Source organism: Acinetobacter sp. YH12136 (assembly GCF_013418545.1).
Lineage (GTDB): Bacteria > Pseudomonadota > Gammaproteobacteria > Pseudomonadales > Moraxellaceae > Acinetobacter > Acinetobacter towneri.
On sequence record NZ_VPBV01000006.1, the window covers coordinates 1 to 57,671 of the forward strand.

A 57,671-nucleotide genomic window follows, 5' to 3' on the forward strand; every position below is an offset into this window, starting at 1 on the left:
CATCGTTCGGTAAATAACTTCATGGTGAATATCATGGCTGCTGTAGTGGCTTATTGTTTGAATCCCAATAAGCCAACTTTCCAAAATATGCTAAAAGGCTAAATGGATTTCATCGAACTCAGGTTAAAATAAATAACAAATAAATTGTGACAAGTTCTAAATCTTAAAACTGGCAAAGCTTATCTTTTTCATGAATAATTAAAAACATAACAAAAACAGTAGGAGCGCATAATGGAAGTGGTTGCTTACCTGCATAATGCAGATTTGCTCTTAGAAGATGAACAAGGTGTCGCGGTAATTGGCGGCAGTCATTATGTTTTAAGTTTAGGTGATCGGGTGTATTTACGTCAGCAAATTGATGCACCTGCAAAGATATATCAAGTTCAAATTTCATTTACCAGTGCAGAACACTGTATGCTGCATGAAGATGAAATTCAACTCAAGTTTGAAGGTAGTCGCGAACAATTACAGCACTATCTTCAAGCCACAACAGTACACTAAGGTGGAATATCATTCATTCATTAGAACAGGCAACATGAGTGTTGCCTTTTTTACGAGTTAAACTTTAGGCCAAAAGTTAGTGTACATACAGACAAAGTTAAAATTAAGTCGTGTTTTGTCTGTAAATTGAACAATATGCGCATCATTTAGTTATAAAATAATGGGCATCACAAAGAAACACTCTAGTTGCATTAACTTTTAACTGGAAGTTTAGTAAAATTTTGCAGTCCATATTGTTTGTGATGCTTTAAAAGCAGGAATTCACAAATAATTTTTTAAAAAAGAGGAATAACACCGTGCTAGAAGCTTACCGCCAACACGTTGAAGAACGTGCCGCACTCGGAGTCCCACCGAAGCCACTTGATGATGTGCAAACAGCTGCATTAGTTGAATTATTAAAAAATCCACCAGCAGGCGAAGAAGCTTATTTGGTTGATTTGATTGAAAACCGTGTACCTGCAGGTGTTGACCAAGCGGCATACGTTAAAGCTGCTTTCTTAGCTGCTGTAGCAAAAGGTGAAGCAACCTCTCCACTCGTTTCTAAAGAGCGCGCAGTTTACTTACTAGGTACAATGCTTGGTGGTTATAACGTAGCACCTTTAGTAGAGCTTTTAGACAATGCTGAATTGGCTGGCTTAGCAGCTGAAGCATTGAAAAACACTTTGCTTGTATTTGATGCGTTCCATGACGTAGCAGACAAAGCAAAAGCAGGTAACGAAAACGCGAAAGCAGTTTTACAATCTTGGGCTGATGCTGAATGGTTCACATCGCGTCCAGATGTTCCTGAAGAAATCAAACTTACAGTGTTTAAAGTTACTGGCGAAACCAACACTGACGACTTGTCACCTGCACAAGACGCATGGAGTCGTCCAGACATTCCATTGCACGCAAATGCAATGTTGAAAAACGTACGTGATGGCATCAACCCAGAAGTTCCTGGTGAAGTTGGTCCATTAAACCAAATCAAAGACCTTATCGCGAAAGGCAACCAAGTTGCTTACGTGGGTGACGTTGTTGGTACAGGTTCTTCTCGTAAGTCTGCAACTAACTCTGTACTTTGGTTCTTCGGTGATGAAATCGCGCACATTCCAAACAAAAAAGATGGCGGCTACTGCTTAGGTGGTAAAATTGCGCCAATCTTCTTTAACACAATGGAAGATGCGGGTGCTTTACCAGTAGAAATCGACGTTTCTAATATGAACATGGGTGATGAAATCACGCTTAAAATCGACCATGCTGCTGCTAAAGTAACAGCGTTCAAAGACGGCGCACAAATCGCTGAATCTGAACTTAAAACTCCAGTGCTTCTAGACGAAGTACGTGCAGGCGGTCGTATTAACTTGATCGTTGGTCGTGGTTTGACAGCTAAAGCGCGTGAAGCTTTAGGTCTTGCACCATCTACTTTGTTCCGTACTCCAGTACAACCTGAAAACACAGGCAAAGGCTTCACTCAAGCTCAAAAAATGGTAGGTCGCGCTTGTGGTCTTCCAGAAGGTCAAGGTGTTCGTCCAGGTACTTACTGCGAACCTAAGATGACTACTGTTGGTTCTCAAGATACAACAGGTCCAATGACACGTGACGAATTAAAAGATTTAGCTTGTTTAGGTTTCTCTGCAGACTTAGTAATGCAATCTTTCTGTCACACAGCTGCGTATCCAAAACCAGTTGACGTTCAAATGCAACACACGCTTCCTGACTTCATCATGAACCGTGGTGGTGTTTCTTTACGTCCAGGTGACGGTATTATCCACTCTTGGTTAAACCGTATGCTTCTTCCAGATACAGTAGGTACTGGTGGTGACTCGCATACTCGTTTCCCAATTGGTATTTCTTTCCCAGCGGGTTCTGGTCTTGTAGCGTTCGCTGCAGCAACTGGTGTTATGCCACTTGACATGCCTGAGTCTGTACTTGTGAAGTTCAAAGGTAAAATGCAGCCTGGTATCACTTTACGTGACCTTGTACATGCGATTCCTTACTACGCAATTAAAGAAGGTGACTTAACTGTAGAGAAGAAAGGTAAGAAAAACATCTTCTCTGGTCGTATCTTAGAAATCGACTTAACAGAAATGGAAACTGACTTAACAGTTGAACAAGCATTTGAATTGTCTGATGCTTCTGCTGAGCGTTCAGCTGCAGGTTGTTCTATCACACTTTCTGAAGAGAAAGTTGCTGAATACCTTCGTTCAAACATCACCATGCTTAAGTGGATGATTTCTGAAGGTTATGGCGATGCGCGTACTATGGCTCGTCGTGTTGAGAACATGGAAAAATGGTTAGCGAACCCATCACTTCTTAAAGCTGATGCTGACGCTGAATACACTAAAGTGTATGAAATTGACCTTGCAGACATCAAAGAACCAATCCTTTGCTGCCCGAACGACCCAGATGATGCAAAACTTCTTTCTGACGTTCAAGGCGACAAAATTGATGAAGTATTCATCGGTTCTTGTATGACAAACATCGGTCACTTCCGTGCTGCTGGTAAGTTATTAGACAAAGTTCCTGGTGGTTCTTTATCTACTCGTCTATGGTTAGCGCCTCCAACTCGTATGGACGAGCGTCAACTTATGGAAGAAGGCTTCTATAACACTTACGGTAAAGCGGGTGCGCGTACAGAAATGCCAGGTTGTTCATTATGTATGGGTAACCAAGCACGTGTAGCACCGAACACAACTGTAGTATCTACTTCTACACGTAACTTCCCGAACCGTTTAGGTCAAGGTGCAAACGTTTACTTAGCTTCTGCTGAGCTTGCATCTGTTGCAGCGGTACTTGGTAAGTTACCAACACCAGAAGAATACCAACAGTACGCTTCTCAAATCGACAGCATGTCTGCTGACATCTACAAGTACTTGAACTTTGACCAGATGGAAAGCTACACAGACGCTGCTGCGAATGTAGACACCAAGAAAATTGCTGCTGCTCAGTTGACCTAAGTTAGGAAAAGCAAACGCAAGAGCAAATCTATGATTTGTTCGAGTGTTGAGCGATAAGCAAGATCAAATAAGGGCTGATTATTCAGCCCTTATTTTTTATTAAAATATTATCTAATGTTGAGTAATATTCAAAACAGCATAGATAGTGATATTTCAGCTTGCCTAACTGATTTAAAAATAGGGGCGCAAGCTATGAAATAAATTAGAATTTAACTTATTAAAACAATATAAATTTGCCTATCAATACCGTTTGTCATAAAATAATGTAAACTGCGTCACAAAATATGGTGGATTAATGCTGGTATTCAATTTTAATTATAATTTTTGGTAAAAACTTTATTGAAATGAACTACTTAGCTTTAATTTTAATGAAATTGGATATTTTTTAATAACTTACTATAATGATTGTAAAATTATGTAATTAAAATGTGTCATATTATTAATGCATTGACCAATTAAAAAAATTTTGCGTCTCTCTTTAAATATGAAACTGGGTTGTTTTTATGAATTTAATAGAAACAGTTTTTGACTTTAAAGCGCTTTCAATGCAGCAGCAATCGTATTTTTTTGAAAAAATTTATCAATTCGATCAAAAAATCTTTCCAAATTCGAGTTTAGAAGAATTTAAAGCCTTTGTTTATGACCCCGATGCAATCGCAGTCACGGTTATTCAATATCATGATCGAGATCAAGTGGTTGGGCAAAATGTTATTCCTTTTATTTTGATTCATTATAATGAACAGCCTATGCATGTGGTCAATTCACGAGCGGGTTTTTTGTCTGAATATCAAAAACAAAATTTGACGATTCCAAGTGCAGTCAAAGCCATGTTGAATCGACGCTTAAAAAATCCATTTATTCCATTGTGGTTTGTGATTAGCATTAATCAACCGAAGATTTATTCTTTGTTTGCTTCGCGTTCTAAAAGTTTTTTCCCAAGAGTCGGGAAAACTATGCCTAAGGAATATCATGAAGTTTTGCAGCTTATGGCGGCACGATATCCTGAAATTCAAAAGCGCGGTGAAGGCGTATATGTGCATGAAACTCATTCTCCAGCACGAAGTTTTGAGCAACTGATGCATTTGAGAATTCCGCAAGATGTACATTCCAATTTCTTTTTGCAGCACGCGCCTGATTATTTTGATGGTTGGGGCATTATGTGTATTTGTAAATTAGACGGTAAAACTTTATCTGAAACGGCACTCAATTTAGCACTAAACAGAAAAGTGGATTAGGTGCTTATCACATCGAAAAACTGTAATCCTCTGTACGTATCCTGTTGACTCTATACTGCAGTAGATGATGAATTTGGGCAGTGATGGGGTGTAACCATCATCTTCACCAAAGTTTTATTGAGTGAAATAATGATCTTGATGTTTGCAGTTGCGACAAAATAAGGACACATAATTTTCTGCGTCATAATCGACAGTCAGTTCATCCGATCCGCAGTGCATACAGCGTTTAAGTGAATAAAATTTAAGTCGTGCTTCAATTTTTCGCCAAGAACGCCACACAGGTTGAAAGAAAATCCTTTCGTCATAACCCAAAAAGCGGAAGAATAAAATTTCGCTCATATAGCTGAAAGGCAAATTAGGCGGGCGTGGCAGGGTAGAGGTCTCCCATTTTTCAGCCACTGACCGTTCTCGGTATTGCTGCACAGTCTTTTTCAGTAAATTGGTATTAATAAAGTTTTCATTGCGTGGTTTGAGTGCTTTTTGTTGGTATAAATATTCCAAAGCTGTTTGTACTAAGTAATAAATTTGCCCAACCGCCAAGACGTCTAAAAGTCGGTAGCAAAAGTTCTGAAAACTATGGTTGCCCGCAATTTGTATGCCCCAAGTCCGACAATAAAATTGCATAAACTGCACAATTTCTTGATATAGCAATAAATACAGCGCATCTTTGACTTCATCTGCCGTTTTGAACGGTGTACCCATGCTTAGATTTTCATAAAACCAATAGCGTAATTGTTGTGCTATGCTGAATAAACTCGGTTCAGAATAACCATCTAAACGGACATTGATATAATATTGCTGCGCATTTTCCGCAAAATCTTTGGCAATTAATATTTGCTCTTTTAGCAAATGTTTGATCATGCCGTGCTGGAAAAAATAGTTGGGGGTAATATTTAAATACTTGATTTTTTCCCAATCTATAAATTCTTCATGTGGAATATGTTCCTGTGCATGCTGATCTAAAATACTCAATAAAAATAATTTATCTATAAAACGCAGCTGATTTAATTCGCGTTCAGGTGCATCCTGTTTTTTGAATTTTTGTTGTTCTTGCAAGCGGGTTTCCGCCATGATTTTTTTGCGTTGTTGGGTACAGCTTGCGCAATGACAGTTTTGTTGTTGGCTATTTTGAAAGATGCGATGTTCACAATGACTACATTGGTGAAAATTTAATTCCTGCTCATATTGTTCTGCTTCTACCCAATACATAGATGCCTGACACAAAGGGCATAATGTGCTTTCATCTAATTGTTTTTGCAGAATTTGTAGCATTGTGAAATAGAAGCTCAAGTAAATCGTGATATGTCATTATACATGGCTTGTGTACTGAAAGGTGGAAGCTTCTGTGCTTTTGATCATCATCAAAATTAGCCTGTGTTGGTCGTATTTGAAGTGAAGTTGCATATCAAAATATTAAATTTACGCGTAATAGCAATACAGGTATTGATTTAAACAGTCTGCTTTTATGTTACTTGTACAGGATTAATCCAGATAGGATTGAAAAGCTTGGGTTGAGCGCCCATATAAATCAGCATTGTTGAACAAGACTGAAATAGATTGTGCGCAGACAGATGTTGAAAGTTGTCGTATGATCATTGCAACTTTACAAAAACAAGCGCATCGCCACAAAGAATGAGGACAAGATGAATATTGCAGCAAATCCTATGGTTGAAGCCAGCCAAACTATCTATTTAAAAGACTATCAAAAACCTTCATTCTTGGTAGATGCTGTAGAGCTAGATATTCAAGTCTATGCAGATTACACCCAAGTGGGTGCAACATTGAAAATGCAGCGTCAGACTGCAGGCGATTTGGTGTTATTGGGCCGTGATTTAGAATTGAAATCTATTATTTTGAATGGCACGGAATTATCGGAAAGTGACTATCAATTAGATAGTGAGCAGCTTCGCATTGCAAATGCACCTGATCAAGTCACGTTAGAAACCATCGTGATCATTCATCCTGAAAGCAATACGCAACTTGAAGGCTTATATCAGGCAAGTTCTGATTTATTTGTTACCCAAAACGAGCCTGAAGGTTTCCGTAAAATTACCTTCTATCCTGACCGCCCAGACGTATTGTCGGTATTTACCACACGTGTTGAAGCCGATAAAAAATATCCTGTGTTATTGGCAAACGGCAACTTGTTAGAAACAGGTGAAGCAGGCGAAGGTCGTCATTATGCGATTTGGCAAGACCCGACCAAAAAGCCAAGCTATTTATTTGCTTGTGTGATTGGCGATTTAGCAGTCATGAAAGACCATTATGTGACATCTGAAGGGCGTAATGTTGCGCTGGAAATTTATGCAGAAGAAAAAGACATTCCAAAATGCAAAATTGCTATGCAAGCGTTAAAACATTCGATGCGCTGGGATGAAGAACACTATGGTCTGCCGTATGATTTAGACAATTATATGATTGTGGCAACCAGCGCTTTTAATATGGGCGCAATGGAAAATAAAGGTCTGAATATTTTCAATACGTCATGTGTATTGGCCGATGAAGAATACACCACAGATGCCGCAATTATGCGCGTACAGTCCGTGATTGCGCATGAATATTTTCATAACTGGACAGGTAACCGTATTACTTGCCGCGATTGGTTCCAGTTGTGTTTAAAAGAAGGTTTAACGGTGTTCCGTGACCAATCTTTCTCTGAAGATTTACAGTCTGCCGCAGTACAGCGTATTGATGATGTGGCGGTGCTCAAAGCACATCAATTCCCCGAAGATTCTGGCCCGTTATCGCACCCGCCACGTCCAGATCATTTTGTAGAAATTAATAACTTCTATACCGCAACAGTCTATGAAAAAGGTGCGGAAATTAACCGCATGATGTCGACTTTACTCGGTAAAGAAAAATTCCGTAAAGGTAGTGATGAATATTTCCGTCGTCATGATGGACAAGCAGTCACGGTTGAAGATTGGGTCAATGCTTTAAGCGCAGGTTCAGGTGTTGATTTATCTAATTTCCTGACTTGGTACAATCAACCAGGCACACCAAAGCTTGAAGTGCAGGGCGAATACGATGCGGCTGCGCAGGTTTATCGTTTAAATTTAAAACAAAGTCTGAAAAGCAATGCCAAATATCCAAACTTAAAAGCATTGCCTATTCCTGTTGCATTGGCATTGTTCAATGCAGAAACAGGCGAGCAATATATTTTGCAGTCTGAAGCTTTGGTTGAAAACTCAGTAAAAGATGGTGTGTATTTGTTTGATCAGGCACAAGCAAGTATTGAATTTAGCGGTATAACTGCGCATCCCGTTGTTTCTTTATTGCGTAATTTTTCTGCACCTGTGAATTTAGAATTTAACTATTCTAATGATGAATTGGCATTTTTAATGCAGCACGAAACCAATGGCTTTAACCAGTGGCAGGCGACTCAGACTCTATTGGAACGTATTTTATTGGAAGAACATGCAGCAGATACTTATTTGCAAGCCATGAAAAATACAGTACCTGCTTTAATTGAAAAAGATCCTTTGTTGGCATCACGTATTTTTGATGTACCTTCTGAAGGCTATTTGGGCAGCCGTATTGATCAAAATTATCAACCTGAAAAAATTCAGCAACAACGCAATGCGCTGTTAGATACATTGGCGCGCGAACTTGGTGCATTCTGCAAAGAAACCTATTTAAGCCTTGATCCAGACATGCAGCAAGATTTCTCTCAGGCAATGGGTGTACGTGCTTTAAAGAATATCATGTTGGCGTTAATGGCACGTCAGGGCGATGCCAAAGCGTTTGAGCTGGCACAGCAGCAATACCATACCACTCGAAATATGTCTGAGCGTTTAGGGGCATTGCGTGTCTTGGTGTGGAATGATGCACCGCAAGCCAAAGCTGCTTTGGAAGATTTTTATACACGTTTTAAAGATGAAGCTTTAGCACTTGATCAATGGTTTATGGTTCAAGCTTCACATCCAAAAGCGACAGCTGAAACCATTCAGGCTTTAACTGCACATCCTGATTATGATTTGGGTACACCTAACCGTATTCGTTCAGTCAGTGGTGGTTTAAATAGCAACCCTGTGAATACATGGAGTTTTGGTGTTCAGCATTTTATTGACTTAGCCAAGTATTTAGATGAGAAAAACCCAATTGTAGGTTCGCGTTTATTGCAGGTGTTGTCGCGTTGGTACACTTTGGCAGAGCCACAACGTAACCAAGTGCAAGCAGCGTTACTAAATTTGCAGTCTGTGGTGAAATCTAAAAACGTGGTTGAAACCCTAAATAGTATGTTAGAGGTTTAAGTTAAAAAACTAAAAGCCATTTCATCAATTCGTTGAAATGGCTTTTTTGTGGCTGGAATACATTAAAAATAATCTAGCTTAGTCACAGCGAATTTGATATTCATTTTTATAGTTGGTGTAAGTTTCATTTAATTCAGCAAGTAATTTTTTCTCGTTATATTGCCGATCTTCAGGTTTAGAATTTTAAGTACAATTGGCATATATTCATGTTTGTAAATCTGCGTATATTCTTCACAAATAATATGTTTGCGCTCATCTGCAGAATAGTTATCTAAATCGCGAAGCAAGATTTCATTCATTTTGGTATTGATGAGATCGAGTTCATCAAACATGCTTGGGGCTTGATCTGACGGTTGGGATGGGGAACAGCCGAAAGTGATAAAGCTACATATCAGAACGTAAACCCACTGCTTCACATTGACCCCAATGATAAAAAATCAAATTTATATTATAGCCTTAAAAGCGTAAAATTTAAGTGAATAGTCAGTTTTATTGGCAGTGAAATCAATTGAATGACAGTGTGTCGATTTTGTGTATTTAGACAATATGGCTGACTTGGGAAATGCAGTTTTATGTGTTAGTTTTGATGAAAATGAATGTTTTTCTGCGCTGAATTTCTGCAGATGAGTATCTAAAAAATCACGAAAAATTGAGGCATGAAATGGCTAAACATTATGACTATTTGGTAATTGGGGCAGGAAGTGGTGGTATTGCTTCGGCCAATCGCGCGGCGCAATATGGTAAAAAATGTGCATTAATTGAAGTTGCAGATTTGGGCGGGACTTGTGTCAATGTGGGGTGTGTGCCTAAAAAAGTGATGTGGTATTCTGCGCAAATCGCCGATGCTATTCAAAAATACGGCCCAGATTATGGTTTTAATACTGAATTAAAATCGCATGATTGGAATACGTTAATTCAAAATCGTCAAGCTTATATTCAGCGTATCCATGCATCGTATCAATCAGGTTTAGCTAAAAACAATGTTGATGTGATTCAGGGCTTTGCTCGTTTTGTAAATGAAAAAACAGTTGAAGTAAATCAGCAGCAATACACTGCAGATCACATTTTAATAGCCACAGGAACTGAGCCAACACGTCCAGATATTGAAGGGGCAGAGCTAGGAATTGATTCAAACGGTTTCTTTGAATTGCAACAATTACCAAAACGCACGGCAATTGTCGGTTCGGGTTATATTGCCGTAGAGTTAGCAGGTGTTTTAAATGGGTTGGGTTCAGAAGTTGGATTGTTTATTCGTAAACAATTGCCGCTGCGTAGTTTAGATCAATTTTTAGGTGAAACATTACTTGAATGTATGCGTGATGAACATATCCAAGTGCATACGCAAGCCATTCCAAAGAAAGTCACTCGCCAAGCGGATCAGTCTTTGTTATTACATCTTGAAGATGGTTCACAGCATGAGGTCGATTGTCTGATTTGGGCAGTTGGACGTAAACCAAATACACAAGCATTGAACTTGGCTGCTGCAAATGTGCAGATTGATGAAAAAGGATATATCGCAGTAGATCAATTCCAAAATACCAGCCAAGCAGGTATTTATGCGGTGGGCGATATTATTGGAAAAATTGAGCTGACACCCGTTGCTGTTGCCGCAGGACGTAAATTGTCTGAACGTTTATTCAATCACAAACCAAATGAATATTTAGATTATCAAAATGTTGCCACGGTGGTCTTTAGTCATCCGCCTATTGGTACGGTGGGTTTAAGTGAAGCGCAAGCCATTGAACAGTTTGGGCAAGATCAGGTCAAAGTCTATCAATCTTCTTTTACCTCAATGTACACGGCTGTAACTCAGCATCGTCAAGTGTCTAAAATGAAATTGGTCTGCGTTGGTGATGAACAGAAAGTCGTGGGCGTGCATGGTATTGGCTATGGCATGGATGAAATTTTGCAAGGTTTTGCAGTCGCGGTCAAAATGGGCGCGACCAAGCAAGATTTTGACAATACTGTCGCAATTCATCCAACTGCTGCAGAAGAATTTGTGACTATGCGCTAATGGAGTAGCGTAGTCGCACACAAAGAGTATGGGTTAAAAAAATCCATACTCTTTTTTATTTTTGAAATTTGTAGATAAAAAATCAGAAGATAAACGTCAGAAAGATAAAGTTTGTTATCGTTATTTAGTTAGCCTAATAAGAAACCCACCGAAGTGGGCTTGTGCGATCAAACACCATCCATTGTGTCTGGGGTAGATTATCTCACGAAAATGATTAAGGTTTGATTAAGAAATTTTTGTTTTATTAAGTTTATCTTTACAACTTTGTAGTCCATGCTGCAAAGACTTTAAATCTATGTTATAATATAACTTGTACAATAAAAATATCTCTATTCTCTCGTAGTTATTCATCATCATGCTGTGCTGCATTTATTTTCTATGCACTACAACTTAAGTGTGATGAATGTAGTTGTATTAAAAACTATGCTCAAAATTTTAATTTGAGCTTGATGTGTAAGTTATAAATGAATTGGTGTAAATATTGAAAAAAATGCAAACAATGCTTGCGAAAGCAGTGAATGGTCGTGAAATTATGGTGTCTTTGGTGGCATCAAAGAAAAAGCAAAATACCCGTGATGGTTTTAAATGGGTCGAAGTCGGAAAACATGTGTTGTTGGAATGTGGTCAGGAAATCGAACTGAATTTAGATGGTCGCAGTTTTTATACCGATACGCATGAAATGTTCCGTTTACCACATCGGGTTAATTAAGTTTTAGTCTGAAATGACTATTCAACTCAACTAGATTGCATAAAATATGTAATTTAGAAAAATTTTAAAAGTTTTATCCAGAAAAATCCCGTTCATTGGCGAACGGGATTTTTTTATTTTGTCTTTTACTGTGACAGAGCACAGTCAGTATTGAATTAAACCTTAACAATCAAAACAGGAACAGGGGACTGAGTCAGTACGTTTTGAGCAACGCTACCGAGCATCATCTTTTTCACGCCAGTACGGCCATGCGAACCCATAATAATCAGGTCAGCACCAATTTCATTGGCGATTTGTACAATCCCTTCAGAGGCTGCAACACCGCGGATAATTTTGGTATCTACCGAAATACCTTCACGGCTAAAGGATTGCTGAATTTCAGCCAAACGATTTTGTGCATTTTGTTCAGCCTGCATGAAATAATCGGTAATTGCTGGTGCAACTTTGTAGAAGTCCACGCCTACAAAAGGATCAACTGCAATTACACTCATAATAGTAACAGGGCAATTTAGATCTTTTGCCAATGAAAGTGCTTGTTCGGCTGCAGCATAAGACATAGGTGACTCATCTACTGGAACAAGTAAGTGTTTATAAGTTGTCATGGCAAATCCTTATTAAAAATTTATGATGAAAATATGGCTTAAATTTGTGATTAAGCTTTCACTACAAGTACAGGTAATTCTGTATGGCGTAATACGTCTGTGGCAAAGCTACCCAATAATAATTTTTGGAAACCTTTACGACCATGTGAACCCATCACAATCACATCGGCATTTAAGTCTTTCGCAGTTTTGATTACACCTTCAGCAGATACCAAACCCTCAACCACGCGAGTTTCTGCATTTACACCCACTGCTTTCGCAATTTCATCTGCTTCTTTTAATGCTTTTTGTGCATTGGCTGTCGCTTGCACAAAGTATTCTTTCATAATGGCAGATGAATAATTATAGTAAAAGTCAGAATCAGTAAATGGGTCTTCCGCAACAAGGCTAATTAAGGTGAGTTTACTGTTAAATACTTTGGCAATTTCAGCTGCATGTTTGACCGCTGAAAAAGAAATTTGTGAACCATCTACAGGGACTAAAATATTTTGGTACGACATGCGGGTAACTCCAGAAATTATGATTATTCGCCTTACACTTTATTGATAGCATATAGTCTATATAGGTTCAATTTAAAATCTGAAAAAAGATTGATAATTCATTTAATTACCCGCCAAATTTGCTGAAAGAAAAGATAAGCTTAAGATGATGAATTTACTCAACTCAACGGCAAAGCTATACGATAAAATAAGATGCTAAATTTGCAAAAATAAATAGACCTTCATAATTTAATTTTAAATTACTTGGGTTTGAATTGGGCGTATGAATCTTGAGGGAATTGTGGTTTGAAATTATTTTGGATGTTGCTGTGTTTTATATTGTTAAGTGCTTGTCAAACCACGCAGCAGAACAGTCGAATCATTGCTGGTGCATTTAATCTCACCACAGGCTTGCAGCAAAAAATCATGGATCGCTATGCACCCAAAAACATACAAGTGCAACATGATATTGTGTATGCCACGCAGCCCAATTTGAGTTTTGACTTGTATCAAGACAGTCAATTGCAAGATTTAGCTGCACGCCCGACAATTGTCTGGATTCATGGTGGTGGCTGGATTGCAGGTTCAAAAGCCCACGCACGTGGCTATTTTAAATTATTAGCCGCGCAGGGCTTTAATGTAATTGCCGTACAATATCAATTTGCCCCGCATGCAACTTATCCTACTCAGTTGCAACAAATTGATCGGGCTTTAAATTACATCACGCAACATGCAGAAAAATATCAGCTTAATCCACAACAATTATATTTAGCAGGCGATTCTGCAGGGGCGAATTTAGCTAGCCATTATGCCGCATTATTGAGTAATCCTGCATTTGCACAGCAGTCTAATTTACAGCCGACTATTCAGCACAAACAACTTAAAGGGCTGATTTTGCACTGCGGGATTTATGATCTAAAAGCGTTTGTTGAAACTGCGCCAGATGAAATGAATATCGTAGAGTGGGGTGTTTATAATTTGGTGCAGGCTTACACGGGAGATCGGAAACAGGACAGTGAATTTCTGAAGAATATTTCGCCTATTCAACATTTAACGGCAAACTATCCTGCGGTATTTATCAGTGGTGGTAACAAAGACTTTTTAACAGAAACTCAATCTATGCCGATGCTGCATGCTTTACAGCAACAGCAGATTCCTGTGACGACAGCATTTTATCCAGATACAAAAGCATGGTTAATTCACGAATATCAATTTTTTATGCACCAAAAAGAAAGCCAGCAAACTTTTGCTAAAACAGTAGAATTTATCCGAAGCACAGCAGACCCTAATGTATCGCGCATACAATAAATCAATACGATGCTTCAGAAAAAGTGTTTTTTAACTGCTTAAGTTATTTAGCTTTTGCTGTTTAAACTTTAAAACTGCCAAAACCACACAACCAAAAATCAGTCCCCAAAATGCAGAACCAATACCAAAAAACTGAACCCCAGAAGCACTAAATAAAAAGGTCAATAAAGCAGCTTCACGTTCTGCAACCTGCTGAAAAGCGAGGGCGATGTTGTATCCAATGGTACCAAGCAGTGCAATTCCTGCCAAAGCTGTAATAAAAACAGCAGGGAATGCCATCAGCAAACTGGTAAGCGTTGCCGCAAATATCCCCATCAAGATATAAAACAAACCGCAGCTAATTCCCGCAATATAGCGCTTACTGGCATCGGGATGCGATTGATCATCTAAGCTAATCGCAGCACTGATGGATGCGATATTGACACTAAAACATCCAAATGGCGCGAAAATCGCTTGTGCTGTGCCTGTCCAACCAATTAAGTGACGTACATTCGGGTTAAAGCCATAGCTTTTGATCATGGCAAGACCAGGCAAATATTGCGACGCCATATTGATGACAAACAAAGGCAGGGCTAAACCTAAAATAGCAGACCAACTTAATTCAGGTTGCATCCAAACTGGTTGTGCAATACTCCATTGCACACTCGGCATTTGAAATTGTAAGAAGATTGGGCATAACGCGACACCAATCAATACAGTTAAAACAATGCTATAACGTGGGCTAAATCGTTTTGCCAATACATAAGCCGCCAATAAAGACAAAATAAATGCCCATGCTTCTTGCAGACTGGTAAATAGGGCAATTCCAAATTTAAGCAGCACACCTGCCAACATGGCGCTGGTTAAACTCTGTGGAATATAAGTCAGTACCTTTTCAAAAATACCTAAAAAGCCAAGCACTGCTGTGAGTACGCCACAAAATAAAAATGCGCCAATTGCTTCGTGTAAGCTATAACCGCTGCCCGTGGCGATAATCAGTGCCAAGCCTGCGGTAGACCATGAGGTCGCCACAGGATATTTAAATTTCCAAGATAAAATCAGCCCGCTTAGACCAATACCTAAACCCAACGCGCAAAACCAAGAGCTGATTTGCTCAGCACTTGCGCCTAAAATTTGTGCTGCCTGAATGACTAAAACCGCGGAAACACTAATACCGACCAAGAAGGTAATAAAACCTGCAAATACTGCAGGCACAGAGAAGTCATTTAAAAGTTTTTGCATGCTTTCTTAGACATATTTTCTATAATTTATGAACAGATCATACACATTTGAACAAATAGTCAAAAGTGTTTTTTATACTTTTTTATAGCGTTGAGCTTGCCAGTCTAAAGCCAAAACCGCAGAACAAAATACCAATGCTTGCAACGCAAATGGCTGCAATTTTATAGCGTTGATTGAAATAACTGGCTAATTTGACTCCTGAAAAAATCAAGATAGATAAATAACCCATGCTAATGATTTGTAGGACGATGGCTAAAACAGCAAAGCTCAGCATCGGGTAGGTGTAATCAGGATTGACGAATTGCACAAAAAAAGACAAATAAAACAAAATTGCTTTTGGGTTAATAACGCTAATCATTAAAGCAGTTCGGTAGGGATGAACCCGTTCAGTTGTATTGCTCGTTGCTGTTGTAGAAAGATTGGCGTGCGAAGTTCTGGTTTGTGGAAACCATGTTTTATAGGCTGCAATCAGTAGTTTAATACCTAAATAGCCTAAGTAGAGCGCACCAACTACTTTTAATAAGGTGAATAGCCATGGAAAAGCATGCAATAATGAGGCTGCCCCTAAAATGGTGCACACAATTAAAATCAGATCACCCGTAAATACACCGAAAGCAGCTGCATAGCCTGTGCGTATCCCAAAGCGTGAAGCCACTGACATGACATAGAGTGAGTTTGGGCCAGGCAAGAGCACAATTAAGGTTGTGCCAATTATAAAAGTGCTGAGGTCACTAATACCAAACACGCAAACTCACCTAAATAAAAACCGATGTTGCAGTATAACAACATCGGTTTTGTGGCTTAGTAAAAATTTTGGAATTTTACTGGGATAGGTTAAAGCTTAAGCTTTAATCTCTGCATCTAAGCCGAAAGACTGGCGTAATAGGGTGGCAAGTTGCTCACGCGCTTTAATAAAGCCATCAATGCCGCCTTGTAACAATTGGAACGCCATCAAATCTGCTTCAAGTTGCGCTTTGAATTGTTCCTTTTCAATTGCTGCCAGTGGTTCAGCTTGAACTTGAATGCCATTGGTCGATAACGCTGCAGCGACTTCTCGTTCATCAGCTTCAAGTTCTGCCAATAAATTTGGTGCAACGGTCAATAAATCACAACCAGCTAAAGCCAAAACCTGATCAATACTACGGAAACTCGCGCCCATAATTTCAGTTTGTACTTGGTGCTGTTTATAGAATTGATAAATTTTCTTCACCGAAAGTACACCTGGATCTTTTTCAATAGGGTAGTACATGACATTTTCAGCTTTTTTATACCAATCTAAAATTCGACCCACAAATGGCGAAATCAACGTCACTTTGGCATCTGCACAAGCATGTGCCTGATGTAAACCAAACAACAAGGTTAAATTGGTGTGAATGCCTTCAGCTTCCAACACTTTCGCCGCTTGAATGCCTTCCCATGTCGATGCAATCTTAATCAAAATGCGGTCTGAATGAACACCATAAGCTTGGTACAGTGCTAAAAGTTCTTTGGCTTTGGCAATGGTCGCATCAGTGTCATAAGACAAAGAAGCATCCACCTCAGTCGAAACACGACCTTCAATCAGCTTTAAAATTTCTACACCAAATTTGACCGTTAAAATATCAATGCTGCGCTCAACCAATAGATCATTTGTATAACCTTCAGCTTTGGCTTGCTCAAATGCAGCTTCAATCAACGCTTTATTTTCAGGTTGATTTGCAGCCGCCGTAATGAGTGATGGGTTGGTGGTCGCATCCAAAGGACGAAACTTTTCAATCGCAGCCAAGTCACTACTATCTGCAACAATGGTGGTTAAGTTTTTTAGTTGATTTAAGGCTGTCTGTGTCATTCGAGATCTAGTTCTTAGGTTATTGCTTATACATTCAGTTATATCACAAACAGCTTTTAACCCAAGTACCAAGTAAGAGGGTTTGTGGATTATTTACCAGTTTTTCTCAGATTTCGGACGTGATTAATCAAAAAATGAGCAGCAGCGCCCAATTGATGTTCTCGGCTCCAGACCAAATCGACAAAATATTCAAATTTTGGGGTGAAATCTAGCAGCTGTAAAATTTTTAATTCGTGTTGTAGTTCAGGATGTTCATTCAGCATTTCCAAGGGCAAGACACCCCAGCCTAAACCCTGCTTAATCATATTGCAGGCAGAATGATGATTATCGGTACGCCAATAGTGCTTAGAAAATAACAACTCGGGTTTAATCTGCCGATCACGGCTCGCCACTACAATTTGCCGATTTTGTAAAATCTGTTCAAAACTGACTTGATCAGATTCAGCCAGCGGTGAATGTCGGGCAGCGACAGGCACTAAAATTTCACGTTTTAATTCCACAAATTGTTCACTGCTTTGTAATTGTTCGCGTTCAAACATAAAGGCCAAGTCCGCTGCTTGAGTCATGAGTAAATGCAGTGCATCTTCTTGTGGCGCAGAGAAAATATTGATCTGCAATTCAGGAAATTGCTGTTCTAGTAACACAATATAATCTGTCCAGCGAGTGTGTAGTAATTCAGACACCACCACAATATTTAAGTGTGCTTCCAGCCCAGAACTGAGCGCAAAAGCATGTTGTTTCCATTGCTTCATTTCTATGAGCAGTTGTTTGCTTTTTTCGTAAAGACTCTGCGCTAGTGGGGTAGGCAAAGGTTCACGCCCAATCCGTTCAAACAGTTTTAGGTCTAAATCAATTTCTAAATTGGCTATCGACATACTGACTGCAGAAGGTACTTTATTTAATTTACGTGCAGCTGCGGAAAAAGAGCCCATTTCCATGACAGTAATAAAAATAATCAGCTGATCTTGGTTGATATTCATTATTGGTACTTGATTTATCTTTCAATATTATTGATAGATTCTAACTCGAACATTCAAAACTATGAACATAAAATACTCCTCAGTATTTAACGTCATTGAGTGGGATCATGTTAATTTCCAAGAGAAGATTGCTACATGCGCTGAGCTATGAAGTAGTTTTATTAATTATTATTGCTTTGGCACTTAGTTTTGTATTTGAAATGCCCATGCAAGTTACTGGTGGTTTAGGTATTGCAATGGCAGTGACTTCGGTGCTTTGGAATATGCTGTTTAATCATTATTTTGAAAAGTTTGAAGCCAAACACAAACTCAATAGAACCTTGAAAATACGGGTATTACATGCCGTAGGTTTTGAAGGTGGACTGATGCTCGCGACCATTCCAATGGTGGCCTATGCCTTACAAATGTCGATCGGGCTGGCGATTTTAGTTGATTTGGTGATGACGCTCAGCATTTTGGTCTATACCTTTATTTTCCAATATTGCTATGACCATATTGAGGCTAAATTAGGTTATGCGCCTCAATACCGCACATAAACTAGAAGCGACTACTTGTGTCGTTGCCGTAGGTGCCACACAATAGAAAAAGCCACTTACAAAGTGGCTTTTATTTGAATCTAATTCAGGTTAAGACAGAATTATTTTTCAATAATTGCTGTTACACCTTGACCGCCTGCAGCACAAATTGACACCAATACACGACCAGAACCTTTTTGATTCAGAAGTTTGGCTGCAGTTGCAATAATACGACCACCTGTTGCTGCAAATGGGTGACCTGCCGCTAAAGATGAACCTTTAACGTTCAGTTTGCTGCGATCAATTGAACCTAGAGGTGCTTCTAAACCTAAACGTTCTTTACAGAAGTTTGGATCTTCCCATGCTTTTAAGGTAGACAATACTTGAGATGCAAACGCTTCGTGAATTTCGTAATAATCGAAGTCTTGTAAAGTTAAGCCCGCACGCTCAAGCATACGTGGTACTGCATAAGCAGGCGCCATCAATAAGCCTTCTTTTTTACCTACAAAATCAACTGCTGCAGTTTCTTGGAAAGTCAAATAAGCTAAGACTTCATGACCGTTGGCTTTTGCCCATTCTTCAGATGCAAGCAATACACATGATGCACCATCGGTAAGTGGGGTAGAGTTACCCGCAGTCATGGTACGCGCATCACCTTTACCAAAAGCAGGTTTTAACTTCGCTAGTTTTTCTACAGTTGAATCTGCACGTAAGTTATTGTCACGCTCTAAACCTAAGAATGGTGTGATGAGATCGTCAAAGAAACCTTCATCATAAGCAGCAGCCATTTTTTGATGTGAAGATGCTGCGAGTTCATCTTGCGCTTCACGAGAAATGCCCCATTCAAGCGCTGTAATTGCTTGGTGGTCGCCCATAGATAAACCAGTACGTGGTTCGCCATTACGTGGCGCATCCATCAGGTCTTTAACGTTGATTTTAGTTAATGCTTTTAAGCGGTCTTTACCTGTTTTTGCAATGTTGAGTTCAAGCAAAGCTTTACGTAAACCATCACCAAAGGCAATTGGTGCGTCAGAAGTAGTATCTACACCACCTGCGATACCTACATCAATTTGACCCAAAGCAATTTTATTGGCGACTAAAAATGCAGCTTGCAAACCAGTACCGCACGCCTGTTGTAAATCGTAAGCAGGTGTTTCAGGTGCAAGGGCAGTATTCAGTACGCACTCACGGGTCATATTGAAGTCACGGCTGTGTTTGAGTACTGCGCCAGCAACCACTTCACCTAAACGCTGACCTTGTAAATTGAAGCGTTCAACCAAGCCATTTAATGCTGCTGTAAACATATCTGTATTAGATGCAGTAAAGTAAGCGCCATTAGAACGTGCGAATGGAATACGGTTACCACCGATAATAGCAACGCGGCGAACAGTGTTTTGGCTCATAATTTTATCCTGTTGAACAGAGGTATTGGTATTAGATGGTGCTTTTGTTTGCGTTGAAGCAGTTGTTTTAGCACGGCTAGTCGTGCGGGTACGTGTAGTTTTTGTCGTACTCGTGTTGGAACGGGTTGCAGTGTTGCTACTTTTGCTTGTACGTTTAGCAGTTGATGTATTTGACACAGAATCCGTTGCAGAATTTTCCACTGCTGGATTTTCTTGAGTTGTTTTGCTCATAAGGCTTTTCCAAGCATGTTAAGGGTCTACTTGATGCGTACATTAGCACAATAGTATGACAGCTGAATTGACTACAATGACATTGCAGAATGCATTCAGGTCAAGACATCTGATAATTAACTCAAGTATGATTTAGCACAAACGGGTAACGCTATTGAAATGTGGGCATTTGGCATCATATTGATGTTAAAAGATATCGTGTAATCCATCAAAAAATGAATTTATGAGAGATAATAATCATGACTGATCAATACCAAACATTTGCAAAATCTCCTATTGGTAAATTTGTCATTAAAAATTTGGGTTTACCATCCCCAACTTTTTTAGATCGTTTCGAGTCTGCAACACCAGTGGTAAAAGGTGCAGTACTTTTAGGTGCAGCCCCTGCAAGTGATTTATCTGCTGAAATTGCACAGGTTTTAGCCAATGTACATGCCAATAGTTATGCAGGCAACAATGCAGAATTGCAACAAGCTGCGGCAAAAGTAGGTTTAAATTTAGGTGCGTTCAATTCGGGCGATAAAGAATCTAAATTTAAAGTGGTGGTGTTTGATGCTTCAGGTATTGAAAACTCAGAACAATTAAAAGCGCTTTATGATTTCTTTAACCCAATCGCACGTCAAATTCAGGCTTCTGGTCGCGTGGTGGTGATTGGTACTACACCAGAAACTGCAGGCAGTGTAAAAAAAGCCATTGCACAACGCGCTTTGGAAGGTTTTGTAAAATCGGTAGGCAAAGAATTTAAAAAAGGCATTGCGGCTAACTTAATTTATGTCGATCAAGGTGCTGCAGCAAACTTAGAATCTACGTTACGTTTTGCCATTTCACCACGTTCAGCTTATGTGTCAGGTCAGGTGATCCGTGTCTCGAATGCTGCAACTGTAGAGGTAGATTGGGCAAAACCATTGGCAGGTAAAACTGCTGTAGTGACAGGTGCAAGCCGTGGTATTGGTGAAGCGATTGCGCATGTGTTGGCACGTGATGGTGCACACGTTATTTGCCTAGACGTTCCACAACAACAAGCAGATTTAGACCGTGTTGCTGCTGAAATTGGTGGTTCAACGCTAGCAATTGACATTACTGCTGCAGATGCAGGCGAGCAAATTAAAACAGCTGCCGCTGCGCAAGGTGGTTTGGATATTATTGTGCATAATGCGGGGATTACCCGTGACAAAACTTTGGCAAATATGAAACCAGAGCTTTGGGATTTAGTCATTAACATCAACTTGTCTGCAATTGAGCGTGTGAACGATTACTTATTGGAAAATGATGGTTTAAATGCCAATGGTCGTATTGTTTGCGTATCTTCAATTTCAGGTATTGCAGGCAACTTGGGTCAAACCAACTATGCAGCATCTAAAGCTGGCGTGATTGGTGTCGTGAAATTTACCGCACCTGTTTTAAACAACGGGATCACGATTAATGCCGTTGCACCTGGCTTTATTGAAACGCAAATGACTGCTGCAATTCCTTTTGCCATTCGTGAAGCAGGTCGTCGTATGAACTCTATGAGTCAAGGTGGTTTACCTGTAGACGTTGCAGAAACCATTGCTTACTTTGCTTCATCGGCATCGACAGGTATTAATGGTAACGTGGTACGTGTTTGTGGTCAAAGCTTGTTAGGGGCTTAACACCTTCAAAGTTCTCTCCCTTGGTGAGGGGATTTAGGAGAGGGAGATAAGGGGATAGATTATTAACCCTTCTCTCTAGCTTTCTCCCAGCGGGAGAAAGAACTCCATTAAATAAATTAGAAAAACTTCTCAAAGGTTCAGTATGAATACTCGCCATTTTAGTCAACTTCCAAAACCCTATTTAGCCTATCCAAAAGTGATTCAGGGCTTAATTTTTAAAAAGCCAAAAGGTGAAAAAGTTCTGCCGCAAGTTGAATATGTGGTGGATTCATTCAAGGTCGATCAAAAGCACTTAAAAGCCTATAATGCAGTGACAGGTTTTAAAAATAACGGCTATATTCCTGCAATTTATTTGGCTGTATTGTCACAAAGTCTGCAAATGCACATGATGACCCAAGAAGCATTTCCATTTGCAATTTTGGGCTTGGTGCATATTCGCAACCAAGTCAAACAAAGCCGTAAAGTTGGATTGAATGAACAACTGACCTTGTCGTGTAAATTTGGTGAATTGCAACCACATGATAAAGGCGTACAGTTTGATTTTATTACCACTGTTAAAGTAGGCAATGAGGTGGTGATTGAAGGTTTAACCACGTATTTAGCACGTCAAAAAACCACCACTAAAGCAGCTGCAAAATCTGCAGAAAGCAAAGCGCCAAACTATGCCGTTCAAGCTGAATGGGATATTTCTGAAAATACGGGTCGCCGTTATGCCTTAACGTCTGGCGATTTTAACTTAATTCATATCCACGCGATTACTGCAAAAGCATTTGGCTTTAAACAAGCGATTGCGCACGGCATGTGGAGCAAAGCCAAAGCCTTATCGAGTTTGACTTTGCCAGATGCCTATGAAGCCGATGTCTGGTTTAAGTTACCTATGTATTTGCCATCTAAAGTTGAGTTTTTAACTGCAACGGACGCTAAAAATACAGATTTTTTAATTCGTAACAGTAAAAACCAAAAACCGCATGTGACAGGTGTTGTCACCGCGCTTTAATTCAGTGATCGAAAGCCCAGATTATTTAAATTTGGGCTTTTTATTTGCGCTAAACTTTTATTAACAAGAAAAACGAGATAAACAGGACGATGCAACATTTAAAGGATTATATTTTTGCTGAAACTGAAAATTATCGTGGATGGGTTGCGCCTGAATTTCATGATTTAGCGATGCAATTTAGCCGTTTGCAAAATGCACGTAGCCAACAGGGCGGGGCTGCTTTAGCGGTGTACTTTCAAGGTCAGAAAGTCGTCGATATTTACACAGGCAAAAAGTCGCCAGATGAAGACTGGCAAGCCGATACCTTATCTGTATGTTATTCCACAGGCAAAGGTGTATTAGCGACACTGGCACATATTTTGGTCAGTCAAGGACTGGTCGATTACGATACTCCCATTTATATATACTGGCCTGAATTCGCCCAAAATGGCAAAGCATTGATGACCTTAAGGCATGTGCTGAGTCATCAAAGTGGTTTATATGACATCCGTAATATCATTGCCGATGCGACTGAAATGGCAGATTGGTCGCACATGCTGGATGTGTTGGCTCAAGCCAAGCCACGTTTTGATGTAGCAAGTGAGGCAGCGTATCAACCTTTAACTTTTGGCTGGCTGGTCGGTGGGATTTTAGAAAAAGCTACAGGTCAAACATTGGCTGAATTGATGCAGCAATACTTGGTTGAATCTTTGGCTTTGGATGGGGCGTATTTTGGTGTGCCTGCGTCTGAGCTTTCCCGTGTCGCACGACCATTTAAAACTGCTGTGACATCAGCGCAAACAGATGCATCATCTACAAATAAACAGACAGCTAAAGTTAAAAACCAAGCTAAATCGAGCAAACGTCCTGTATCAATATTCGATAAAGTCATTGCATGGAGTGGGCAAAATCCGCAAGACTTTCAGGATGGCATGATTCCCAAAGGCATGAAAAATTTTAGTTTTTTTAGTGATACAGGCTTACAAGCCGTGATTCCTGCTGCCAATGGTGTATTTACTGCCCAAAGTTTGGCACGTATTTATGCCATGTTGGCGCAGGGTGGATCATGGCAAGGTCAGCAATTGATTCAGCCTGAAGTTTTTCAGCAATTGAGCCAAGTACAATATGTACAGCGTGATCGGGTCATGCCTATCCCGATGCATTGGCGATTAGGCTATCACCGTGTATTAAGTTTGGGTAAGCGCTCTCACGGTTTTGGACACATGGGTTTTAATGGTTCAGGCGCGTGGTGTGATCCTGACCGTCAACTCAGTTTTGCCTATACCCATAATTTTGCTGCAGGTTCTTTAATTGGTGATTATCGACTTTGGGGACTGAGTCAGGAAGCCATTCGCTGTGCAGATCGGCAATTGCAAGGGCGTAAAGGCTGGTTTTAGGCGTGATTGTACGTTCACTCTTTGCCAAAAAAACAGTATGCTTAGACCTGTAAAAAGGAGCATTCATGTATCAGGTACTTGCGCGTAAATATCGTCCTCGTAATTTTAATGAATTGGTGGGACAAAACCATGTATCACGGGCATTGACCAGTGCTTTGGAACGTGGGCGTTTGCACCATGCTTATCTTTTTACGGGAACACGTGGTGTAGGTAAAACTACCATTGCGCGTATTTTGGCCAAATGCCTGAACTGTGAAACAGGCGTGACATCTACCCCATGTGAAGTGTGTCCGACCTGTACTGCGGTCAATGAAGGTCGTTTTATTGATTTAATCGAAATTGATGCGGCGTCACGTACTAAGGTTGAAGACACACGTGAGTTGCTCGATAACGTACCTTATGCACCGACTCAGGGACGTTTTAAGGTTTATCTGATTGACGAAGTGCACATGCTGTCTACGCATTCGTTCAATGCTTTGCTAAAAACTTTGGAAGAACCGCCTGAGCATGTGAAGTTTCTGTTTGCGACCACAGACCCACAAAAACTCCCTATTACTGTGATTTCGCGCTGTTTGCAATTTACTTTGCGTCCATTGCAGGTCGATGAAATTACCAGTCATTTAACGGATATTTTAGCCAAAGAACAGATTATTGCAGAGCAAGATGCAATTTGGCAGATTGCTGAATCTGCGCAAGGTTCTTTGCGTGATGCGATGTCTTTGACAGACCAAGCCATTGCTTATGGTCAGGGTGAAATTCATCATCAAGATGTCAAAGACATGCTGGGCTTGATTGATCGCACCATTATCTATGATTTGATTTTAGCGATTCATCAAAACCAACAGCAGCGTGTGAGTCAGTTGTTATTACAATTTAGACAGCAAGCTTTAGATGTGTCTTTGGTGTTGGATCAGTTAATTTCGACACTGCATGAATTGGCAATCATGCAATATCTGCCAGATTTAAACCTAAAATACAGTGCTGAAATTAATCAAAAAATTCAGCAGCTTGCGGGTCTGATCTCTGCACAAGATTTACAGTTGTATTATCAAATTGCTTGTAAAGGACGCGCCGATTTACAAATTGCCGTAACCCAAGAACAAGGCTTTGAAATGTGTGTACTGCGTTTACTGGCATTTCGACCTTTGCAAGCCAATGAAGTGTTGGTTGCTGCGCCACAAAATACTGCACAAACAGCGGCTTCCCAGCCAGTTGCTCAAATGGAGCAAACTCCACAAGCTGTGGCAACTCAAAATACAGCACAAGCGGAACAGCATGTAACTGAATTAGATGCGGTTGCAACACCTGATCTTGATGGATTTGACTATGAGGATGACGATTATTCAGAACACACCACGACACAAACCAGTGTTGCAGAACCTTCTTCAGATGATTTTTTAGATGAGGATGAGCCTGAAGCTTTAACACATCAAGATCAACAGTCGATTCAAGCGCAACAACCGACTCCGCAAGCGCTACACTCAACAGCTGCGATTTCACCAGAATCTATGTCAGAACCTGCAGTGAATGAAGAAACTGCAATACAGGCTGAGGATAAGCAATCTGAATCTATCGTGTTTGATCCAAATGCAGATGCACAATTGTTTGGTTTAGATGAAGATGCCTCATCGGTAAGCACTACATCTGATGTGCAAAGTCATGATGATTTTTTACTGGAAAGTTTTGATGCCGTTGCACCGTTAGGTGATCTTGCTGCATCAGCCGAAACATCGCTAGTTTCATCTACACTACAATCGAATAATGCTTCACCGTCAATTACACAAAATGTAAGTAATGCAGAAACCGCTTTATTTGATTTAGCAGCGACTGAAGTCGAACCGAATGTTGCCAGTGCGACAGCACAACCGCAGCAAACCATAGCATCTAATGCCGATGATCAATTAATGCCGCAGGATATTCTGCGTTTACAGCCGCAAGTTTTAGAAGGTGAGTGGACTTTAGACAAGTGGGAATATTGGTTTAGACACAGCGAGTTGTCACCTGCCGTGCAAGAATTGGCGCAGCATGGCGTAATGACGGGGCAGATTAATGCTGAATCGGTTTTTCATATTCCTGAGCAATATCAGCAGTTATTGACTCAACTGCAACATGCTTTAGAAAGTGCTTTAAAAGAACAGTGGAGTAAAACTCTGTTTAAAGTGCAATATGAAAATGTGGATGACACGACACCGTACATTTTGCAGCAACAGCGCAAACAACGCGCTTATCAACGGGCTGAAAATTTATTGCATCAAGAACCGATTGTGAAAGATATTTTGCAAAACTTTGATGGCGAATTACATAACATTCAGTTGAAATAACCTGTTGTTAGCTTTTGTTTGCAGAATTTTAAGGCTGGGTCAAACCAGCCTTATTTTTTGCTAAGCGCAAGCTGAATCTGTGCTTTTATATGGCTGTAATGCTTCGCGGATGGAGTCAGGAATCGGGCAGTTTTGGCGTGTAATTCGATCTACAAATACATGCACCACTTGTCCTTGTGCAGCGGCAAGATTTTGATTGTTTTTAAAAATTGCCAAATCATAAATTAAGGATGAGTTTCCAATTTTTTGAATAGCAACACCTACTTCAATCATTTCAGGATAGGACAATTCCTGCAAAAAATGACAGGTGGAATTGACCACTAAACCAATACAGGGTGATCGTTTGGGTTCAAAGCCTGCTTTTTGCATCAGTAGGGCATTGGCTGCGCTGTCAAAATAGCTGTAATAAGTGACATTATTGACATGTCCATACATATCGTTGTCTGCCCAGCGAGTTTGGATGGGAAAGAAAAAAGCGTATTGCTCACGGGTTTTGGTGTCAGGTTTCACAAGTTTACCTATATTTTTATCAATGTGGTGTCATGCTTTAATGGGTGGAAATCATCCCAAATAAATCTATAAAGTTAAATACAGAACGTTAAGCGTAAATGTTAGGCATAAATGGCTTGGTAAATTTGTAAAGCATCCTGCATTTGCATTGCTCTCGGGTTGTTTTGTAATAAACGACTTTGCTGCATCGCATCTTCTGCCAATTGTGGCAGTATGTTTTCTGCAATGCCTAATGCATTGAGTTTTAACAACAAACCACTTTGATCTAAATGATTTTGTAAATGATCAATAAATAAATCACATAATCCATCTGTGCAGCCTTTGCTACGAGGGTCTAACCAACACATTAGTTCTGCATAGTATTGTTTTGCAGCAGGCGCATTAAACTTTAAAACTTCAGTTAGTACCAATGCATTGCTATGCCCATGTGAAATATGGAAATGTCCGCCTAAAGGATAGGCAAGCGCATGTACCGCAGCCACAGGAGCATTGGCAAAGGCTTGTCCTGCCAGCATTGAACCAAACAGCATGTTTTGCCGTGCTTGCATATTGCTGCCATCTTCAAGCACTAATTTTAAGTTTTGATCAAGTAAACGCAGCGCATGTTTTGCCAGAAAATCTGAATACGCATTTTTTTTGATTTTAGAAGTATAGGCTTCAATGGCATGTACCATCGCATCTATACCTGTGGCTGCGGTAATCTGTGCAGGTAGATGACGGGTAAAATTGGCATCTAAAATGGCAACATCGGCATATAAAATAGGAGAAACAATGCCTGTTTTACTGGTTGCACCTGTGGTGACAATGGAAATAGGTGTGACTTCTGAACCTGTACCTGCCGTTGTGGGAACTAAAATGAGTGGTAAACGTGGTGCTTTCGCATTGCCGACACCGTACAAGTCTGACAGTTGTTGAGTTTGTGCAGGATGACTCAGCACGGCAATAATTTTGGCGACATCCATCGCACTACCCCCACCAAAACCTAATACAACATCAATATTTTGCTGTTTGGCAAAATCAACTGCTTCTAACACAATCTGTTCTGCGGGGTCGGCTTGCACATTCGAGTAAATGGCATAGTCCAGTTGCAGTTGCTTTAAAATTTCTAAAATAGGTTGATGTAATTGTTGTTGTAAAATGCCAGCATCGGTGACCAATAACAAACGCTTATAATTTTTTTCGGTTAAAACCGTTTTTAGTTCAGAAATTGAACCCAATCCAGAAATAATGTTGCCAACTGTTTGAAATTGAAAATGCTGCATCGTCTTTATTCCTAATTTTTATACTTAATTCAACATTATTGTAGGGTCACGATATAGGATTCATATCATAAATAACTTAACATAAGACTCTTAAAAATAAAGTAGCTTTGAGGTTGTTTATGTCATCCAAAACGCCATATAAGGTGTTATGTGTTTGTTTGGGAAATATTTGCCGCTCTCCAACGGCAGAAATTGTACTTCGACATTTTTGTGATGAACAACAACTCAATGTGTTGGTGGATTCTGCTGGAACCAGTAATTATCATCCAGGCAAAGCCCCAGATTTACGCAGCCAAAAACATGCGTTCAAACGTGGTTATGACTTATCTACATTGCGCGCGCGTCAGTTACGTATACAAGACTTTGTCAAGTTTGATTTGATTTTGGCGATGGATTTTGAAAACTTAAGCAATATTCAATCTTTAATGCGCCGTGCTGAAGCTGAACTGGGCAGTTTGCGCGCTGAAATAGCCTTAATGAGCGAACACGATCCGCATTATACGCAGCAAGAATTACCCGATCCATATTATGGCGAAGCCGATGGTTTTGAGCGGGTGCTCGATCAATGCGAGTCGAGTAGTCGCGCATGGGTGAAAGTTTTACAACAACAATTTGAATTGAAGGTTTAAGTCATGCACATTCACTACAACATGCAACTCAAACCTTTCAATACGCTCAATTTAGATGCAACTGCGTCGCATTATGTCAAAATTGAAAATATTCAAGATGTACAGGATGCTTTGGCATTTGCCCAGAAAGAACAATTAAATGTGCTGATTTTATCGGGTGGTAGCAATATGTTATTGCCTGAACATATTCATGCCTTGGTCATGCACATGGATATTCAGGGCATCGAAAAATGCGCTGAAGATGATGCAAGTGTCACCCTAAAAGTTGGGGCAGGACAAGTCTGGCATGAGTTTGTGTTGTGGAGTACGGAACAAAAGTTATATGGTCTGCAAAATCTGGCTTTAATTCCAGGTTTGGTCGGCGCTTCACCTGTGCAAAATATTGGTGCTTATGGCGTTGAAGTCGGTGAGTTTATTGAATCTGTGCAGGTCTATGATCGTGAATGCCAACAATTCAGCTCAATTGTTGCTGCAGATTGTCAGTTTGCCTATCGACACAGTATTTTTAAAGATCATCCCAACCGTTACATCATTACCCATGTGACTTTTAAACTGTTAAAACAGGCTGCGTTAAAATTAAATTATGGCGACTTAAAAGCTGCTGTAGGCGATGAGCAAACTGCTGAAAATCTGCAGCAACAAGTCATTCAAATTCGCCAAAGTAAGCTGCCTAATCCTGCAGAATATCCAAATGTAGGTAGTTTCTTTAAAAATCCTGTGATTTCGACTCAGCAATTTGACCAAATTGCAGCACAATTTCCAAATTTACCCCATTACCCACAGCCTAATGCGCAAGTTAAAATTGCAGCAGGCTGGTTGATTGATCAAGCTGGCTGGAAGGGAAAACAACTGGGTGTGGTGGGTATGTTTCATAAACAAGCGTTGGTTTTAGTCAATTATGCCGATGCCACTTTGGCAGATGTGCAACACACCTATCGTGCTGTGCAGCAAGATGTTTTGAGTCGTTTTGGTATTTCACTAGAACCTGAACCTGTGTTATTTGATGAAACAGGTTTGATTCGTGCACATCAACCGGTAGGTTAAGTGAAGATGAAACAGAATCATTGGATGCTCAGATTGGTACAAATTGCTGCCGTGCTATTTGTATTGTTTGCAGCGTTCATGATTTTTATCTATTCACCTTTTTATTCTACTTTGGTGGTCAAAACGCTGAACACTTTGGTACCTGTAGAAGTGAATCAAGTGGCAGCAAAAAGTCAGCAAATGGCGGCTTTTAGTGATCAAGACAGCTTGGAACCCGGTTCAGATTTATGGATTGCCCGACAAGCTTATTTGAAGCTGATGGAGCAAGAGATTCAATCTGAAAATTCGAAAAATTTAACTTTAATTCAGGCGCGTTATAAAGCCTTACAAGCGCTTATTTTAGAAGAACAAACGCAAAAAAAATTAGCATCTGAGCAAGAGTTGCCGCAAGTCCCATTGTTGGTGTCTAATGCAGCTTCTGAAGCAGTTGTAGAAGACCCATCCGAAAATGTAAAAGCCTTGCTCAATTTGGATAGTCATGAAAATCAGGTACTCATGGAACAATACTTGGAGTTTTTAAGCACTCATAAAATTGCCGAAACCGAAAGTGAGCCTGTAGATGAAGAAATCTTTAAAGATATTGCTTTAATTCAGCAACAAAATATTCCAAAAATACCTGCAAACTCTAAACCTTATGCGATTGTGGTTTTAGGTGGTGGCTTAACTTTAGATGATAATGGCAAAGATATTGTGGTCAATGACTACACACGTTTACGTTTAGAAACGACCCTAGCGGTGGTAAAACAATATCAATTGCCGATTGTACTGAGTGGTGTAGAAGCACCTTATATGCAGCGTTGGTTAAAAAAATATGATGTCGAAGCAAAATTATTAGAAGATCGCAGCATGAATACTTGTGAAAATTCACGTTTTAGTTCTTTATTATTACAAAAAAAAGGGGGGGCGCCGACAGTGATTTTGATTACAGACCGTTATCACATGCCACGCACCCGCCGTTTATTTGCTTTGAATGGAATTGAAACGATTCCAGTCGAGGCTCCCATGCCGACTCAACTGACTGCATGGCGTCCAAGTGAACAAAACTATGATCATAGCCGCCGTGCCAATTATGAAATGCTTGCCACCATTCGGGATGTCTTGATTGGTTCTAGCGCATGTCGCGAGGTGCCATAATGCCTGATATTCCATTTTTAAACCCAAGCGTGTTGAAGCAATTAGATTTGCCAGTGCCGAGTCGGGAAACCACACCACAAATTCTACAACCTTTAAATTTGAATCGTGGTTTTGAACCGAGTGTTGAGTTACAAGCCTATCGACAGCTTTATGGTTTTCATTTGTTGGACTGTGAACATTGGCAAGGCTATGTGCAAATGCCGTTGTTTAAATTGCATGTGCAAATTTTTCAACCCGATTTAAGCAAAACCAAATTTGATCAGGTGCAGGGCACGGTATTTCTACTGCATGGCTATTTGGAACATAGCGGGATTTATCAACCTATCGTCAAAGAATTATTAGAGCAGGGCTTTAGTGTTTTGACTTATGATTTGCCCGGACATGGATTGAGTGATGGTTATCCTGCCAACATCAAAAATTTTGATCATTATCAGCAAGTATTACATGCGGTTTATCAATATGTAAAAAATGCCGATCAATTGCCAAAACCGTGGTTGGGCATTGGGCAAAGTACAGGTGGTGCAATTTGGATGCATCACTTGTTGGAATTTGCTCAGCGCCGTGAAAATCCATTTGTAGAGCGTGTGTTGTTGTTATCGCCTTTGATTCGTCCTGCAAAATCGGCATGGTGGCATAACTCTGTTGGTTTGGGCATTATCCGTCGGATTAAGCGTGAAGTGCCGCGACATTTCCGACGCAATAATCATAATCCTGAATTTTTACGCTTTGTGCGTTTAAAAGACCCGCTGCAACCTAGAATGATGGGCATGGATTGGATTTTAGCCATGTCTAAATGGATGTTGGAGATGGAAGAACGTCCAGCTTGCCGTATTCCTGTTTGGTTGGCACAAGGGGCGCAAGATCAAACCGTAGATTGGCGCTACAACATTGAGTTTATTCGGCGTAAATTCCGCCTGCAAACCTTACTCATGTTAGAAGAAGGCTCGCATCAATTAATCAATGAACGTGCGGATATTCGTGCGGCTTTAACAGGGCTGATTCCTGCATTTTTACATGCACATAGCTCTAAGACTTATTATTAATTTATCAACCATCTTTTAAATACGGCTCTACATTTGCTTTGATGCTGTTCTCGGCATCAAAGCATATTTATGCTGCGCTGCTCATTAAAATGTGAAGCGATTTCTAAAATAAAATAGTACTTCACATTTATTTTTTATTTCATGCTCGAGTTTCATGTTTCAGTGCTATGCTCATGTTTATAAAATAAGCTAAATTTGAAAAACTCCTTAATTCTAGGGATAGTGTTTACATCAAAACGATTGATATATTTACAAACATAATCAAGGGGATGAATGATGGCAGAAATGGAAGCGATATTACCCGTACCGGTTTTAATTGTTGAAGATGAGCCTATTATTCAGTCACGTCTTAGAAAAATTTTGCATGATATTGGCTATCAAGATGACATGCTATTTTTCGTGAGTCATCTTAAAGCTGCAATGACGTGTATAGAAGATCATCCGATTGCTTTAGCTTTAGTCGATTTAGGCTTGCCCGATGGCAATGGTAAAGAACTAATCGAGCAATTACATTTTAGAGATCCAAGCGCATTAATTTTGGTGATTTCTGCATGGAGCACCCAAGACAGCTTATTTTCTGCAATTCAAGCAGGTGCAACAGGCTATGTGCTTAAAGAACGTGATGATGCTGAAATTATTATCGCAATACGCAGCATTTTAAGAGGTGGTGCACCGATAGACCCATTTATCGCCCGTGAAATTTTATCGCAAATTTCACATCAAAAAGTACCCGTGCTGACCGAAGATTTATCAGATCGCGCCGATGCTCAAGCATTCAACTCACATTATGAACAGCTCACCAATCGTGAATTAGAAATTTTAAATCTGGTGGCGCAGGGCTTAAGTAACCGTGAAATTGCTGAGCAATTATTTGTGTCGCGTTATACCGTTGAAAGTCATATTAAACATATCTATCGGAAGTTGTCGGTCACTAAACGCACTAAGGCTGTCAGTACCGCTAGAACTTTAGGTCTTTTATGATTCAAAGGCTTTGGCAGTGTGGTTTGGGCGTGTTGTTATTGTTCTGTGCGTGGCAAAGCTATGCGCAGCAAGTGGTGTACCCAATTAATCAGTACTGCAATGTGCATGTACTTTCAATCAGCTCTGCCAAAACAGCATCACATAATAAAAAACCTGAAACGGGTTGGGAAAATGTTCAACTGCCCGACGTTTGGGATGATCGCTGGAAAAATTATAATGGTGGGGCGTGGTACAAAATAGAGTGGGAGTGGTTTTGTGAGCGTGATCATCGTTTAAATCAACCCATCGTTTTTGCACTGAATTTTTTAAATAGTGCAGGGGCAGTTTATCTGAATCAAGATTTACTTTGGGCAAGTCAACATTTAGAAGAGCCTTTGTCAAAAAACTGGAATATGCCACGTTACTGGATTTTACCTATTTCAGGCTTAAAACAAGGTAAAAATCAAATATTGGTCTATGTAAATGGATATGCATTTCAAAATGCGGGTATAGGAAAAATAAGTTTTAATAATGTGCATAACAATATTGAACAGCACCAGCAAAGTATATGGAATAAACGTACTTTATTTGAAATTGATGCGATTTTATCTGCCACTTTAGGCATTTTATGTTTGGTTATTTGGCTGTTTTTACGCCGTGATCAGAGTTTTGGTTGGTTCGCGTTGAGTTGCATGTTCTGGTTATTATTTATTTCTCATTTTTTAACCACAGAAACCTTTCCATACCCAAGTGTATTGGTGGCATCTCAAGCCAATTTAAGCTTTTTTATCCTCTATGTTTTAGCTTTTAGTCTGTATTTAATTAGGTTTGTCAATCAACGCTTGCCAATATTGGAAGAAAGTATTTTTATTCTGAGTTTAGCGGTAATCGTTTGTGTGTTTTTAACACCCTTAGATTATGTCAAACTGGTATTTGGGATTGTCTTTTTAAGTTATGCCAGCTTACTAGTCGTGGTTTATTTTTATTTGGCATATTTAGCGTATAAATCCCCAAAAACAGAAGTATATCTGCTGCTATTTTGTTTAACCTTGATTGGCTTTTTTGCGGGTGTAGATGTATTTCGTTTAAGTAATGCGGCAACGGCAAGTTTATATCAGCCATTATCACCGTATACCTCGCCAGTAATTACTTTATTTATTGCGATTATTTTAGGCATGCGCCTAAAAAGAAATATTCAAAAAATTGAGAAATTTAATCAAGATTTAGAGCTTAAAGTTTTTGAAGTCAGTGATGATTTAAAACGCAGTATGTCAGAAAAGCATTATTTAGAATTGGAAAATGTGCGTTTGCAAGAGCGGATTCATCTATCGCATGATTTGCATGATGGTTTGGGTGCATCTTTGGTACGTTCCATGATTATGGTCGACCAAAGCGAACAGAACATGAGTAATCAGCAGTTCTTATCTATGCTGAAATTACTGCGTGATGATTTACGTCAAATTATTGATAGTGGTTCTTCCATTGGTTCTAAAGTGCCTGAAAATCCTAAAATTTGGGTTGTGCCAGTACGTCATCGTTTTAGTCAATTGATGGATGAAATGGATATTCATTCCAAGTGGGATTTTCCAAATGAATGGGTGATTGAGCCGAATTCGTTACAGTGCTTAACTTTGATGCGGGTATTAGAAGAAAGTTTAACCAATGTGATTAAACACAGCCAAGCCAAGCATGTATCCGTCAGTATGCAATTTGTACCGCCTAAGCAATTGGTACTTAAAATTCAGGATGATGGTGTAGGTTTTGAAGCCAATAGCGTGCTTGAACATGGCATGAGTATTGGGATGCGCAGTATGAAAATGCGTTTAGAACGGGTTGGAGGGCAATTAAAATTAAATTCGACACCTGGCTATACGTTAATTCAGGCAGTTTTAACTTTAGATCCCGCTTATCTAAATTCCCCAAGATGAATTGATCATCTTGAGGAGGCTGAAACGAATATTTTAAGCGTCTTCAGCAGGTAACAACATTAAAATGGATTCATTGAGCAGTTGTACCAAATCTTCCAAAATATTTGCGTCGTAAAGGTTTTCATCGAGCAGCACGCGTTCACCATTGGCAATTTTTTGCAGCGTAGGGATAGATGCTTCTGCGACACAAATCGCTTCACCATTCGCCCAAAATAAAACTTCATCTAGCTGATTTGCATAAAGTAGGCGAGAGGCGGGTTCCAACATGATTTGATAACCCTGATCTAGCGCATCTTCTAAATCGCCTACACCTATTTCATCTACTTCAGGAATATTTTCAGGATATTTCGGTTCAGACATTAAGCTTAAAATCGCATCATCCAACACCGATGAGTTTTGTAAACGCGCCCACAATTCTGCTTTCAGATAATCCAATTCTGTCGCAGTCATTTCGCCAATTTGGGTATTTTTTTTACGAACAAGGTCTTGTAGTGGCGTGCGTAACATTTCATCGGCAGAGAATTTATCGCTCACTCGATCCATCATTTCACTAATATTCGGCATGCGGAAACCGAACGAGAACGTCAGACAATCATCTTCCGCCACGCCATAATGTGCCAAACCCGGTGGCACATAGAGTAAATCGCCAGGTGCAAGAACTTCATCAAAATTGACCTGCATTTCAGGCAATAATTTTAACGGTTGTCCTGCGACAAATTCAGTTTCAGCATCACACATTTGCCCAAGTTGCCAACGACGATGTCCATAGCCTTGTAGCAAAAACACATCGTAGAAATCAAAATGCTGACCTACAGAGCCGCCTTTAGGGGCATAAGACACCATTATGTCATCACGTCGCCATTGCGGAATAAAAGGAAATTTTTTCCAAAGTTCAGCGAGATCAAAAGAGTAATGATCAACGGCTTGTACCAATAGCGTCCACAACTTTGGCATTTTTTGAAAATCAGCCTTAATGAGCGGTGATGATTTCACAGTCCATTGATTTGGATCGCGATCTTTTTGTTTGATTAAACGGGCAGTCACATCTTCTTCAAGTGCCAGTTCCATTACATCACTAGGTTCAAGTAGGTTGGCAATTTCTGGGAGTGCATTGCGTACCAAAAGTGGTTTTTTTTGCCAATATTCACTTAGGAATTGTTCTGCGGTAATTCCGCCCAAAACATCTAAAGGTTGCGACATAAAATAGCCTAAGCAAGTTTTATCAATAATCTCAATATTGTCTGATTTGTCGCTGCAAAGGGCAAGGTGATTTATAGTCTTTATAAATATTCACGGCTGTTAAATTACACAGTTTTAAACTTAAGGAACCTGAATATTCAGCATTCTTAACATGCGGCATAACTGAATCATCGGCAGACCCATCAAGGTAGTTTGGTCATTGCCTTGCATGGCTTCAAACAGACTAATACCTAAACCTTCGCACATAAAACTACCTGCACAGTGTAGCGGTTGTTCCTTTGCAACATATCGTGCAATTTCATTGTCAGTTAAGCTGCGGAATTTAACTGTGTAGTGTTCTACAACCGTTTGTTCAAAGCCTGTAGATTGCTGCTGCACACTCAGCGCAGTGCTGAAATAAACCGTTTGACCTGAATTGGCTTGTAATTGTTGTATAGCTTTTTCTGAAGTGAGCGGTTTACCTATAAAAATATCTGGCTGCTGTTCACGCCATGCCACTTGATCTGAACCAATCACAATTGCATCAGGATATTGCTGCGCAATACAGTGTGCTTTTTCAAAAGCCAAGCGTCGCGCCAAATTATCTGCATGCAATTCACCCTGTGCAGATTCATCAATATCAGGTGAAATTGACTTATACGCCAAATGCAGACGATTCATCAATTGCTGACGAGTTTGACTGCCAGACGCTAAAATAATTTCAGGATGTTGCATCAGATCATCACACCGCATAATCCATCAAAATATCTAAAGGCACATAAGACAATACTGACTGATGACAGGCTTGAATTTTAATTGGTGGTGCTTGACCTGCCTGATAGGCTTCAACCCAACGGGTGACGCAAATACACCAGAAATCACCCGGTTGTAAGCCGTTAAAACCAACTTCTGGTACTGGCGTGATTAAATCATTGCCAATTTTTTGCGAGAAATTTAAAAAATCAGAGGTCATTTGTGCACAAACGGTGTGCTGACCTAAATCGGTTGGGGCGGTATGACAAAAACCGTTACGAAAATATCCAGTAATAGGATCAAAGCAACAACTGGCGAGAGGTTCGCCCAAAACATTTAAACGATTGATATTTGGATCGGGATGAATAGACATAAGTGCGAGAAAGATGGTGGCTTTTCTCTATCATAATCAAAACTTTTGCTTTAAACAGCAATTCTACAAAAGTTGCTAACCTTTTTCTGCATAATCATTTAAAATCGTGGCGTTTTGATATCAATAAAGTGAGCTATACATGAACTTTCAGCGTATGACTGACCTCGATTTAGCAGGTAAGCGTGTCCTTATTCGTGAAGATTTAAACGTACCTGTTAAAAATGGTGTGATCACCAGCGATGCACGTTTACGTGCGGCATTGCCAACGATTCAAGCTGCTGTTGCCAAAGGTGCAGCAGTGATGGTGTATTCTCACTTAGGTCGTCCTGTTGAAGGTGAGCCAAAAGCTGAACAATCTTTAGCACCTATAGCTGCGTATTTAACCCAAGCATTAGGTCAAGATGTTCAACTGATCACTGACTATTTAGATGGTGTAGACGTTGCTCCTGGTCAAGTGGTTTTATTGGAAAACTGCCGTTTTAACCATGGCGAAAAGAAAAACAACCCAGAACTTGCTGCTAAATATGCAGCATTGTGTGATGTATATGTGATGGATGCGTTTGGCACCGCGCACCGTGCAGAAGCATCGACCGAAGGCGTTGCGCGTTTAGCACCAGTTGCAGCAGCAGGCCCATTATTGGCTGCGGAATTAGATGCCTTGGGTCGTGCTTTAAAAACACCTGAAAAACCAATGGTAGCAATTGTGGCAGGTTCTAAAGTATCGACCAAGTTAGATGTATTGACTTCATTGTCTGATATTTGCGATCAATTAATTGTAGGCGGTGGTATTGCCAATACTTTCCTTGCTGCAGCAGGCTATAACGTGGGCAAATCATTATGTGAAAATGATTTGATTGACACTGCCAAAGCAATTGCCGCAAAAGTTTCTGTACCACTGCCAACCGATGTTGTAGTTGCAGATGCCGCTGAAATTAATTTTGAAGATTTCTTGGGTTCATTGGCAGCAGCGAAAGCAACTGTGAAAAAAGTTGAAGATGTTGCAGACAACGATATGATTTTAGACGTAGGCCCAGAAACTGCAAAAGCATTTGCTGAAATTTTAAAAACTTCAAAAACAATTCTTTGGAATGGCCCAGTGGGTGTATTTGAAGTTGATCAATTTGGTGAAGGTACGAAAGCACTTTCATTGGCGATTGCAGAATCTGCAGGTTTCTCTATTGCAGGCGGTGGTGACACTTTAGCTGCAATTGACAAGTATGAAGTTGCAGACAAAATCGGCTATATCTCTACAGGTGGAGGTGCATTCCTTGAATTTGTAGAAGGTAAAACCTTACCTGCAGTTGCGGTATTATTAGAACGCGCTTAAATCTAGAAAATTTATCAATAATTTTTAAAAAGGTTGACTTCGGTCAACTTTTTTATATTTATGTCATGCCGTAGTCATCAAAATGTCATAAATATGCAATAAACTGTAGTAAATGAATGACCTAACTGTAGGAAATGACGATGATTCAAAAACTAACACTTGCTGCTTTAATTGCTGCATCTTTAGCCTTGACTGCTTGTGCAAAAAAAGAAAGCGCACCTGCGACTGAAACTGATGCATCTTCTGCAGTTGTAGATAACGCTCAAGTTACACCAGAACAACAAGCTGCAATCGACGCAATTGACCAACCAATCTTGGATGAAGGCAACACCGATATTCCTGAAGACGTTGCAAATGCACCTGCTGACGTTGCGACTGCAGACACAGAAGTTGCTGCTTCTGAAGCGCAATAAGTGCTGAAAAACGACAAATTGTAGTAATTTGTTTAAAAGTCCCTGCTTTTGCAGGGACTTTTTTTTGAAAAAGGCGATTTGTTGCTGAATTGAAACAAATCACAGGGTAGAATAACCAACATTATTTGGGAGGATATTATGGCTCTTATTTCATTGCGCCAGCTCTTGGATCATGCCGGTGAACATGCTTACGGCGTTCCAGCGTTTAACGTCAACAACTTAGAACAAATGCGCGCAATTATGTTAGCCGCAGATGCAACCAATTCACCTGTAATTGTTCAAGCTTCGGCAGGTGCGCGTAAATATGCAGGTGCGCCATTCTTGCGTCACCTGATTTTGGCTGCAATTGAAGAGTGGCCACATATTCCAGTGGTTATGCACCAAGACCATGGTACAAGCCCTGATGTATGTCAGCGTTCGATCCAACTAGGCTTTTCATCAGTAATGATGGATGGTTCTTTGGGTGAAGATGGTAAAACACCAACGTCGTATGAATACAACGTCGAAGTGACGCGTCGTACTGTGCAAATGGCGCATGCGTGTGGTGTATCGGTTGAAGGTGAGATTGGCTGTTTAGGTAGTCTTGAAACAGGTATGGCAGGTGAAGAAGATGGCGTGGGCGCAGAAGGCGTACTTGACCACTCTCAATTGTTAACATCTGTTGAAGAAGCACGTAGCTTCGTTGCAGATACTAATGTGGATGCTTTAGCGATTGCTGTTGGTACTTCGCACGGTGCATACAAGTTTACTCGTCCACCTACAGGCGATATTCTTGCAATTGACCGTATTAAAGAAATTCATGCTGCGTTGCCAAATACACACCTTGTAATGCACGGCTCTAGCTCTGTACCACAAGAATGGTTGGCGGTGATTAACCAATACGGCGGTGACATCAAAGAAACTTATGGTGTACCTGTTGAGCAATTGGTTGAAGCAATTAAGCATGGTGTGCGTAAAATCAACATCGACACAGATTTGCGTTTAGCGTCTACAGGTGCAATGCGCCGTATGATGGCAGAACAGCCAAGCGAATTTGACCCACGTAAATTCTTTGCCAAAACTGTAGATGCAATGAAACAAATTTGTATCGACCGTTATGAAGCATTTGGTACTGCAGGCAATGCAGATAAAATTCGCCCAATTTCTTTAGAGAAAATGGTTGAACGCTACAAATAATGCTTAATTTTCATTAAGAATATAAAAGCCCACAACAATTGTGGGCTTTTTACTGATGCAATAGCAAACTGAATAAAGAACAAAAACAATGATTGAAAACCAATATTCGAGCGTGTCATGGAACTGATTATTGCCGCTGCTTTTTGTAGTGTACTGGTGTCTATTTTACTGAAAGTTTGCAAAACACAGGGCTTTAGACCCATGCAAATGATTACTTGGAATTATGTCAGTGCCAGTATTTTGTGTTTCTATTGGTTTAAACCCAATTTAGTTCATATTTCAATACAGCAAACACCATGGCTGCTCATTCTTAGTTTAGGTGTGCTACTGCCTAGCGTGTTTTTAGCCCTAGCCAAGTCTTTAGACAGTGCTGGAATTTTAAAAACAGAAATTGCACAGCGTTTGTCTGTGGTGCTGTCTTTGGCTGCGGCATATTTTGTTTTTCAGGAAAAATTTACTCAATTAAAACTTGCTGGCATTGCATTAGGCATTGTTGCCGTCTTATGTATTTTATATTCACATCGTGCCGCAGGGCAGTCCTCTAAAGCATTACAGGGTATTTTATACTTGGCTTGTGTCTGGGTCGGCTATGCTTTAATAGATGTGTTGCTTAAATACACCACAGGCTTGGGGCTTCAGTTTGCAGTAACCCTGAATCTGATGTTTATCTGCGCATTTGTTTTATCTGTTGGTTATATTTTGCTGCGCGAGAAAACTATTGGCACTGTGCGTAATATCAGTGCAGGTCTAATTTTAGGTGCACTGAATTTTGCCAATATCGCCTTGTATGTCAAAGCCCACATGCTGCTCAAAGACAGTCCCGCACTTGTCTTTGCCAGCATGAATATTTTAGTGGTGGTGTTTGGAGTGATCAGTGGAGTATTGTTCTTTAAAGAAAAGCTGAAAAGCACGACCACTATTGGGCTAGGCTTGGCATTGCTTAGTGTGCTTTGCCTCGCTTATGCCATGACGGTTTAAGATAACTCAACATAAAGCGAAAAGGATGTTGCAATAAATCTGCAGTTTCTGCAAGACCATGCAGCATTGTGGTTCTATCGCAGATCGGGCAGCGCAGGGTTGGATAGCTTGGTTTGGCTTGATATAAATACAGTTTTTTACAACGTCGGCATTCTAGTTTTAGCGGCATTAAATTGAGCATCATACACCTCATTTTTATTTTTGATAGAGATTGAGTACAGATTGCAAATATAGATAAAGCAAAATTCAGACCAAAAAATAGGGACAAATTTTGTCCCTAGTGTTATCGCATGTTTGTTTTACAGTTGCGTGAAAATCTCGCGTTTATCAAGGCGTGATTTTGGCAGTTTGGCATTAAAATCTTGTTCACTACGATAGCCTAAACACAATAAAACCGAAGGAATCAGTCCTTGCTCAGTTAGTTGCAGTTCTTGAGTTAAAATTGCTTCATCAAAACCACCAATTGGCGTGGCATCAATACCTTCAACGCCTGCAGCCAAAAGCATTTGCCCAAGTGCAATAAACGTTTGGTTTTCAGCCCAGCGTTGAATATCGCCTTTTTCATTGCGGTAGTAATCGACATAACCTGTGCGACTGTCTTTCTGACCTTGTTTAGCGGCTTCATCTTTAAAGCGTCCACTAGCAGCATCCTGATTAAGCAGGTTTTCTAAATGTAATTCGCTAATGTCAGCTTTGGTGCAAAATAAAATGGTATGCGAAGCATCTAAAACTTTAGGGGCATTATAGGCGTACTTTCCAACTAAAGCTTTAGCAATACGTTGTTTGGCTTCAGGGCGATCTGCAATAAAAAAATGCCACGGCTGAATATTAATGGAAGATGGTGCTAAACGCAGAATTTCTAATAAACGCTCAAATTGTTCTGCAGGAATAGTGCGACTCGCATCATAGGCTTTGGTCGTATAACGAGTTTGTGCAACGTTGAGCAAATCCATGAATCATCTCCATTTAAAGACTATATTTGGGGCAGGTGTGCGCCAAAAGCTTAACATGCCTCGCTATGCTAACGGAATGAATCCATGTGCTATTTATGCGGTTAAGATGAGATGAGCACGACATAAACATCTTTAAACTTAGTGTTAAATTCAATCATGCAAGACGTTTTCACTATTGGTTGTTTATAGCAAATAGGCGTTAAATATAAACTTGAGCATGGTGCATCCCAAAGGTGTATGGATGGAATATATCAATTATTTTAAGCGTAAACTAAAAACTCAGCAGCAAATTGGCTTATGGGTAGGTTTAGCAGATGCGTATGGCACTGAAATTGCCGCCAATGCAGGCTATGACTGGCTTTTAATTGATGGGGAACATGCACCGAGTGATTTAAGAACCACTTTGTCACAATTACAAAGTATTGCGGCTTATCCCTCTCAAGCGGTGGTGCGCCCGCCGATTGGCAGTGTGCAACTCATTAAACAACTGTTGGATATTGGCGTACAAACTTTGCTGATTCCTATGGTTGAAAGCGTTGAACACGCTGAGTTGATGGTCAAAGCGGTACGTTATCCACCTGAAGGTATTCGCGGCGTAGGCGCGGCTTTAGCACGCGCAACACGCTGGAATAGTATTCCAAATTATTACGCAACAGCACATGAAAATATTTGTTTATTGATTCAGATTGAATCAGTGACTGGTTTAGAAAATCTGGATGATATTTTAAACGTAGAGGGCATCGACGGAGTATTTATTGGTGCAGTCGATTTATCAGCCACTATGGGCTATGAAGGTAATCCGAACCACCCAGAAGTACAAGCTGCTGTGGTAGATGCAATTCAGCGGATTCGCGCTGCAGGTAAAGCGGCAGGTATTTTATCGACCCAACACGAAGTGACTCAAAAATATTTAGATTTAGGCACAGAATTTGTAGCAGTTGGGGTAGATACCAGCGTATTGATGAATTCATTGCGTGAATTACTGGCTAAATATAAAGTGGATGCGGAAGTCATTCAGTCTGAAGGCGGCTATTAATTCGAAGCAAATTTCGCTTTGTATAAATAACTTGTATGTAAAGGGAATGTTGCAATTAATATTTCCAAGTGCTGAGTTGCCAATCTTGTAATTCTTGAGAGGGTTCAATTTCTAAAATCTGTGCCGTATCTTTACGCCAGTCACCCAACACAATTCTGGGTTTACCATGCTCGTTATGAATGTTTGGGCGATGTGTATGCCCATGAATCAACACATCGGCATCTTGTAAGGCTTGTGCAACGGCATCAGCATTTACATCCATAACGTCATAACTTTTGACTTGATTGGCCTGTTGGCTTTTTTTACGGAAACCTTGTGCAAGCTTTTGCCGAAAAGCGAGCGGAGTTTTCTTTAAGATGCCTAAAATGATGGGATTACGAATAATTTTACGGAACTTTTGATAGGACACATCATCGGTACACAGTGCATCGCCATGTTCTATACGTACAGATTGTGAGCCAATGTGAAGGGTATGTACATCGGGCAGGAGATGCCCAGAAAACTGATCTAGAAATTTTTGTCCTAAGGCAAAATCACGATTGCCCACAATAAAATAAATTTGATTACCAGCATGGGTGAATTGTTTTAACTGCACAATGATTTCATCTAGCCATGTTGCGGTGTAATCATCGCCAATCCATGCATTAAACCAGTCACCCAATATGTAAAGCTGGGTGCTTTTATGTTCATAAGCATGCAGCAAATCTAAAAACCCCCGAACTAGTCGAGGGTGATTTGGTGACAAGTGTAAATCTGCGATAAACAGATAGGTCACGAATTATTCCTTGGAATCTCCCGAAATCCCTCTTTTAAAAGAGGGATTTCTCCTCCCTAAACGAATTTTAAAGCAGTACTTTAAAATGATGTGCGTAAGCGAGGTCGGGTAAGATTCTTATTCAGCAATGATTTTTGCAGATTCGATCACAACGTTCTCTAAAGGAACGTCAGCGTGGTAGCCACGGTTGCCAGTACGCACGCCTTTAATAGCATCTACAACGTCCATGCCTTCAACAACTTTACCAAACACGGCATAACCCCAACCTTGTGCAGTTTTGCCTGTGTGGTTCAAGAAAGAGTTATTTTTTACGTTAATGAAGAACTGTGCAGAAGCAGAGTGAGGTGCTTGGGTACGAGCCATTGCAATTGTACCAACATCGTTGCTTAAGCCGTTGTCAGCTTCGTTTTCAATCGCATCACGTGTTGCTTTTTCTTTGAAGTTTTCATCCATGCCACCGCCTTGGATCATGAAACCATCAATAACACGGTGGAAAATTACGCCGTCATAAAAACCATCACGAACGTATTCTAAGAAGTTAGCAACTGTAATTGGTGCTTTTTCAGCGTTCAATTCTAAAACAATACGACCTTTATTGGTGTTTAATTCGACTTGAGGAAAACTCATTGTGTAATCTCCTAAACATGGACACGAATGCCATGGGTTTTTTGGTTGAGAGAAGCATAAGCAAACTGTAAACTACAAGGCAAGTAAAAACGTTATTTTCTTTGTTAAAAACAAGGAAAAGCGTTCTAATGGGTGATGTATGCTTCACTACTGAAGTTTCTGTAACCTAGTTTATCCAATTTTATTTTAGAAGTGATTTTATTGCTATGAAGCCAAATGATGTTGTTGCATCTCTGCCAAACACCCCGACACCAAGTTCAAATGCCTCTGTCGATGCTGTGCAGCAAGAACAACAGCCGGGCTTGGACTTTATACGTCAAGTCATTACCGATGATATTGCGGCGGGTCGCACTCAGCAGGTGGTGACACGTTTTCCACCTGAGCCGAATGGTTATTTGCATATTGGTCACGTGAAAGCAATTTGCTTGAACTTTGGCATCGCACAAGAATATCAAGGGGTGTGTAACTTACGTTTTGATGACACCAACCCAGATGCAGAAGAACAAGAATATGTTGATGGTATTGCCAATGACGTGAAATGGCTGGGTTTTGAGTGGAATGGCGAACCACGCTATGCATCAAGCTATTTCGATCAATTATATACATGGGCAATTCAGCTGATCGAACAAGGCGATGCTTATGTCGATTTGCAAACCCCTGATGAGATTAAGCTCAATCGTGGTTCTTTTGTAGAGCCGGGTAAAAATTCGCCATATCGTGATACGCCAGTAGCAGAAAACTTGGCTTTATTTGAAAAAATGCGCAATGGTGAATTAGGCGAAGGTCAGGCAGTACTCCGTGCCAAAATTGATATGGCTTCACCAAACGTACACATGCGTGATCCGATTTTGTATCGTGTTTTACATTCATCGCATCACCAAACGGGCGATAAATGGAAAATGTACCCAATGTATGATTATGCGCATCCATTATCAGATGCCATTGAAGGCATTACTCATTCACTATGTACTTTAGAATTCCAAGACCATCGTCCATTCTATGATTGGGTGGTGGAAAAGGTGAAATCCGAGGCTGTGCCGCGTCAGTATGAATCTAGCCGTTTGAATATTGATTACACCATCACATCTAAGCGTAAATTGCGTAAATTGGTTGAAGGCGGTTTTGTGAATGGTTGGGATGACCCACGTATGCCAACAGTGGTAGGTATGCGTCGTCGTGGCTTTACACCAGAAGGTTTGCGTGATTTCTGTAAGCGTGTAGGTGTGTCTAAGTCGGATGGTATTGTGGATGTTGCAATGCTTGAATATTGCATCCGTCAGTCATTGGAAAATACTGCAGCACGTGGCATGGCGGTGTTGAATCCACTTAAAGTGACTTTGACCAATTTGCCTGAAGCACTGGATTTAGTCCATGCACGTCATCCAAATGTAGATATGGGCGAGCGTAGTATTCCACTGACTTCTGAAATTTATATTGACCGTAAAGACTTTGAAGAAGTGCCGCCTAAAGGTTTCAAGCGTTTAGTGCCAGAAGGTGAGGTGCGTCTACGCCATGCTTATGTAATCAAGTGTGATGAAGTGATTAAAGATGCTAACGGCGAAGTCATTGAGCTGAAATGTTCAATTGACCCTGAAACTTTGGGCAAAAACCCAGAAGGTCGTAAAGTCAAAGGCGTGATTCACTGGGTATCTGCAAGTAAAGGCGTTGCGGCAGAAGTTCGTTTATATGATCGCTTATTTACTGAGTCTGATCCAGAAGTGGGTGATGATTTCTTGGCGAATTTAAACCCCGAATCGTTGACTGTGGTACAAGCCATTGTTGAACCTGCATTGGCAACAGCACAACCAGAAGATCGTTTCCAATTTGAACGTGAAGGTTATTTTGTTGCAGATCAGTATGATCACAGTGCGGAAAAACCAGTGTTTAACCGCATTTTAGACTTAAAAGACAGCTTCAAACCTGGCAAGTAACACCTTATTTAAGTTTTAGCTTGCAACTTGAAAGCCCAACTTGATCAATTCAGGTTGGGCTTTTGGTTTTATCTATTTGAGGTTTATAGAATATTTTGTGAGATATACAGTGTCGCTAAAATGACTGCGATTAGCGGTTTTTATGCTGTTCCTGCTTCATCAGGATTTGCGGTAACTGCATTTTGGCTTTATCGCGTAGTTTCTTCTTAATATAGAGCACTAAAGCAAAGCAAGTGGTGGTCAGGGTCAGCATCATACTGTTCATATAACTCATCAATGAACTGACATAACCAATGGTGGTTAAACGATCCATCATCTTAAATACTTGCGGGCTGCTTTCCACACCTGTAATTGCCCAAGTGCATAAATGTTCACAGTTATTCATAATCAGATGATAATTGTTTTCATGCATTCTGGAGCGCATACGGCGTACCACTTTGCGGCCTTTATACTTGGGCGCATGATACGACTGCACAATAATATTTTTGCCGTGACTAAACTTTTCAATACTGGTCATTTCAATCGGGTGTTTTTTAAAAAGATGTGCAAAACCCGAATAGTGAATCACGCGACCACGCCCGGCATAGATACCATGATGGCTATAGCCGAAGTGTTTCACAATTAAATGTGCCCCTAAAGGAAATCGTGTTTTCTGCTTGAGCATCGTACGCTTGACCAATAAAGTAACATGAGTAGAGAAAAGAAATCAGGTTTTATAGTGTACTGCGTCTGAAGCAAATATGCGATAACCCATTCAGTTATATGCACAATTTGTAACATAGCAGGTATGGAGATGATAATGTTTTGTTCTCGGTGGAAGTGCTTATTGCTCTGTTATTTATTCTGCACGCCTACTGCACAAGCGGAAATTCGCGCATGGACGGTTAACAACAGTAAAATCAATGCAGATGTGGTGGAAGTGACACAGTTGTCACAGTTAGGCTTATATCTGAAAGATCGGCAAGGGAAACCATATCTGCAAATTTCACAACTACAAAAAAATCTACAGTCTTGTGAAAACATGCAATTTGCCATGAATGCAGGCATGTTTCATCCAGATTATTCGCCTGTGGGTTTGTATGTGGAACAAGGACGACAACTTAAAAAGCTGAACCGACAGCAACAGGGATGGGGGAATTTTTTAATTCAGCCCAATGGTGTACTGGCGTGGAATCATCAACGGGTGTTTTTAGGAACAACCCAACAATATGCCAATCAAGCGTTCAAAGCGCAGTATGCGACACAGTCTGGCCCAATGTTAGTTATTAATCGCCAGTTAAATTCACGTTTTTTGGCAGACAGTACTTCTTATAAAATTAGAAATGGGGTTGGGTTAAAAGACCAAAGCCTGTACTTTGTGATTAGCAAGACGCCCGTAACTTTTCATCAATTTGCCACCTTTTTTAAAGATGAACTGCAAACGCCAAATGCCTTGTATTTAGATGGTTCGATTTCTACAGCGTATATTCCGCAATTACAACGTCATACTCATCCACATCGCAATTTAGGTCCAATTTTAGCTTATATAGATCATCAAGGCTGTAAACCCTAACATTGGAATTTGGTTTTGGCTTGGCTGAATTTATTGTCCAATAAAACCTAAGGCTGTGCCTTGCATCCTGCAGATTTTGACTGCTTCTTCGCTTTTCATTTGTTTGACTTCATTTTCAAATTGCTTTTTTTGTTGTTTAAGTTGCTCATCTGAAATACCCATGTTTTTAGCAAAACTTTCCATTTTCTCCCAAGTTTCGGCACATTCTTTCGGCATTGGGCTACAGGCTGTTAAACTTAGGCTGAGTAGGGCAAGACAGCTAAGGCTAGTTTTTTTCATTGTCATTTTCTCTGTTTGAATAATTCGAATTTATTGGTGTAATGATTATGTGTAGAAATATTAGCGCATGATTATGAAGATATGATTGACTGCGTTTGAAAAGATTAGCGTTTTTGTGCAAGTTCAAGCACGTGTCGCGATTTATAAAATTTATCGTTCTAATATATATGCAGCCATTAAAAAAGGCACTTAGTTCAACTAAATGCCTTTTTTATCATATTCCATTACTGGAATGGTAGATGCTGGAGTTCATTCAACTCTTTGCGGCTATAACCTCGCGAAGCGAGAACCTTCTTAATCCCGATAATGACATCTTCATCTGTGGCTTTGGTTAAAGCTTCGAGAAGTTGTTCATTTGTCTTGCAAGAGCAATCATTTTCAACACAAGCAATTTGATTTTTATGCTCGTTTTGCTGTTCTGTAGAGAACAACTTTTGCCAAAAACTCATAGAGCCTTCATTCACAACCTAACATAGATCGAAATATAGCCAATATAAAAAATAAATCAAGTCGACCTAAGTGATAAAAGCAGCAATCGAGTTGCAGAATTTTCGATGATATTGCATTTTTTTAACGAAATTATGACAGTTAAAGGGCTTGTAATGCTTTAACTGATTCATTTACATCATAATATTAACAAGTGCTAAAAAGGAGAACTTGTAAATATTGAAGAATAATGCAACAAATTGTTTAAATCTTTTCCAGTAAAACACCCGACTCAACATGATGGGTGTATGGGAATTGATCAAACAGTGCAAATTGCGTCATTTTATGGCTTTGACACAAGGTTTTTAAATTGTCATGCAATGTGTCTGGGTTGCACGAAATATAAATAATACGCTTAAAACGCTGTAGGAGTTTTAAGGTGTCATCGTCAATTCCTGCGCGTGGCGGATCGACAAAGACCGTATCAAAATCATAACTTGCAAGATCAATATTCGCTTCTTGCAAGCGGCGGAATTCACGCTCACCGTTATAGGCTTGAGTAAACTCTTCAGCCGATAAGCGTGCCACTTGAATATTCTCAATCTGGTTTTGTTCAATATTCCACTGCGCTGCATATACCGAAGATTTAGCCAGTTCTGTGGCAAGTACACGACGGAAACGAGTCGATAGCGGCAGGGTAAAGTTACCATTACCACAATAAAGTTCTAATAAATCTTGCTCAGAATATTCGGCAACCGTACATGCCCATTCCAGCATTTTTTGGCAAACTTGCGCGTTTGGCTGGGTAAAGCTGCTTTCAATTTGCTTATAGGTATAAGTGCGCTCAAAAACCTGTAATTGTTCAACTACATACTCATCGGATAGCACGAATTTTTGCCCACGGCTGCGTCCAATCAGTTTAATGTTTAATGCTTTGCTCAAAGCTTGGGCTGCAGGCTCCCAATCAGATTCAAGTTTGCGGTGATAAAGCAGTGAAACCAACATTTCGCCACTTAAAGTCGCTAAAAAATGCACTTCAAATAAACGAGCCGATAATACGGGATCGGCTTTCAGGGCGGCTAACAGCTTTGGCATTAATAAGTTAATGCTGCGGTCTGCAATCGGAAACTCATCTACACGAATAACTTTTTTCTGCTTATCTTCACTGCGTTCAAACATGGCATAAAACAGATCATCTTCAATATGCCAAATTCGGAACTCTGCCCGCATACGGTAGTTGTGTTCTGGTGAGGCAAATACTTGCAAGGCAGGCGGGTTATATTCGGCAAATTGGGCAGAAATACGGGCAACTTTTGCATCAAGTTGTTGCTGATAAGATGAGGTCATATGCAGTAAACATCACAAACACAGAGAAAGAGCGATGGTAACAAAGTTTTAAAGAGATACCTAAAACTATTATGAAAATGATGCAATCCTGCAAGATGTCAAAATAGCCTAAGCATGTTGATGACATCTTACAAGTGGAAAAATTTAGATACTGTAATTACTTTAAACTTGATGTAATTGATCGAACAATTGCTGCATGCCCTCAGTGGCAGTTTTGGAAATCCGTTGAAATTGAGCAGGAAGTTGGGCTTGCATGGCTTTTGGGTCAATATAATAAGCCTGACAATTTGCAGGAATTTCGTGTACTAATCCAGCAACAGGGTACACCACCAAACTTGTACCAATCACAATAAAAATATCGGCATCTTGAATCAAATCCAGTGCTTCTTCATAGGCAGGAACTGCTTCGCCAAACCAGACCACATGCGGACGTAAAGGATAGCCTTGTGGGCAAAGATCCTGTTGCAAGTTCAGCGAGTCACCTTCAATTGGAAAAAATTCTGTCGTGTATTGTGCATGAGGCCCTGAGCTTTTGGCTAAACGAATATTGCCGTGTAAATGCAAAACTTCTGAACTGCCTGCACGTTCATGCAAATCATCAATATTTTGGGTGATCACTTGTACATCAAAATCATCTTCAAGTTCAGCAATTAAGCGATGCGCCAAGTTAGGCTGCGCATTAAGAATGTTTTTACGACGTTCATTATAAAAGCGTTGGACTAATTCAGGATTCCTTGCCCATGCTTCAGGACTTGCGACATCCTCCACGCGATGTTTTTCCCATAAGCCATCACCATCTCTAAAGGTGTTGATTCCACTTTCTGCGCTCATACCTGCACCCGAAAAAACCACTAATTTACGCATGTTTTATTCTCTTGATGGATGGTTAGATTTGAGTATAAGTGCCGAAAATAGAAACACAAATCTACAGCTCATTTTTTCAGAATTTTAAGTATCTAAATATGTGAAAGTTTAGTGCTGTCTATAACTTTGCTGAATAATTGAATCAAAGTTCACTTTTTATTGCTTATTATTTCATTTTAATGATAGAACATAAAGTAAAGTAGTATGACGCTACAAAATCAAATATTGATGAACCAGAACCTATAATAATGTGCAGAGGATGCCATGTCACAACACAATCCATCGCCAAATCACACGCCTGCAACTCACAGTGAAAAAGTGAAATTTGATTGGAAAGATCCTTTTTTGCTTGAACAGCAATTGACTGAAACCGAACGTATGATTCGTGATAGTGCCTATGCTTATTGTCAGGAAAAATTACTGCCGCGGGTACGTGATCAGTTTAGACATGAAACGGTAGATCGCAGCATCTTCCGTGAAATGGGTGAGCTTGGTTTGTTAGGCTCAACCATACCTGAACAATATGGCGGTGCAGGTTTAAATTATGTGAGTTATGGGCTAATTTCACGTGAAATTGAACGGGTCGATTCAGGTTATCGTTCAATGGCAAGTGTGCAAAGTTCATTGGTGATGGTGCCAATTTATGAGTTTGGCAGTGAAGCACAAAAACAGAAATATTTACCCAAACTCGCTTCGGGTGAATGGATCGGATGTTTTGGTCTGACTGAACCTGATTTTGGCTCCGACCCTGGCAGTATGAACAGCAGAGCACATAAAGTTGCAGGCGGTTATCGTTTACACGGTGCGAAAATGTGGATTACCAATAGTCCAATTGCCGATGTATTTGTGGTGTGGGCAAAAGAAGTTTCGGCAGATGGGCAGGTGGGTGATATTCGCGGTTTTATTTTAGAAAAAGGTTGGGATGGACTTTCTGCACCAATCATTCAAGGCAAGGTTGGTTTACGCGCTTCAATCACAGGTGAAATTGTCATGGACAATGTTTTTGTGCATGAAGAAAATATGTTACCTGAAGTGCGTGGTTTAAAAGGGCCGTTCACTTGTTTAAATAGTGCACGTTATGGCATTGCTTGGGGTGCTATGGGTGCGGCTGAGTTTTGTTGGCATACTGCGCATCAATATACGATGGATCGGATTCAGTTCGGACGTCCTTTGGCGGCCAATCAGCTCATTCAAAAGAAACTTGCCGATATGCAAACCGAAATCGCGCTGGGTTTACAAATTGCTTTACGTTTTGGTCGTATGAAAGATGAGGGTATTGCTTCACTCGAAGGTACTTCGCTGATTAAACGCAACAACTGTGGCAAGGCCTTAGAGATTGCTCGTATGGCGCGCGATATGCTTGGTGGGAATGGTATCAGTGATGAATATGGCGTGGCGCGGCATTTGGTCAATTTGGAAGTCGTGAATACCTATGAAGGGACGCACGATGTGCATGCGCTAATTTTAGGTCGTGCGCAAACGGGTATCGCGGCTTTTGCCAATTAAATCTAGATCTAAACTAAATCTAGGTCTAATGATGCTACGGTGGAAAATATTGCAAACCACATTTTCCACCGTTTTACTTTAGCTGTTTAGTTTTAAAAATTGGCTAATTTCCTGATTAAATTTCAATGGTTCGGTCAGTAAAGGGGTATGCCCAGATTGGTGAAATATGACTTGTTTCGCATTCGGCATAGCTTCTACCACTTGACGTTGTCCTTCTGCCGCATACAAGGTCGATTGTGCGCCTGTAAAAAAGACTGTCGGACAACCTAGTTGAGTTAAAGCCTCACGATAATCTTCCTGATGGTGTAAATAATTGTCGATATACCAGCGTAAATAATCTAAACGCTGTGTAGGTAAAATATAGCGTTGTAAAACAGGACGTTTGACGGCCAGTTTAAATAAAAACGGACTGATTTTATTGCTGGCTTGTAATTCTATAAATTCTAGCCAAAGTTCGACTAAGTTTTTACGCTGCAACACATCCATTTGTTGAATATCAGTATATTGCGCGTGATCATGTAAAAACTCGGACAGATGAATCAATAACTGTTTAAATTGTTGATGTTGATTGCCAAATAAGCCATAAGGCCAGTTTTCATCTACCCCAATTTTTGGTGCTTGGTCAATTTGTAAATAACTGCTTAAATGCGCAGCCAATTGTCCATATTGCATGCCATGCATGGCAGTGGTTGCCCCCATGGAATAGCCAATCAGTTTAAATTGTTGCAGGTTCTGTTGTTGAAGCAGACTGTTTAAATCTTGCCAATGGCTCGAAATAGCATCCAGTTCTGGAACGGCACACGGGTTTGAACCCCCAAAACCACGCCAGTCTGGAATAATAAAACGATACTGCTTTTTATGTTGATACAGAAATGGCAACCATTGCCAACTGTGCATGCCTAAACCTGAAAGCACAACCACAGGCTCACCTTGACCAAATTCACGTACAAATAGAGCTTCGCCATCGGGCATGCGGTAAAAAGGCATCAGCATTTCCTTGCATGGTTGTAATTAAAGATGCGTTATTCTTTATAGCATAGCCTGATCATTTCTGTATGGTGAGCAACCCTGATTTCACATTGATGTGGTTGCTATTACTTAAAAATATACTTTTAAGATGAGGCTTCGGCATCAAACTTTTTCAGTTCAGGAATCACATTTTCTAGCCATTCAATCCAGCCAATTTCCTGATCTATCCCTAGCTGCAAAATCATTTTATGAATATACAGGGTACGGTTGTTCGCAGGTGCTTGGCTAAAGTCTTTGGCAAAAATCTGTTGATAGGTGTGCAACTTGGCTTTGTGAAGCAGCAAATGTCGTTCTAGTTCGGGTAAGACGCTGTTGCCGCCAAGTTGGGCTTCGGCACGTAAACGTACCATAAGTTCTTCGCGTAATTGTGCAGGCGGGCTTTGCTCGACCATCCAGTTTGCCAGTTCATGCCGCCCCAAAGCTTCTACCTGATAGGTTTTGCTACGACTGCTAGAATCTTCATCTTCTAAGGTTGAAATCCAACCTTTTTTCAGCATTGTATTTAGTTCGCGATAAATTTGTTGATGGGTCGCATTCCAGAAAAACCCCATAGAGCGGTCAAAACGGCGTGCCAATTCAATACCGTTACTGGGTTTTTCAATTAAACTGGTCAATAAAACGTGAGCGAGCGACATAAACAGAGCAACTTTATTTTTTTCAGCTTTAATTATGCAACATGTTGCATAAAAATTAAATCTAGAATATAAAAGTATGCAACAAGTTGCATTAAGCATAAAACAGCCAGCATTTTTGCCAGCAGGGAGATTCTATGTCTGACTATCCACATTTACTTGCGCCTTTAGATTTAGGCTTTACCACTTTAAAAAATCGGGTCTTAATGGGTTCAATGCACGTTGGACTAGAAGAAGCACCGGGTGGATACGAACGTATGGCGGCTTTTTATGCAGAGCGTGCCAAAGGTGGCGTTGGGCTGATTGTAACAGGTGGTATTTCACCGAATGATGCAGGCTTAACCTTTGCGGGCGGCAATAAACTTGATACTCGTCAAGAAGCAGAAAAACATAAAGTGGTGACTCAGGCTGTGCATGATGCAGGCGGCAAAATTGCTTTACAGATTTTACATACGGGACGTTATTCCTATCAGCCCGATATTGTCGCACCGTCAGCAATTCAGGCACCGATTAACCCAAGTAAACCACATGCACTAACATCGGCAGAAGTACAGCAAACCATTGCCGACTTTGTGAATTGTGCCAAATTGGCACAATACGCAGGCTATGATGGTGTCGAAATCATGGGTTCGGAAGGCTATTTAATTAATGAGTTTATTGTTGCGCGTACCAACCATCGTGATGATGAATGGGGCGGCAGTTATGAAAACCGTATTCGTTTCCCAATTGAAATTGTTAAACGTACCCGTGCAGAAGTGGGTGAAAACTTTATTATTATTTACCGCTTGTCGATGTTGGATTTAGTCGAAGGCGGTTCGAGTTTTGAAGAAGTGGTGCAATTGGCACAAGCGATTGAAAAAGCAGGTGCAACCATTATCAATACAGGGATTGGCTGGCATGAAGCACGTATCCCAACCATTGCTACCAAAGTCCCTCGCGCAGCTTTTACATGGGTGACAGAGAAATTAAAAGGTTTGGTTAAAGTGCCACTGATCACTTCAAACCGTATTAACACCCCTGAAATGGCTGAGCATGTTTTGGCTGCAGGACATGCCGATATGGTATCGATGGCACGTCCAATGTTGGCAGATGCTTTCTTTGTGCAAAAAGCAGAGCAAGGTCGCAGTGATGAAATCAACACATGTATTGGTTGTAACCAAGCTTGTTTAGACCATATTTTCTCAATGAAGATTGCTTCATGTTTGGTCAATCCACGTGCTTGCCATGAAACAGAACTCATTTTTAAAGAAGCAACACAGACTAAAAAAATTGCGGTGATTGGTGCAGGGCCTGCAGGTTTGAGCTTTGCAACCTATGCTGCAGAACGTGGGCATCAGGTGACGATTTTTGAAGCATCGAATCAAATTGGTGGGCAGTTTAATATTGCTAAAACCATTCCTGGTAAAGAAGAGTTTTACGAAACTTTGCGCTATTTCAAACGCCAAATTGAGCTGCAACCGAATATTAAATTGGTATTGAATCATACGGCTAGTTTTGAACAATTGCTCAATGCTGACTTCGATGATGTGGTTGTGGCAACAGGTGTAACCCCGCGTCAATTGGATATCGCAGGTATTAATCACCCTAAAGTGCTGAGCTATATTGAGGTATTAAAAGAGCGTAAGCCTGTAGGTCAACGTGTTGCGATTATTGGCGCTGGTGGTATTGGTTTTGATACTGCAGAATATTTAAGCCATGAAGGTGAAAGTGGTAGTCTAAATCCTGAAAAATTCTACGATGAATGGGGAATTGATACCAATTATGCGCATGTCGGTGGTTTAAAAGCAGCAAAAGTTGAAGAATCGCCACGTGAAATTTATTTATTGCAACGTAAAGCATCATCCGTGGGTGCTGGCTTGGGTAAAACAACAGGCTGGATTCATCGTACAGGTTTAAAAAACCGTGACGTTAAAATGATTGCAGGGGCAAGTTATGACCTGATTGATGATCAAGGCTTGCACATCACCGTCAATGGTCAAAGTACAGTGCTCGAAGTTGATCATGTGGTGATTTGTGCAGGGCAAGAGTCTTACACCGCCATGTATGAGCAATTACAGGCAGCAGGCAAAAATGTGCATTTAATTGGTGGGGCGAAAGAAGCAGGCGAGTTAGATGCCAAACGTGCAATTCGTCAGGGTGCTGAATTGGCAGCGAAAATTTAATGTAATTCCTTCTCCCTCTCCTTTGGGAGGGGGCTGGGGAGAGAGTTAATAATCGCTTCTGCCCAGTGCAGCAGTGCTTCAGTCTCACTCAGGGACTCTGCATAGAAATGAAATATCAAAACAAAAAAAAGGAACTTAACATGACTTTGGAAACAACAAAATTAGCGGTACAGCGTTGGCATACAATGCTGCAAAACCATGATATGTCTATTTTGAGTGAATTGCTGGCAGATGATGTGGTGTTTCGTTCACCTGTAGCGTACCAACCTTATGCGGGTAAACAAGTGGTATTTTTTATTTTGACCAATGTAATTCAGGTCTTTGAAAACTTTACTTATCACCGTGAGTTTTATACTGAAGATGGTTGCAATGTTGTACTTGAATTTTCCGCCAATGTGGGAGATAAAAAACTTAAAGGAATTGATATGATTCAATTCAATACACAAGGACAAATTGTGGACTTTGAAGTGATGATTCGCCCGAAAAGTGGTTTAGAGGCATTGGCTGTGCAAATGGGACAACGTATGGTTGCCTTTATGCCAACCGAAAAATAAAATACCGCGTGTGTATGGCAATGAAGTTGTTTTATAGAAATCGGTTTCGGGTTGGCATGCTTGAAAGTGCATGTATTGCTTGGGAGTAAAATGATGTCTACATTACAAAAAATAGCGAAAATTACACAAGCGGTTTTAGATCAGGTCACAGGCGCAGATTTACCGACGTTGTATTATCATCCACATGGAGAAATCCGTCGGGTATTGGATTATTTACCACAGCTCAAAGAAAAATACCGTCCAACACCGTGGCTGTCCAATACACATGCGCATCTTTTATATTTTGATTTAATTAAAAAGAAAACCATTCGTCAGCAGTATGATCGGGTTGATCAACTCACTATGCAAGATGGCGGTATCACCGCAGTTGCTTGGGTGGGTTATGACTTACCTGCAGATACTCCCACAATTGTTTTAATGCATACCATTACAGGTTCTTTGGAAAGTATGCGTGAGTTGGTGCGCGATTTACATCAGCAGACACAGTGGCGTATTGCCTTATGTTTACGTCGTGGGCATGGCAATTTACCTATGCCTGTACCACAAATGAATCTGTTTGGTTCGACGCATGATTTGCGTGAACAAATAGTGTTTATTCAGCAACAATTTCCACAATCTGAATTATATGCTGTTGGTTCTTCCGCAGGGACAGGATTATTGGTGCGCTATTTGGGCGAAGAAGGCGAGCAAACCCCAATTAAAGCCGCGTTTGCACTGTGCCCAGGATATAACACTGAACTAGGCTTTCA

At 40.3% G+C, this 57,671-nt stretch carries 54 protein-coding genes and 1 pseudogene (1 of these 55 running past the window's edge); 30 read left to right on the forward strand and 25 right to left on the reverse strand.

All coding sequences use genetic code 11. The annotated features are described in order from the left end of the window. From FTU71_RS04055 to FTU71_RS04070, 4 genes and pseudogenes are all read left to right on the forward strand, one after another. Nucleotides 1-102: pseudogene (locus FTU71_RS04055) on the forward strand (IS982 family transposase); the annotation flags it as partial. Between the two features lie 129 nt (nt 103-231). Then, nucleotides 232-501, forward strand: coding sequence for a hypothetical protein (locus tag FTU71_RS04060; RefSeq protein ID WP_004973220.1), 270 nt, complete (start codon nt 232-234; stop codon nt 499-501). A 296-nt stretch (nt 502-797) separates the two neighbouring features. Continuing rightward, the gene (locus tag FTU71_RS04065) at nt 798-3,437 is read left to right on the forward strand and encodes a bifunctional aconitate hydratase 2/2-methylisocitrate dehydratase (protein ID WP_179990143.1); all 2,640 of its coding nucleotides are present in this window, start codon (nt 798-800) and stop codon (nt 3,435-3,437) included. 503 nt (nt 3,438-3,940) lie between these two features. Then, nucleotides 3,941-4,672 carry a hypothetical protein gene (locus FTU71_RS04070; RefSeq protein WP_004973230.1) on the forward strand — a complete coding sequence of 244 codons (732 nt, stop codon included), beginning with the start codon at nt 3,941-3,943 and terminating at the stop codon, nt 4,670-4,672. A 114-nt stretch (nt 4,673-4,786) separates the two neighbouring features. On the opposite strand, the gene FTU71_RS04075 is transcribed toward FTU71_RS04070, so the two are convergent. Then, on the reverse strand, nt 4,787-5,944 hold the full coding sequence (locus tag FTU71_RS04075; RefSeq protein WP_180111505.1) for a hypothetical protein: 1,158 nt from the start codon (nt 5,942-5,944) through the stop codon (nt 4,787-4,789). Between the two features lie 371 nt (nt 5,945-6,315). On the opposite strand from FTU71_RS04075, the gene pepN reads away from it, so the two are divergent. After that, complete coding sequence (gene pepN, locus FTU71_RS04080) at nt 6,316-8,925, forward strand: aminopeptidase N (protein ID WP_179988639.1); 2,610 nt, start codon at nt 6,316-6,318, stop codon at nt 8,923-8,925. A gap of 128 nt (nt 8,926-9,053) precedes the next feature. On the opposite strand, the gene FTU71_RS04085 is transcribed toward pepN, so the two are convergent. After that, a complete protein-coding gene (locus FTU71_RS04085; protein ID WP_179991086.1) occupies nt 9,054-9,341 on the reverse strand; it encodes a hypothetical protein in 288 nt (95 codons plus the stop codon). A gap of 245 nt (nt 9,342-9,586) precedes the next feature. Here FTU71_RS04085 and gorA point away from each other — a divergent pair, with 245 nt between their 5' ends. Together gorA and FTU71_RS04095 are read left to right on the forward strand one after the other, a co-directional pair. Beyond that, entirely contained in the window at nt 9,587-10,939 is a 1,353-nt protein-coding gene (gene gorA, locus FTU71_RS04090) for a glutathione-disulfide reductase (RefSeq protein ID WP_096900890.1), read from the forward strand. A 490-nt stretch (nt 10,940-11,429) separates the two neighbouring features. Next, nucleotides 11,430-11,648 carry a hypothetical protein gene (locus tag FTU71_RS04095; RefSeq protein ID WP_004973244.1) on the forward strand — a complete coding sequence of 73 codons (219 nt, stop codon included), beginning with the start codon at nt 11,430-11,432 and terminating at the stop codon, nt 11,646-11,648. 155 nt (nt 11,649-11,803) lie between these two features. Here FTU71_RS04095 and FTU71_RS04100 read toward each other — a convergent pair whose 3' ends face one another. Then, nucleotides 11,804-12,250 (reverse strand): universal stress protein, encoded by a 447-nt coding sequence (locus FTU71_RS04100; RefSeq protein WP_004973247.1) that lies wholly within the window; start codon nt 12,248-12,250, stop codon nt 11,804-11,806. A 50-nt stretch (nt 12,251-12,300) separates the two neighbouring features. Continuing rightward, nucleotides 12,301-12,750, reverse strand: a complete 450-nt coding sequence (locus FTU71_RS04105; protein WP_004973248.1) for a universal stress protein — start codon at nt 12,748-12,750, stop codon at nt 12,301-12,303. Between the two features lie 300 nt (nt 12,751-13,050). Between FTU71_RS04105 and FTU71_RS04110 the strand changes: the two genes are divergently transcribed. Then, nucleotides 13,051-14,037, forward strand: a complete 987-nt coding sequence (locus FTU71_RS04110) for an alpha/beta hydrolase (protein WP_180005708.1) — start codon at nt 13,051-13,053, stop codon at nt 14,035-14,037. Between the two features lie 30 nt (nt 14,038-14,067). Here FTU71_RS04110 and FTU71_RS04115 read toward each other — a convergent pair whose 3' ends face one another. The 4 genes from FTU71_RS04115 to FTU71_RS04130 form a co-directional block, all read right to left on the reverse strand. After that, nucleotides 14,068-15,258, reverse strand: coding sequence for a benzoate/H(+) symporter BenE family transporter (locus FTU71_RS04115; RefSeq protein ID WP_180005678.1), 1,191 nt, complete (start codon nt 15,256-15,258; stop codon nt 14,068-14,070). 82 nt (nt 15,259-15,340) lie between these two features. Beyond that, nucleotides 15,341-16,003, reverse strand: coding sequence for a leucine efflux protein LeuE (gene leuE / locus FTU71_RS04120; RefSeq protein ID WP_004973255.1), 663 nt, complete (start codon nt 16,001-16,003; stop codon nt 15,341-15,343). A gap of 96 nt (nt 16,004-16,099) precedes the next feature. After that, entirely contained in the window at nt 16,100-17,086 is a 987-nt protein-coding gene (gene tal / locus FTU71_RS04125) for a transaldolase (RefSeq protein ID WP_136144603.1), read from the reverse strand. Between the two features lie 89 nt (nt 17,087-17,175). Next, nucleotides 17,176-18,066 carry a LysR family transcriptional regulator gene (locus FTU71_RS04130; protein WP_180111507.1) on the reverse strand — a complete coding sequence of 297 codons (891 nt, stop codon included), beginning with the start codon at nt 18,064-18,066 and terminating at the stop codon, nt 17,176-17,178. A gap of 107 nt (nt 18,067-18,173) precedes the next feature. On the opposite strand from FTU71_RS04130, the gene aceI reads away from it, so the two are divergent. Continuing rightward, nucleotides 18,174-18,602, forward strand: a complete 429-nt coding sequence (aceI, locus tag FTU71_RS04135; RefSeq protein ID WP_179997367.1) for a chlorhexidine efflux PACE transporter AceI — start codon at nt 18,174-18,176, stop codon at nt 18,600-18,602. Nucleotides 18,603-18,703: 101 nt separating this feature from the next. On the opposite strand, the gene FTU71_RS04140 is transcribed toward aceI, so the two are convergent. Continuing rightward, complete coding sequence (locus tag FTU71_RS04140; RefSeq protein ID WP_179997366.1) at nt 18,704-20,215, reverse strand: acetyl-CoA C-acetyltransferase; 1,512 nt, start codon at nt 20,213-20,215, stop codon at nt 18,704-18,706. A gap of 239 nt (nt 20,216-20,454) precedes the next feature. Here FTU71_RS04140 and FTU71_RS04145 point away from each other — a divergent pair, with 239 nt between their 5' ends. From FTU71_RS04145 to dnaX, 4 genes are all read left to right on the forward strand, one after another. Beyond that, a complete protein-coding gene (locus tag FTU71_RS04145; RefSeq protein ID WP_167846051.1) occupies nt 20,455-21,846 on the forward strand; it encodes a 3-oxoacyl-ACP reductase in 1,392 nt (463 codons plus the stop codon). A gap of 142 nt (nt 21,847-21,988) precedes the next feature. Further along, a complete protein-coding gene (locus tag FTU71_RS04150; protein WP_179988634.1) occupies nt 21,989-22,843 on the forward strand; it encodes a MaoC/PaaZ C-terminal domain-containing protein in 855 nt (284 codons plus the stop codon). Between the two features lie 170 nt (nt 22,844-23,013). Continuing rightward, entirely contained in the window at nt 23,014-24,219 is a 1,206-nt protein-coding gene (locus FTU71_RS04155; RefSeq protein ID WP_372238841.1) for a serine hydrolase domain-containing protein, read from the forward strand. A 65-nt stretch (nt 24,220-24,284) separates the two neighbouring features. Next, nucleotides 24,285-26,540 carry a DNA polymerase III subunit gamma/tau gene (gene dnaX, locus FTU71_RS04160; RefSeq protein WP_180111509.1) on the forward strand — a complete coding sequence of 752 codons (2,256 nt, stop codon included), beginning with the start codon at nt 24,285-24,287 and terminating at the stop codon, nt 26,538-26,540. Nucleotides 26,541-26,600: 60 nt separating this feature from the next. Here dnaX and FTU71_RS04165 read toward each other — a convergent pair whose 3' ends face one another. Then, nucleotides 26,601-27,050 (reverse strand): thioesterase family protein, encoded by a 450-nt coding sequence (locus FTU71_RS04165; RefSeq protein WP_004973275.1) that lies wholly within the window; start codon nt 27,048-27,050, stop codon nt 26,601-26,603. A 101-nt stretch (nt 27,051-27,151) separates the two neighbouring features. Next, entirely contained in the window at nt 27,152-28,312 is a 1,161-nt protein-coding gene (locus tag FTU71_RS04170; RefSeq protein WP_180111511.1) for an iron-containing alcohol dehydrogenase, read from the reverse strand. A 119-nt stretch (nt 28,313-28,431) separates the two neighbouring features. Here FTU71_RS04170 and FTU71_RS04175 point away from each other — a divergent pair, with 119 nt between their 5' ends. From FTU71_RS04175 to FTU71_RS04200, 6 genes are all read left to right on the forward strand, one after another. Continuing rightward, nucleotides 28,432-28,941 (forward strand): low molecular weight protein-tyrosine-phosphatase, encoded by a 510-nt coding sequence (locus FTU71_RS04175; protein WP_179994173.1) that lies wholly within the window; start codon nt 28,432-28,434, stop codon nt 28,939-28,941. Nucleotides 28,942-28,944: 3 nt separating this feature from the next. Further along, complete coding sequence (gene murB / locus FTU71_RS04180) at nt 28,945-29,985, forward strand: UDP-N-acetylmuramate dehydrogenase (RefSeq protein ID WP_004973280.1); 1,041 nt, start codon at nt 28,945-28,947, stop codon at nt 29,983-29,985. 6 nt (nt 29,986-29,991) lie between these two features. Continuing rightward, nucleotides 29,992-31,119, forward strand: coding sequence for a YdcF family protein (locus FTU71_RS04185; protein ID WP_004973281.1), 1,128 nt, complete (start codon nt 29,992-29,994; stop codon nt 31,117-31,119). Beyond that, nucleotides 31,119-32,162 (forward strand): alpha/beta hydrolase, encoded by a 1,044-nt coding sequence (locus FTU71_RS04190; RefSeq protein WP_096900878.1) that lies wholly within the window; start codon nt 31,119-31,121, stop codon nt 32,160-32,162. Before FTU71_RS04185 ends, FTU71_RS04190 begins: the two co-directional genes overlap by 1 nt. 276 nt (nt 32,163-32,438) lie before the next feature. Next, the gene (locus FTU71_RS04195; protein WP_004973283.1) at nt 32,439-33,143 is read left to right on the forward strand and encodes a response regulator transcription factor; all 705 of its coding nucleotides are present in this window, start codon (nt 32,439-32,441) and stop codon (nt 33,141-33,143) included. Beyond that, on the forward strand, nt 33,140-35,050 hold the full coding sequence (locus FTU71_RS04200) for an ATP-binding protein (RefSeq protein WP_180111514.1): 1,911 nt from the start codon (nt 33,140-33,142) through the stop codon (nt 35,048-35,050). The genes FTU71_RS04195 and FTU71_RS04200 overlap by 4 nt, the downstream gene beginning before the upstream one ends. Before the next feature lie 33 nt (nt 35,051-35,083). Here the strand turns inward: FTU71_RS04200 and FTU71_RS04205 are convergent, their stop codons facing one another. The 3 genes from FTU71_RS04205 to FTU71_RS04215 form a co-directional block, all read right to left on the reverse strand. After that, nucleotides 35,084-36,250 (reverse strand): cupin domain-containing protein, encoded by a 1,167-nt coding sequence (locus tag FTU71_RS04205; RefSeq protein WP_154320704.1) that lies wholly within the window; start codon nt 36,248-36,250, stop codon nt 35,084-35,086. A 120-nt stretch (nt 36,251-36,370) separates the two neighbouring features. Then, on the reverse strand, nt 36,371-36,964 hold the full coding sequence (locus FTU71_RS04210; protein WP_026438423.1) for a nucleoside triphosphate pyrophosphatase: 594 nt from the start codon (nt 36,962-36,964) through the stop codon (nt 36,371-36,373). Between the two features lie 7 nt (nt 36,965-36,971). After that, a complete protein-coding gene (locus FTU71_RS04215) occupies nt 36,972-37,355 on the reverse strand; it encodes a DUF2237 family protein (protein ID WP_136144481.1) in 384 nt (127 codons plus the stop codon). 139 nt (nt 37,356-37,494) lie between these two features. Between FTU71_RS04215 and FTU71_RS04220 the strand changes: the two genes are divergently transcribed. The 4 genes from FTU71_RS04220 (at nt 37,495) to FTU71_RS04235 (ending at nt 41,249) form a co-directional block, all read left to right on the forward strand. Continuing rightward, nucleotides 37,495-38,682: a phosphoglycerate kinase gene (locus FTU71_RS04220; RefSeq protein WP_179994174.1), complete on the forward strand. Its 1,188-nt coding sequence runs from the start codon at nt 37,495-37,497 to the stop codon at nt 38,680-38,682. A gap of 140 nt (nt 38,683-38,822) precedes the next feature. After that, entirely contained in the window at nt 38,823-39,095 is a 273-nt protein-coding gene (locus tag FTU71_RS04225; RefSeq protein WP_131260911.1) for a hypothetical protein, read from the forward strand. 138 nt (nt 39,096-39,233) lie between these two features. Next, entirely contained in the window at nt 39,234-40,271 is a 1,038-nt protein-coding gene (gene fba, locus FTU71_RS04230) for a class II fructose-bisphosphate aldolase (protein ID WP_004973298.1), read from the forward strand. 117 nt (nt 40,272-40,388) lie between these two features. Further along, complete coding sequence (locus FTU71_RS04235; RefSeq protein ID WP_180005674.1) at nt 40,389-41,249, forward strand: EamA family transporter; 861 nt, start codon at nt 40,389-40,391, stop codon at nt 41,247-41,249. Here the strand turns inward: FTU71_RS04235 and FTU71_RS04240 are convergent. Both FTU71_RS04240 and nfsB read right to left on the reverse strand, forming a co-directional pair. After that, nucleotides 41,212-41,433, reverse strand: a complete 222-nt coding sequence (locus tag FTU71_RS04240; RefSeq protein ID WP_178865730.1) for a hypothetical protein — start codon at nt 41,431-41,433, stop codon at nt 41,212-41,214. The two genes, FTU71_RS04235 and FTU71_RS04240, sit on opposite strands and share 38 nt — an antisense overlap. Before the next feature lie 115 nt (nt 41,434-41,548). After that, a complete protein-coding gene (gene nfsB / locus FTU71_RS04245) occupies nt 41,549-42,202 on the reverse strand; it encodes an oxygen-insensitive NAD(P)H nitroreductase (RefSeq protein ID WP_180005673.1) in 654 nt (217 codons plus the stop codon). A 241-nt stretch (nt 42,203-42,443) separates the two neighbouring features. Between nfsB and hpaI the strand changes: the two genes are divergently transcribed. Next, nucleotides 42,444-43,238: a 4-hydroxy-2-oxoheptanedioate aldolase gene (gene hpaI / locus FTU71_RS04250; protein ID WP_179994175.1), complete on the forward strand. Its 795-nt coding sequence runs from the start codon at nt 42,444-42,446 to the stop codon at nt 43,236-43,238. 55 nt (nt 43,239-43,293) lie between these two features. Here the strand turns inward: hpaI and FTU71_RS04255 are convergent, their stop codons facing one another. Then, nucleotides 43,294-44,013: a UDP-2,3-diacylglucosamine diphosphatase gene (locus FTU71_RS04255; RefSeq protein WP_179994176.1), complete on the reverse strand. Its 720-nt coding sequence runs from the start codon at nt 44,011-44,013 to the stop codon at nt 43,294-43,296. Between the two features lie 117 nt (nt 44,014-44,130). Further along, nucleotides 44,131-44,640, reverse strand: coding sequence for a peptidylprolyl isomerase (locus tag FTU71_RS04260; RefSeq protein WP_004973310.1), 510 nt, complete (start codon nt 44,638-44,640; stop codon nt 44,131-44,133). A 206-nt stretch (nt 44,641-44,846) separates the two neighbouring features. Here FTU71_RS04260 and FTU71_RS04265 point away from each other — a divergent pair, with 206 nt between their 5' ends. Then, entirely contained in the window at nt 44,847-46,571 is a 1,725-nt protein-coding gene (locus tag FTU71_RS04265) for a glutamine--tRNA ligase/YqeY domain fusion protein (protein ID WP_154320707.1), read from the forward strand. A 130-nt stretch (nt 46,572-46,701) separates the two neighbouring features. Here the strand turns inward: FTU71_RS04265 and FTU71_RS04270 are convergent, their stop codons facing one another. After that, complete coding sequence (locus tag FTU71_RS04270) at nt 46,702-47,235, reverse strand: lecithin retinol acyltransferase family protein (protein ID WP_096900868.1); 534 nt, start codon at nt 47,233-47,235, stop codon at nt 46,702-46,704. 135 nt (nt 47,236-47,370) lie between these two features. On the opposite strand from FTU71_RS04270, the gene FTU71_RS04275 reads away from it, so the two are divergent. Continuing rightward, complete coding sequence (locus tag FTU71_RS04275) at nt 47,371-48,123, forward strand: phosphodiester glycosidase family protein (RefSeq protein ID WP_225530198.1); 753 nt, start codon at nt 47,371-47,373, stop codon at nt 48,121-48,123. Nucleotides 48,124-48,153: 30 nt separating this feature from the next. Here the strand turns inward: FTU71_RS04275 and FTU71_RS04280 are convergent, their stop codons facing one another. The 4 genes from FTU71_RS04280 to FTU71_RS04295 form a co-directional block, all read right to left on the reverse strand. Further along, a complete protein-coding gene (locus tag FTU71_RS04280) occupies nt 48,154-48,402 on the reverse strand; it encodes a hypothetical protein (protein WP_004973320.1) in 249 nt (82 codons plus the stop codon). 224 nt (nt 48,403-48,626) lie between these two features. Further along, nucleotides 48,627-48,851, reverse strand: coding sequence for a hypothetical protein (locus FTU71_RS04285; RefSeq protein WP_004973321.1), 225 nt, complete (start codon nt 48,849-48,851; stop codon nt 48,627-48,629). Between the two features lie 241 nt (nt 48,852-49,092). Beyond that, on the reverse strand, nt 49,093-50,175 hold the full coding sequence (gene trmA, locus FTU71_RS04290) for a tRNA (uridine(54)-C5)-methyltransferase TrmA (protein ID WP_180111516.1): 1,083 nt from the start codon (nt 50,173-50,175) through the stop codon (nt 49,093-49,095). Nucleotides 50,176-50,337: 162 nt separating this feature from the next. Then, nucleotides 50,338-51,039 carry an NAD-dependent deacylase gene (locus FTU71_RS04295; protein ID WP_004973326.1) on the reverse strand — a complete coding sequence of 234 codons (702 nt, stop codon included), beginning with the start codon at nt 51,037-51,039 and terminating at the stop codon, nt 50,338-50,340. A 264-nt stretch (nt 51,040-51,303) separates the two neighbouring features. Between FTU71_RS04295 and FTU71_RS04300 the strand changes: the two genes are divergently transcribed. Continuing rightward, nucleotides 51,304-52,545 (forward strand): acyl-CoA dehydrogenase, encoded by a 1,242-nt coding sequence (locus tag FTU71_RS04300; RefSeq protein ID WP_180111518.1) that lies wholly within the window; start codon nt 51,304-51,306, stop codon nt 52,543-52,545. A gap of 78 nt (nt 52,546-52,623) precedes the next feature. On the opposite strand, the gene FTU71_RS04305 is transcribed toward FTU71_RS04300, so the two are convergent. Both FTU71_RS04305 and FTU71_RS04310 read right to left on the reverse strand, forming a co-directional pair. Continuing rightward, nucleotides 52,624-53,532: an alpha/beta fold hydrolase gene (locus FTU71_RS04305; RefSeq protein WP_180111520.1), complete on the reverse strand. Its 909-nt coding sequence runs from the start codon at nt 53,530-53,532 to the stop codon at nt 52,624-52,626. Nucleotides 53,533-53,657: 125 nt separating this feature from the next. Then, complete coding sequence (locus tag FTU71_RS04310; RefSeq protein ID WP_004973333.1) at nt 53,658-54,209, reverse strand: PadR family transcriptional regulator; 552 nt, start codon at nt 54,207-54,209, stop codon at nt 53,658-53,660. A gap of 134 nt (nt 54,210-54,343) precedes the next feature. Here FTU71_RS04310 and FTU71_RS04315 point away from each other — a divergent pair, with 134 nt between their 5' ends. The 3 genes from FTU71_RS04315 to FTU71_RS04325 form a co-directional block, all read left to right on the forward strand. Further along, nucleotides 54,344-56,368, forward strand: a complete 2,025-nt coding sequence (locus tag FTU71_RS04315) for an NADPH-dependent 2,4-dienoyl-CoA reductase (protein WP_004973335.1) — start codon at nt 54,344-54,346, stop codon at nt 56,366-56,368. A gap of 140 nt (nt 56,369-56,508) precedes the next feature. Continuing rightward, nucleotides 56,509-56,922, forward strand: coding sequence for a nuclear transport factor 2 family protein (locus FTU71_RS04320; protein WP_179994179.1), 414 nt, complete (start codon nt 56,509-56,511; stop codon nt 56,920-56,922). Between the two features lie 90 nt (nt 56,923-57,012). Beyond that, nucleotides 57,013-57,671, forward strand: partial view of a YheT family hydrolase gene (locus tag FTU71_RS04325; RefSeq protein ID WP_026438425.1) — the 5' portion only. Its footprint extends 448 nt past the window's final position; 659 of the gene's 1,107 nt are visible here — the first part of the coding sequence; its start codon is at nt 57,013-57,015; its stop codon lies off the right edge, out of view.

What these genes read in the sequence shown, in the direction of transcription:
- FTU71_RS04110 (WP_180005708.1), top strand. Translation starts at nt 13,051, where the DNA reads ATGTTGCTGTGTTTTATATTGTTAAGTGCTTGTCAAACCACGCAGCAG.
- FTU71_RS04195 (WP_004973283.1), top strand. Translation starts at nt 32,439, where the DNA reads ATGGCAGAAATGGAAGCGATATTACCCGTACCGGTTTTAATTGTTGAA.
- FTU71_RS04140 (WP_179997366.1), bottom strand. Translation starts at nt 20,215, where the DNA reads ATGAGCAAAACAACTCAAGAAAATCCAGCAGTGGAAAATTCTGCAACG.
- FTU71_RS04315 (WP_004973335.1), top strand. Translation starts at nt 54,344, where the DNA reads ATGTCTGACTATCCACATTTACTTGCGCCTTTAGATTTAGGCTTTACC.
- FTU71_RS04155 (WP_372238841.1), top strand. Translation starts at nt 23,014, where the DNA reads ATGCAATTTAGCCGTTTGCAAAATGCACGTAGCCAACAGGGCGGGGCT.
- FTU71_RS04145 (WP_167846051.1), top strand. Translation starts at nt 20,455, where the DNA reads ATGACTGATCAATACCAAACATTTGCAAAATCTCCTATTGGTAAATTT.
- FTU71_RS04240 (WP_178865730.1), bottom strand. Translation starts at nt 41,433, where the DNA reads ATGATGCTCAATTTAATGCCGCTAAAACTAGAATGCCGACGTTGTAAA.
- FTU71_RS04275 (WP_225530198.1), top strand. Translation starts at nt 47,371, where the DNA reads ATGTTTTGTTCTCGGTGGAAGTGCTTATTGCTCTGTTATTTATTCTGC.
- FTU71_RS04205 (WP_154320704.1), bottom strand. Translation starts at nt 36,250, where the DNA reads ATGTCGCAACCTTTAGATGTTTTGGGCGGAATTACCGCAGAACAATTC.
- FTU71_RS04235 (WP_180005674.1), top strand. Translation starts at nt 40,389, where the DNA reads ATGGAACTGATTATTGCCGCTGCTTTTTGTAGTGTACTGGTGTCTATT.
- FTU71_RS04295 (WP_004973326.1), bottom strand. Translation starts at nt 51,039, where the DNA reads ATGCGTAAATTAGTGGTTTTTTCGGGTGCAGGTATGAGCGCAGAAAGT.
- FTU71_RS04210 (WP_026438423.1), bottom strand. Translation starts at nt 36,964, where the DNA reads ATGCAACATCCTGAAATTATTTTAGCGTCTGGCAGTCAAACTCGTCAG.
- FTU71_RS04060 (WP_004973220.1), top strand. Translation starts at nt 232, where the DNA reads ATGGAAGTGGTTGCTTACCTGCATAATGCAGATTTGCTCTTAGAAGAT.
- aceI (WP_179997367.1), top strand. Translation starts at nt 18,174, where the DNA reads ATGTTAATTTCCAAGAGAAGATTGCTACATGCGCTGAGCTATGAAGTA.
- FTU71_RS04175 (WP_179994173.1), top strand. Translation starts at nt 28,432, where the DNA reads ATGTCATCCAAAACGCCATATAAGGTGTTATGTGTTTGTTTGGGAAAT.
- FTU71_RS04105 (WP_004973248.1), bottom strand. Translation starts at nt 12,750, where the DNA reads ATGTCGTACCAAAATATTTTAGTCCCTGTAGATGGTTCACAAATTTCT.
- FTU71_RS04200 (WP_180111514.1), top strand. Translation starts at nt 33,140, where the DNA reads ATGATTCAAAGGCTTTGGCAGTGTGGTTTGGGCGTGTTGTTATTGTTC.
- FTU71_RS04095 (WP_004973244.1), top strand. Translation starts at nt 11,430, where the DNA reads ATGCAAACAATGCTTGCGAAAGCAGTGAATGGTCGTGAAATTATGGTG.
- FTU71_RS04270 (WP_096900868.1), bottom strand. Translation starts at nt 47,235, where the DNA reads ATGCTCAAGCAGAAAACACGATTTCCTTTAGGGGCACATTTAATTGTG.
- nfsB (WP_180005673.1), bottom strand. Translation starts at nt 42,202, where the DNA reads ATGGATTTGCTCAACGTTGCACAAACTCGTTATACGACCAAAGCCTAT.
- FTU71_RS04170 (WP_180111511.1), bottom strand. Translation starts at nt 28,312, where the DNA reads ATGCAGCATTTTCAATTTCAAACAGTTGGCAACATTATTTCTGGATTG.
- FTU71_RS04130 (WP_180111507.1), bottom strand. Translation starts at nt 18,066, where the DNA reads ATGAATATCAACCAAGATCAGCTGATTATTTTTATTACTGTCATGGAA.
- FTU71_RS04310 (WP_004973333.1), bottom strand. Translation starts at nt 54,209, where the DNA reads ATGTCGCTCGCTCACGTTTTATTGACCAGTTTAATTGAAAAACCCAGT.
- pepN (WP_179988639.1), top strand. Translation starts at nt 6,316, where the DNA reads ATGAATATTGCAGCAAATCCTATGGTTGAAGCCAGCCAAACTATCTAT.
- murB (WP_004973280.1), top strand. Translation starts at nt 28,945, where the DNA reads ATGCACATTCACTACAACATGCAACTCAAACCTTTCAATACGCTCAAT.
- FTU71_RS04185 (WP_004973281.1), top strand. Translation starts at nt 29,992, where the DNA reads ATGAAACAGAATCATTGGATGCTCAGATTGGTACAAATTGCTGCCGTG.
- gorA (WP_096900890.1), top strand. Translation starts at nt 9,587, where the DNA reads ATGGCTAAACATTATGACTATTTGGTAATTGGGGCAGGAAGTGGTGGT.
- FTU71_RS04075 (WP_180111505.1), bottom strand. Translation starts at nt 5,944, where the DNA reads ATGCTACAAATTCTGCAAAAACAATTAGATGAAAGCACATTATGCCCT.
- FTU71_RS04070 (WP_004973230.1), top strand. Translation starts at nt 3,941, where the DNA reads ATGAATTTAATAGAAACAGTTTTTGACTTTAAAGCGCTTTCAATGCAG.
- hpaI (WP_179994175.1), top strand. Translation starts at nt 42,444, where the DNA reads ATGGAATATATCAATTATTTTAAGCGTAAACTAAAAACTCAGCAGCAA.
- FTU71_RS04100 (WP_004973247.1), bottom strand. Translation starts at nt 12,250, where the DNA reads ATGACAACTTATAAACACTTACTTGTTCCAGTAGATGAGTCACCTATG.
- FTU71_RS04190 (WP_096900878.1), top strand. Translation starts at nt 31,119, where the DNA reads ATGCCTGATATTCCATTTTTAAACCCAAGCGTGTTGAAGCAATTAGAT.
- FTU71_RS04220 (WP_179994174.1), top strand. Translation starts at nt 37,495, where the DNA reads ATGAACTTTCAGCGTATGACTGACCTCGATTTAGCAGGTAAGCGTGTC.
- FTU71_RS04115 (WP_180005678.1), bottom strand. Translation starts at nt 15,258, where the DNA reads ATGCAAAAACTTTTAAATGACTTCTCTGTGCCTGCAGTATTTGCAGGT.
- trmA (WP_180111516.1), bottom strand. Translation starts at nt 50,175, where the DNA reads ATGACCTCATCTTATCAGCAACAACTTGATGCAAAAGTTGCCCGTATT.
- FTU71_RS04260 (WP_004973310.1), bottom strand. Translation starts at nt 44,640, where the DNA reads ATGAGTTTTCCTCAAGTCGAATTAAACACCAATAAAGGTCGTATTGTT.
- fba (WP_004973298.1), top strand. Translation starts at nt 39,234, where the DNA reads ATGGCTCTTATTTCATTGCGCCAGCTCTTGGATCATGCCGGTGAACAT.
- dnaX (WP_180111509.1), top strand. Translation starts at nt 24,285, where the DNA reads ATGTATCAGGTACTTGCGCGTAAATATCGTCCTCGTAATTTTAATGAA.
- FTU71_RS04150 (WP_179988634.1), top strand. Translation starts at nt 21,989, where the DNA reads ATGAATACTCGCCATTTTAGTCAACTTCCAAAACCCTATTTAGCCTAT.
- FTU71_RS04285 (WP_004973321.1), bottom strand. Translation starts at nt 48,851, where the DNA reads ATGAGTTTTTGGCAAAAGTTGTTCTCTACAGAACAGCAAAACGAGCAT.
- FTU71_RS04215 (WP_136144481.1), bottom strand. Translation starts at nt 37,355, where the DNA reads ATGTCTATTCATCCCGATCCAAATATCAATCGTTTAAATGTTTTGGGC.
- FTU71_RS04305 (WP_180111520.1), bottom strand. Translation starts at nt 53,532, where the DNA reads ATGCCTTTTTACCGCATGCCCGATGGCGAAGCTCTATTTGTACGTGAA.
- FTU71_RS04225 (WP_131260911.1), top strand. Translation starts at nt 38,823, where the DNA reads ATGATTCAAAAACTAACACTTGCTGCTTTAATTGCTGCATCTTTAGCC.
- FTU71_RS04320 (WP_179994179.1), top strand. Translation starts at nt 56,509, where the DNA reads ATGACTTTGGAAACAACAAAATTAGCGGTACAGCGTTGGCATACAATG.
- tal (WP_136144603.1), bottom strand. Translation starts at nt 17,086, where the DNA reads ATGACACAGACAGCCTTAAATCAACTAAAAAACTTAACCACCATTGTT.
- FTU71_RS04280 (WP_004973320.1), bottom strand. Translation starts at nt 48,402, where the DNA reads ATGAAAAAAACTAGCCTTAGCTGTCTTGCCCTACTCAGCCTAAGTTTA.
- FTU71_RS04300 (WP_180111518.1), top strand. Translation starts at nt 51,304, where the DNA reads ATGTCACAACACAATCCATCGCCAAATCACACGCCTGCAACTCACAGT.
- FTU71_RS04265 (WP_154320707.1), top strand. Translation starts at nt 44,847, where the DNA reads ATGAAGCCAAATGATGTTGTTGCATCTCTGCCAAACACCCCGACACCA.